This window comes from Oscillospiraceae bacterium, assembly GCA_031265355.1.
Classification (GTDB): Bacteria; Bacillota; Clostridia; order Oscillospirales; family UBA929; genus JAIRTA01.
In genome coordinates this window covers 57,672-115,342 of the sequence record JAISCT010000060.1, presented here as the reverse complement: position 1 = coordinate 115,342, position 57,671 = coordinate 57,672, and the positions used below count along the sequence as shown (strand labels likewise).

Below are 57,671 nucleotides of genomic sequence, written 5' to 3'. Positions count from 1 at the left end.
CATACAGAGCCGTCCTTGCGCTGTATGACGATTTGTGTAGCGCCGACTTCATCCGCCATTCCCGTAGCGTATACGATATGAACCCTCCTTAATACATTGAGTCGATGATTGACTTCATTTCCTTGACGGAAATATTTCCTTGAATATCGCAGTCGCATACGCCGTCAAACCATGTCACTACTGTAACATCAAAATTGTTAAAAATGTAGTGGATAATACCGTCGCGTTCATACTCCAATGGAGTACCTGTGCTCTTTTCGTGAGTTCGTGTCAACTCTGTAAGTGGTTGATCGTAGAGGGCAAACGTCAGCGTTATCGCTTCTTTGCCGCGCTTATACTGTGCCGCTAAAATTTTGCAGCTCTGTGCATCGGCAACTTGCAGATTATCGAACACAAATCCGCTCGGCATCCAACCGGGAGCGTTCGGCTGTGTAATACCCAATTCGTCAAGGGCTGTCTGAAGGAGAGTACTGCCTCCGTTTACACGGCTGCCCTGCGGAGGTCCTACCGATCCGGGCGTGTCTACTGTTGACACCACGACCGTTTTATGGAACAGATCGTCCGTGAAGGGTACCACCGCGCTCAAAATGTTGACCTGAAACGCGTAGGCGACAAGCGTGTTCACAAGCAGCAGCGCCGTGACCAGCACAGCGACCGCCGCGAATCGTCTGCCGATTCTGTGCCATGAAAGGCGGCGCCCAAACCGCGTCCGGCTGGCTTGCGAGCCGGCGTCGCCGTTGGAAGTTTTGCCTTCGCGCGGACGCACAACATCTTCGAGGCGGAAGGGCAGCTGATCCCCGTAGCGGTCCAGTAGTCTCGTCCAGAATGCGCTCCGCTCTGCTTCGCGCAGCTCGGCGGGTTTGTTCTCTTTGCGTCTGATGATCGCCAGAATTTCAAGAATTTTGTCGGTGTTAGAAGGGTCGTCCAGTGGCAGCAGCGTGTCGTCGGCCAACATGGCCCCAAGTTCCTCAATCGTTTTTTCTCAAGTTCAGCGGTAGCAAACTGACGATTCACCGAAAAAACCTCCCCTCTATACTGTATATCCTTTTTCAGAGCCGAATTGTTGCATCAAATTGAAAAAATTTTCAGGCGCCCGCATTTTTTAAAAATTGAGATAAACGTCTTGGACAATGTCCTGCGCCGCTACAGCGGGGCTGTATTCCGTAAAACTTTCCACCGTCCCATGTTTCGTCACGGCAATCCCCACACGCATACGATACAATAGCAAGGTCTTTCACTCCACGCGGTGCCCATGCATCTTCGGCAGATGCGGCGTCGAAGTTGTCTCTCTACTCATATATCCCATTTTGGAGCCAAAATATTGCAGTCCCCACGAAAAAATTTTATTTTCCGACAATTGGGAACCGTGTTCGACATATACGAACACGGTTCCCGCGATGTAAAAGTGCCCGTCCCCCTGACACGTCCCAAGTTGCCCATCACCATATCCCCGCTAACGTCTGCTTCGCTTCCTCGCACCATTCAAGGTAAGCCGAATATATTTTCACGCCAAATCTCGCTGTAAGCAGATAATATATGTGTGCTTTATCACTACTGTCCGCCACTTCAAGGTTCTTTACCGCCGACAGTAGATAGGGGAAATCCGCTCTAATCCTCGCTTCAAAATTCTCAACGTGCCTAATTGACGTTTTGGGGTTTGCGACATCTGCGAAAAACAATTTGAGCAAGGTTTCATACCGCAGTTCATCTTTTTTTACCGATAATTCCAACCAGTTTTTCAAGTGCTGACGGCCTTGCTCTGTTATTCTATAAGTAATCTTGTTGCGGTCATTTTCCGCAGTATCTATTTTTTCTGCCAGACCATCTGCGACGAGTTCTTTCAATGTAGGATAGATACTGCCGAAGCTCGCTCGCCAGAAATATTTTAAGGCGGTGTCAATTCTTTTCTTGATGTCATACCCAGTTAAATCCTCATGGCTCAACAAACCCAAAATAACACAATCCAGTTTCTTTTCATTTGCCATTGTTTTCTCTCCTTGCCGTTACTTTTGCTTCCCCCGCATAGAATATGTTAAGGCTTTTCTTAAACAACTATCAACACAAACGCCGCAGTTAATGCACTCCATATTAAGATCACCGCGCTGTGCCACATCCGAAATATCAATGCACATGGGGCATACTTCTTTACAATGATGACAGGAAACGCACTTGTCATTGTCTATTGCAATATGTAGCCCTGGCATATGGAACAGTTGCCGCAACTTTGTCCCAACCACCATAAAGAGAGCCATCCAACAAAAGTAATGACAAAAAGCCCTTGTCCCGCCGATTAGGGACGGGAGTAAAATCAGTAATATGATTCCGTAATAGATTATGTATCCGTAAATATCAGTCACGGATATGCCATGTTCTGTTTGATAGAAAAAGTCAATTTTCAATATCTGCCCTTTGTGGACGTAGCAGAAAACAACCACCGCAATCCAGACAATCCATATCCCGTATTTGATGTAATTTTTCCGCCCCTGTTTAGGCGGTTTATCATTCACAATGCAAGCGCAATCCTGCAACCAACCTGCCGGACATAAGTAAGAGCAAAACAGCCGCCCAAAGAAAACACCGCTAATCAGCATACAAACGAAAACAATAAAGCTCCCGCTGACAACCCCGTCTAATCCCGCGTTGATAATCAGCGCGGGAGAAAAATAGTAAAGGGTAATTGGAAAAAGGAACATGGACAAAAGAAGCAATAACTTGCGTATTTTTTGTCGGATTGAATTGACCTCGCTTCGGCTTTTTTTCACGTTGTAATCTTCCTCCCATAATGACCACATTTACTCGACCTGAATTTCCTCTTGCCGCCGCAGACCGAGCAAAAGCCGCGCTCAATTTCATCGTCATGGTAGATGGTGATTTTACCCTCGCCGCGCACAAATTCAACATTTTCTTTTGGCCCTGGGTCAACGGACATAACCGGCCCCGCGTTCATCCGGCGGCAATCGTCGCAATGACATGCGTAGACAAAAATACTGAATAAATGGTTTTGCTAAATAAGCAAACATATCAGGATGATATAGTTATTATATATCATCCTGATATGTTTGTCAATAGGGACGCATGTCAGGGGGACGTATAAGTTGACACATAAAACGTGTCAACTTATACGTCCCCCTGACATGTGACACGCTGACACGTTCTACTTGATGACCGCCAAAATGATGAAGTTCAGTAGGAAGAGGGCGGTGGCCACCCACAGGATGGGGTGCACATCTTTGGCCCGGCCCCGGAGGAGTTTGACGATGCAGTAGAAGATGAAACCGGCGGCGATGCCGTAGGAGATGCTGTAGCACAGCGCCATGAAGATGGCGGCGAAGAAGGCGGGGATGGCCTCGTCCATGTCGGTCCACTTGACGTCGGTCAAACTCGCCAGCATCATGACGCCCACGATGATGAGGGCGGGGGCGGTGGCCTGGGCGGGGACGACGCCCACGATGGGGGCCAGGGGGATGCTGAGCAGGAACATGGCCGCCGTGACCGCCGAGGTCAGACCGGTGCGCCCGCCGGCGCCGATGCCCGCCGCGCTCTCCACATAGGTGGTGGTGTTGGAAGTGCCGAACAGCGCGCCCACCGAGGTGGCGACCGAGTCGGCGAACAGGGCCTTATCCATCTTGGACTTAAAGCCCGAGGAGTTCTCCAGGGCCCGCATGTCGGCGTCGCTGAAGATGCCGCTGCGCCGGCCGGTGCCGATAAAGGTGCCGATGGTGTCAAAGGTGTCCGAGAGACTGAAGGCGAAGATCGTCATGAGCACCAAGGGGATCCGTGAGGCGTCGCCAAACAGCGCCCCCATCCCCTGCGCCCCAAAAGCCGCGCCAAAGGTGACGCCCAGCTCGGAGAAAGACTGGGTGATGCCGGTGCTGACACCAATGCCGCTCAGGTCAACCACGCCGAAGGGGATGCCCACGACGGTGGAGGCGATGATGCTGAGGAAGATGGCGCCGGGTACCTTGAGGGAGACCAGGACCACCATGATGACCAGAGCGAGGACGGCGAAGATGACAGGGGCGGTATTGAAGTCCACCAAGGCGGGGACGATGCCGCTGTTTGCCACGATCGTGGTGGTGGCGGCATTGCCGTCGCCCAGGGCCAGGTAGGTGCCCGGGTCGGCGGTGAAGCTCAGGAGCCCGGCGTTCTTGACGCCGATGTAGGCGATGAAGATGCCGATGCCGCCGCCGATGGCGTTTTGCAGACTGGTGGGGATGGCCTTGATGATGAGCTTGCGCACCCTGGTGATGGTGATGAGGATGTTGATGATGCCACACAGGAGGACCATGGCCAGAGCCTCCTGCCAGGCAAAGCCCAGGGCGAAACAGACGGTGTAGGTAAAGAAGGCGTTGAGACCCATGCCGGGGGCCTGGGCGTAGGGGACGTTGGCGAACAGGCCCATGACCAAGGTGCCGGCCGCCGAGGCGAAGATGGTGGCCAGGAAGACCGCACCGTAAGGGATGCCCGTCTGGGACAACATGGCTGGGTTGACGAACAGGATGTAAGCCATGGCGAAGAAGGTGGTGAGACCGGCCAGGATCTCGGTGGAAACCTTGGCGCCGTTTTCTTTCAGCCTGAACAATTTTTCCATAGCGGGTGACCTCCTTGTATTTCCCCAAAGAATGGTGTATCGCTGTCAAATCATGAGGCCTCTTTGCGGCCAATGGACAGCAGCAGGTTGAGCACGATGCCCACGACGGCGGCAGTGGCGATGGCAGGCAGTTCCAGACCCAGGAAGGGGATGTTGCCGCTGCCCGAAAAACCGTAGTGGCCGCCCAGGCCGACGATCATCATCACCGCGATGACGGCCAGGTTGCGGGCGTCGAACAGGTCGACCCCTTTGTTGACCATGATGGCGACGCCTTGGGCGGCGATGACGCCAAACAGGAAGATACACGCCCCGTTGACGACCGCACCGGGGATGGTGTTGATGAGGTTGGACAGCGGCCCCACAAAGGAGAGCACCATGGAGAGAATGGACGCCGCACCCAGCATCTTCACCGAGAAGTTCTTGGTGATGGCCATGGTGGAGATGTTCTCGCCGTAGTTGGTGCCGCCCGGGCCGCCAAACAGCGAGGCCACGATGTCGCCAATGCCGTCGCCAACGAGGTTGAGGCCCAGTTTGTCGGCGATTTTGTACCCGCCCGACCCCTTTTTCTTGGCCAGATCGTTCACATAGATGTCCAGCTGGAAGAGGTGAGCCGTGGACTCCGGAATGGTGGCGATGGCAATGGGCATGATGGCCAGCAGGGCGGTCAGATTGGGCGTGGGCAGGGTGAAGTGGGGGGCCACCAGCACGCCGTCGGCCAGGATGCGGGAGAAATCCACCAGACCCAAAGGCACGCTGACCAGGTAACCCGTGAGGATGCCCAGCAAAATGGGCAGCTGGCCCCATACGCCCTTGAGATAAACCGAGAAGAGTACGGTGGCGACGAGAGTGACCAAGGCGGCGACCCAGGCCTTGCCGCTGGTCCCGTCGTCTGCATAAGCCGCGGCCTGGTTCATGGCCGTGCCCGCCAGAGAGATGCCGATGATCATGGCGATGGAGCCGGTGACCGTGGGCGGCAGCACCTTTTCGATCTTCTCCATGCCAAAGCGGCTGACGATGAGGCCGGCCAGAATGGAGATGAGGCCCGAGCAGATGATGCCGAACTGGGCTTCGCTGATGGCGGCGTCGGTGGCGATGCCATCGATGATGCGGTCGCTACCGATGACGCTCAAGACGGCGGCGATGTAGGCAAAGCTGGAACCGAAATACAGCGGGATCTTCCCCCGGGTGACCAGCAAGAAGCACAACGTGGCGAGACCGCTGGCGAAAATGGTGGTGGAGACGTGAAAGCCGGTCAGCAGCGCCACGGTGACCGTGGCGGGGAACATGACCAACACCTGCTGGAAGGCGAAGACCAGCAGCTTGCCCGGCGTGGGCGTCTCATCGGGCAGATACCCCAGTCTTCTCTGATCCAATTCTGTTTGCACACACATACCTCCTAAACATTTTGTAAAATAGGCCAGGAAAAAATCTGCGTGGCGCCGGGCGCGAGGTTGTTAGAGGTACCCATTCGCAATACCTTGTCCATTATATCGGTTTTGGCGGCGGTATACAATGGAACAAATATATTTTTGTTATCGAAACGCCTGAAATCAAGAATATGACCATAAATGCTCAAAAAAACGTACAGACAGTGGAGAAAGCGTCTCGTATAATGTAGATGTCGAAAGGCGTCAAAAAGTCAAAAGACAGAAAGCGAGGCGAGAACCTGTGAAAGCGTTGAGGAGAGTGGGGAAGAGGTCGGTGGCCTGGGTACTGACGGTTTTGGTGATCTTGGCCGTGCCGTCTATGCCGGCCGCCGCCGCGCGCGCCGGCAACGCCAACTACTACAGCAACCAAGGGGCGCTCGTAGCCGACGCGTTTGCGGCGCTGCCGCTGTCGGCCGTCCGTGCCAGCGGGTGGTTGGAGAACCAGCTTCTGCTGCAAAAAAACGGCCTGAGCGGCCACATGCACCTGTTTAACGAGTACAACGCGGCCACCAGCCGTTGGCTGAGAGCGCCCTCCGGCGAGGCTTGGGAACGCGGCCCCTATTATATGCGCGGCCTGGTGGCGCTGGCGTTTGCGCTGGACGACGAGACGTTGAAAGTCGAAGCAAAACAGTGGATTGAGGCGATTTTGGGCAGCCAGCGCGCAAACGGCGCCTTCGGCCCGACAAATCTGGGCGACTGGTGGCCGAACATGCCGGTCTTGATGGCGCTGCGGGACTATTACGGCTACACGGAATACATCGGCGCGCCGGATGCGCGCATACTGCCGTTTATGGAGGCGTATTTCCGCTATCAGCTGGAAAATTTGCCCACATATAGACTCACAAACTGGGCGGACGCGCGCGGCGGCGACAACATCGACAGCGTCTACTGGCTGTACAACCGCCTGTACGACGCGGCGAGCCCGGAGGACACGGAGTGGCTGCTGCGCCTCGGCGAACTGTTGATAGGCCAGACGAACAACTGGACGGACATCTACAACACGTCGACGGCGCGTTACCACGTGGTCAACACGAGCCAGGGACTCAAGACGCCCGCCGTGTACTACCAGTATAATGGAGACGCCGCATGGCGGGACGCCGCCGCGAATGGTATCTTCCACTGGGGCATCGACCACGGGCGCATAGACGGACTGCCGAATGCGGACGAAGGCGCGCGGGACAACCGCGCCACCCGCGGTTCGGAGACCTGCGGCGTCGTGGAGAACCTGCTCTCGATGGAGATCACCGAGAGGATCCTAGGCGACGCGTGGATCGGCGATTACATCGAAAGGATGGCGTACAACGCGCTGCCCGCTACGACGACGCCCGACGGGACGGGGCACGTCTATTTTATCCAACAAAACCAGGTGCTGGCCACACTGGGCAACCACGAGTTTGACAACGACCACGGCGACAGCGCCACGTTTGGCGCACCGGCTGGATACGACTGTTGTTTCTCGAACTACCACATGGGGTGGGCGAAGTTTGTGCAGTCGATGTGGATGGCGACGTACAACGGCGGCCTGGCTGTCACGGCCTATGGTCCGAACCAGGTGACGGCCAAGGTGGCCGACGGCAAGACGGCCCGGTTTAGCCAGGAGACGGACTATCCGTTCAAAGACGCCGTGAAGCTCACCTACGGCGGTGACGAGGCGGCGTTTGAACTGAGACTGCGCATCCCCGCGTGGGCGGTCAATCCGGTCGTCAAGGTCAATGGCGCGGTCTGCGAGGGCGTCGTATCCGGCGCGTACTATACGGTGAACCGGGTGTGGACATACGGCGACGTGGTGGATCTGGTCTTCCCCAGCGAGATCAAAGCCTCCACCTGGTACAACAACTCCGTCGGCGTCGAAAAGGGCGCGCTGGTATACGGCCTCAAGATCGACGAGGAGTGGCGCCGCCTGGACGGCACGGAAGGCAACGACCTGCGCGAGCTGAAGGTGCCCCACAAGGAGGACTACCCGACGCGCGAGGTGTACGCGGCCAGCCGCTGGAACTACGGCCTGGTGATCGACTACGACAACCCGGCCGCAGGCATCACTGTCGAGGAGGCGGCGCAGATCCCGCTGCAACCCTTCAGCGCGGAGACCCCGCCCGTGACGCTGAAGGCCACGGGGCAGATCATCCCGGAGTGGACGTTGGACGGCAACCTGGCCGGCCCGCAGCCGTTTATCACGCCCTACGACGAGACTCTGACGGAGCCGGTCGAGTTGATCCCATACGGGTCCGGGCGGCTCAGGATCTCCCAATTCCCGCGCATCGGCGCGCCGTCGGAGACAGTCGTGCGGCGCGACGGATACACGGTCCGGCAAAGCGGCGCGGTGTACACCGAGTTTGACAACGTGGTGGTGCCGGCGGCGGACGATTACCGCCTCGTCGTCCGCGGGACCGGTACGGGCCGGGTGCTGGTGAACAGCCGGTACAGCGAGGCGCTCGACCTGTCTGACGGCGCGGTCACCGTATCAGGCCTAAAGACAAAGACAAGCGGCAGCTTTCAGTTTCGTCATGAGCAGCTGAACAATCTGCGCTTCACCGACGGGCTCACGGTGTCTTCCATCGAGGTCGTCCTCATCGGCAGGACCATCGGCGACATCGCCGTCAGCAGCGTGAGCCGGACGACGGCGGGAATTCGGCTGGCGACCAACCTCAGTGCCCAGGAGACACCGTACCGTGTGGTGTATGGAACGCAGTCCGGCGTCTACACGACGGAGGTGTCCAGCTTTGCCGGCGGCGCCGCGCAGCTAACGGGGCTGGACCCGGTAGCGACATACTATGTGCGGGTCCGGGCGGTTGTGAACGGTGCCGAGAGAGAGAGTCAAGAATATGTGCTGGCGCCGGTGTCGGCCGACGGCGCGCTGACGCCCGATCCGAACGCGCCGGAGGCGGTGTACGGCGGATTCGGCGCGCCGGACGATGTGCGGCGCGACTGGACCTGGCTCAGCCCGGGCGGCACCGTGTCTCTTCCGGAGGGCGATCCGGCGCGCATCCGATTCGAGCGGAGCACGAACCACAAAGCCTATTTGAACGCGGCCGGCGCCGCCCAGTGGACCGATTACGTCGCGGAGATCCGCCTGTCGATGGACGACATCGAGCGCAACAACGGCGGGCTGATGCTCCGGGTGACGAACCCTCGGGACGGCGCGGACGGATACGAGGGGTACTTCGTCGGCATTGGCCGGTTTGGAACGGCCCCGGCCGGCACCAGCCATGTGGTGATCGGATATGCGGACGGCGGCTGGCATGATCTGAAACAGGTGGCGCAGCCCATCGTGCCCGGACAGATCTATACGCTGAAGGTGGTCGCCCGCGGAGAAAAATTCGCCGTCTATCTGGACGGCGCGTTTGTCACGACGTTTGAGGACAGTCGCTTTGCAAGCGGTACGGTCGGTCTGCGTTCTTATGATGAGGCGTTTACGGTCTACGGCGTCACGGTCCGCCCCGTCACACAGGAGGACCTGCACGTATTTGAGACGCCGGACGAGGGTCCGGAGCCGGACGCCGACGCGCCCGACGCGCGGTATGCGGGCTTTGCATCCGCGGCGGCGTACCGGTCCGAGTGGCAGGCGTACGGCAGCACCCAGGCGATCGTGCCCGTGGAGGAAGATGGGCGGACGCGGCTGGCGTTTGGGCGGGACAGCGACATCAAAACGGTGCTCGTCAACGCCCCGCAGGCGGAGGCCGACCCGCTGACGTGGACGGACTATGCGGCCGAGGCGGCGCTGTCCGTCACGCTGGCGGACAACAACAACGCCGGTCTGATGATCCGCGCCACCGGCAACGGGGCCGGCCCGGACAACTATCGCGGGTACTTCGCCGGGATCGGACGGGTCGGCGAGGTGAATGGGACCGGCGTGATCATCGGCTATGCGGACGGCGGCTGGCACACGCTCAAGGAGATCCCGTGGCACATTGAGGCCGGGCGGACGTACATCCTGAAGGTGGTGGCCTACGGCGGGACGATCGCGGCGTTTGTGGACGGTGTGTGGGCCGGCGCCGTCTGGGACGCGCGATACGGCGCCGGAACGATCGGCCTGCGCTCCTACAACGAGGCGTTTACGGTCTACGGCGTCGACGTCAGGCCTGTGACGAAGGAGGATCTTGCCTGGCTCGCCGCCCCCGCTAAGCCCGCCTTCTTCGACGATTTCTCCGAGCCTGCGGCGTCGGAGGCCCGGTGGACGGCGTACGGCAGCACGGCGCTTGTCACGGTGGGCGGCGGCGTCCTCCAGTTGGGCAGCAGCAGCAACATCAAGGCCGTTGCCGGGCAGGCGGACTGGTCCGACTGCGTCTGTGAGGCCGACGTCCGCCTGGTGGACGACAACAACGGCAACAACGCGGGCCTTATGGTCCGCGTGACGGGTGAGGCGTCCGGCGCGGACGCCTACAGGGGTTATTACTTCGGCATCCGACGCGACGGGGTCGTCGTCGGCAAAGCCAACAACAACTGGACATCCCTGGCGGAACCGGCCCACGACGCGGTAAAGCCCATCGGCCAGGCCAACCACCTGAAGGTCGTCGCGAACGGCGGCGAGCTCCATTACTTCGTCAACGGCGTGCTGGTGTACAGCGTCAGCGACGCACAGTTTACGGCGGGCAAGATCGGCCTGCGGGGGTACAATCGGAAATTCACGGCGGACAATGTGACGGTCCGCGCCATCTCCCGGCAAGATCTGGCCGAGATTGCCGCGCAGCCGGTCAAGGAGATCGCCGTGACGGCGGCGTCCGCCGGCACGATCATACAGGTGAAGTTCCCGAAAGTCGCGGGCGCCACCGCGTACAAAGTGGCCTACGGCACACAGTCGGGGATATACACCGGAGAGATCGCGGACGTTATGACAAACAGCTTTGGAGACGGGGTGATCACGGCCGGCAAGACCGCCTTTGTCGTGCCGGCGCCCGGCGTCTACCATCTGCGATTCTATGCGCTAAACAACATGCGACTCGCAGCCGTGTCGCAAGAGGTGACCGTGACCACGGGGTACCGTGAGACGACGGAACGGGTCGCCGGCCAGTTGGCGGCGACGCTGGCCGAGGCGCGGGCGTGGGACACGTCGGCGTTCACCGGGGCCAGTGCCGCACGGTGGGCGCGCGCGGTCGCATACGCCGATGCCGTGAGCCAGAATCCCCAAGCGAACCAGATGACGCTCGGCCTGGCCCGTCAGCTGCTGCTCTGCGCGGCCAAATCCGACTCCGACGAGGTGGCGTACACCGCCTTTAAGGCCTCCGTCGAGGTGAGTGAGGACAGCGCCGGCGCGGCCGTAGCCGACTTCACCGTGGTCAACACATCCGGCGGCGACAGAGCGGTGCAGTGTCTGCTGGCCGTCTACGACGCGCAGGGCCGGCTGACTGATCTCCTGCATGACGAGGCGGTTGTCGGCGCGGCTGGGGTGTATCACAACACGCTGACAGCCGGCCGGCCGGCCGGCGGATCGGCCAGGGCGTATCTCTGGGAACGGGGCACCCACGTGCCGCTGTGCGACGCCGGGCAGCGCCCGGCATGACCGGTTGGCTCTCTCTGGGGGCGGCAGAGCGCCGCCCCCAGAGAGAGCCAGTTGTGACTTTATACAAAGTCGCCTAAATATTTAAACTTTTTGCAAATATCTCTTGCATCTCGTCCACCGATTTGGTATAATAACGTCGAAAGAGGGGCACAAGGGCGGGCGCGGACCGCGCCTGCCAGGCCCACGGCGGTCTTAACCGCGTACACAAAAACACCCCCCGCGGACTGGAATGTCTTCCGTCCGGGCGGGTGTTTTTACTGTGGGCGTTTTCTTTTCGTCATCAAAACGTCGTCACAGTGTCTCCGCGTCGGTCAGGGGTGCAAACGGCGCTGTGGTCCACAGGAACGCTTTTGCGCGATGCTCTTCCGGCAAGTCGGTTTCCAGTGTGAACCAGCGCGACGTCCCCGCTGCCAGCGCGTCGCTTTCGTCGCGTATCTCAACGAGCCTCCCCGCCTTGTCATAAAGGGCAATCAGGGCCGTCCAGCCAATCCGATCTTCGCCGCTGTTCACAACGGTGAACCCTGCTTTTGCCTTCCCGTTTTCCTTCTTGAGCGTGACGTCGTCCGCGGTGGACGCCTCCGCGCTGTTGTAAAGTGACAGAGCAAAGACACTGGCCAGAATTTCCGCCCGCTCAACGCTGTAGTTGCCGGTGAAATTTTCGTCTTTCACTTCGAATGGGTCGCCGGGCCAGTCGTATCTGTCGCCCACGACGTGGTAGTTGTACTCGGTCACCCCGCCGTCGTCGGTGCGCCAGAAGGCGTACACCTGTGGGATACCTTCGTTGGCCGGGACGCCCGCGTTGGCGCCGGTGATGCTGGCGTGGTCGGAGCAGTTTCCGTAATACTCCCGCTTGACGATGAGATCGGTGCCAGCCTCCTTCTTCCACCAGTCGCCCCATTGGCCGTCGGAATACGCCCAATATCTGGCCGCTTGCGCTTCGAAGAGCTCGCCCGCTGTGCTGATGATTGGCGCGTTGCCGTTGGCGGTGTCCCTGTAAGGAGTGTGGATGGTCAGCTGTGTATTGTTTTTCTGCGAGGTCGCGGCCATGTCCAGATTGAAATAGGCGATGAAATTCCGGTAGTAATCGTTCGGGGCCAATGTGTTGCTATAGAAATACCGGGAACCCCGGGTGCCCGCTTCCTCCGCGCCCCAGAACGCGAAGAGGATGTTGTACCTGGTGGGGACGTCTTTGATCGCTTTCGCGATGCCCAGAATCGAAGCGGGACCCGACAGATTGTCATTGGCGCCGACGGCGCCGAAGACGCTGTCGAGATGACCGCCGATGAGTACGAACTTATCGGTGGGCTGAACCGCTTTTTTGATGGCGATCACGTTCTGGGTGGTGGTGCTTCTCCTGTTGACCACTGTCACGCTGGTGCTGTGGACCTCGCCGTGGTGGGTGAGCGTCTCCAGAATCGACTGCCCGTCAAAGTACGAGGTGAGGAGCACGGGGATGTGGATCTCGGCGCCGGAGGTCGGCGCGGCGAAGACCGATTCGCCGGAGGTCTTGCCGTTGGCGTTCACCGTGTATTTGCTGTAGAAAAACACAACTGCGAGGGCGCCCTTGGTCTCAAGTTCGCGGACGTCGGGCGCGAAGGCACCCGTGTTTCTGTGGGTGAGGACGATCTTTCCGTCGATCAGCGCAGCGTCGGCGGCCACAGCCTCCGCCACCGTGGGGAAATACACCGTGTCACCCGTGACCGAGGGACTTTCGTAGCCTTTGTAGACGCTGTTGCCGCTCCAAGCGGGGGCGTTGGCGGGGTATTCATGGCCTTCCACCGTAACGGATCCCCCGATGCGGGAGACGATGCTTGTGTCGTTTTCGATGGTCTGGAAGTAGTCGTCGACCCCGTCGGCGCCTGTGGCATGAAGCCATGGCTCCAGACCGAGCTTCGCGAACTCGTCCGCCAGATACTCGGCCCTGCGTCTTTCCGCGGGGTTGCCCGCATAGCCGATCCCGATCTCGTCGGATATGTATTTGACATGACCGTACACATAGTCGTAATCGATCGATTCGATCAGGGCGGTTTCACCGACGTCGAAGACGTCGTTCCTCTGTACCGGCGCCGCATACGCGCCGCCGGAGACGGCGAGACTCAGCGTAAGCAGCAGACACAGCGGATAGAGTCCCGCTCGTCTCATACGCGTGTTTGTAAAAATCTTCATGATGCTACCTCCCAATGATAAAAATGACGGCGCCGGCCCAACCGGCCCGCCTCATTAAACACATTAAACATATATATTTAATATGTTTAATGTGTATCCACCGTATCACATAAAATTTGGTTTGTCAAGGGAGACGGAGAAAATTTTTTACCCCTCGTTCCCCCCAAAAAACAGGAATTGGCGCCGCCGCGTCTTGTAGAAACTACAAAACACAGCAGCGCCAACGTCTCCGCGCCTCAGCGCCCCGATCCAACCCCCGTATTGTTGAAAAACGCAGTTTTTCAACAAGGATGAAGTAGCAGCGTCAGCACGGCTTTTTGGGCGTGGAGACGGTTTTCGGCCTCGTCAAAGATACTGTCGGCGTGCGCCTCAAAGACGGCGGCGGTGATCTCCTCGCCCCGATGGGCGGGGAGACAGTGCAGCACGATGGCGTGCGGGGCGCACAGCGCCATGATGTCGTCGTTCACCTGAAAACCGACAAACGCCTGCCGGCGGGCGGCGGCCTCGGCCTCCTGGCCCATGCTGGCCCAGACGTCCGTCGCCACAACGTCCGCGCCCCGGGCGGCCTCTCGCGGATCGCGAAGCAGCCGGAACCGGTCGCCAAATGCCCGGGCGAACATCAGCACCTCCGGCGCGGGATCGTAGCCGGCCGGCACGGCGAGAGACACCGACATCCCCGCCGTGAGCGCCCCGACGGTCAGTGAGTTGCACATGTTGTTGCCGTCCCCGATGTAGCAGAGCGTCACGCCCGCGAGAGCGCTCAGCCGCTCCCGCACGGTCATCAGGTCGGCTAGCACCTGGCAGGGATGGGCCAGATCGGTCAGTCCGTTGATGACGGGAATGGAAGCGTAGCGGGCCAGATCCTCCACCTCACGCTGGGCAAAGGTGCGGATCATGATGCCGTCCAGGTAACGGGAGAGCACGCGCGCCGTGTCCTCCACCGGTTCTCCGCGCCCGATCTGCAGGTCGTTCGAGGAGAGAAACAGCGCCTGCCCGCCGAGTTGGTACATACCGGTCTCAAACGAGACCCGGGTGCGGGTGGAGGCCTTCTCGAAGATCATGCCCAGCGTCTTGCCCTCGAGGTGCCGGTGCGCCCGTCCGTGGCGCAGATCGTACTTCATCTGGTCGGCCAAATCTAAGATGCCGGTGACATCCTCCTTCGTGAGGTCGTGCATCCGCAGCAGGTCCTTTTTCATGGTGTCCCCCTCCTCGCCGGTACGCTAAAATCCGGCGCGCATTTTGTAAACGTTATTTACTAACACCGCCTAAAGTGGTATGGAAGATCGAGAGACCGGCGGCGATATCGTCATCGCCGATGACAAGCGGAGGCAGCAGCCGCAGGGCATCCTGCCCGGCGGTGAGGACGACGAGCCCTGCGCGCAGCAATCTCTCCGCCCAGTCGCGGGGCGCCTCGCCCGACGCCAGGGCCACGCCGATCATGAGGCCCGCGCCGCGCGTACCAGTCACGCGCGGCAGTCCCATCTCCGCAATGGTTTGCCGGAGGGCCGCCCCCTTGGCCTTGATGCCGGGCAGCACCGGCGTCAGGATGTCCAGCGTGGCCAGCGCTGCCGCGCAGCACAGCGGCGTGCCTCCGAAGGTCGTCGCGTGGTCGCCGGGACCCAGCGTGTCCGCCGCGCGCGCGCCGGTCAGAAAGCCGCCGAACGGCAATCCGCCGGCGATCCCCTTGGCGAAGGTTACGACGTCGGGCTCAACCCCCAGCGACTGGAAGGCGAACCAGTCTCCGGTACGGCCGATGCCGGTCTGCACCTCGTCGCAGAGGAGCAGCCAATCTCGCTCGCGGCAGAGCGCCGCCACCTGCCGGACATAACCGCCGTCCAGCGGCCACACGCCGCCTTCGCCCTGCACGGGCTCCAGCAATACGGCGCACACATCGTCCGGCTGTGCCGCCAAGGCCTCAAAATCGCCCGGCGGCACGTGCCTGAACCCCGCGGTAAACGGGCCGAAATGCCGGTGAAATGCCGTCTGCCCCGTGGCGGCCAGCGTCGTGACCGTGCGCCCGTGAAAAGAACCGGAGAGCGTTACCACGGTGGAGCGGTCCGGCCCGTAGCGGTCGTGGCTGTACTTGCGGGCCACTTTGATCGCGCCCTCGTTGGCTTCCGCACCCGAGTTTGCGAAAAAGACGCCGCGCAGGCCGGAAAGTGCCGTGAGGCGCGCCGCCAGACGCCCGCCGGGCTCGCTGTAATAGAGGTTTGACACGTGTGTCAGCGTGGCGGCCTGGCGCGCCACGGCCTCGACCCAGACGGGGTGCGCGTGCCCCACTGCGTTCACGCCGATGCCGGAGGCAAAGTCGATGTACGCGCGGTCCGCCGCGTCGTACAGACGGCAGCCCACCCCGCGCACAAACGCCACGGGAAAGCGCCCGTATGTGGGGAGCACATGCGCCGCGTAGGTCTCAAATATCTGCTGCATCGTCTCACACCTTTATTTCAAAATCATCGTGCCGACGCCCTCGTCGGAGAGCATTTCAATCAAAATGGAATGCGGAATGCGGCCGTCGAGGATGTGGGTGCGCCGTACGCCGGCGCGCAACGCCTCAACGCAGCAGGAGACCTTTGGAATCATCCCGCCCCGGACGACGCCGCTCTTGAGCAGCGGCGGCACCTCCGACAGCGTCACCATGGGGATCAGCGTGGTCTCGTCCTCCGGGACGCGCATGAGCCCGCGTACGTCGGTCAGCAAAATGAGCTTTTCCGCCGCGAGGCGGGCCGCGAGGCGGGCCGCCGCCGTGTCGGCGTTGATGTTGTAGACGGCGCCCGGTGCCGCGCCGCCGGCCACGGTGGAAACGACGGGAATATAGCCATTGTCCAGCGCCGTAATCAGCGGCGCTGGGTCGATGTTCTCAAGCTCGCCGACGAGGCCATAGTCTCCGTCGAGCCGCCGGGCGGTCAGCAGCCGCCCGTCCAGGCCGGACAGGCCCAGCGCCCGGCCGCCCAGCTCGCCGATGAGCTGGGTGAGCGCCTTGTTTACCTTGCCGCACAGCACCATCTGGACGACCTCCATCGTCTCCTCGTCGGTGTGGCGCAGGCCGTTGATGAAGCGCGGCTCCTTGCCGATCTTGGTGAGCATCTCCTTGATCTCCGGACCGCCGCCGTGCACGACGACGACGCGGATCCCCACGAGGGAGAGGAGCACGATGTCGCTGATGACGGCGCGTCGGAGCGCGTCCTCCAGCATGGCGCTGCCACCGTACTTGATCACCACGGTCTTCTTGTTGTATTTTTGGATGTAGGGCAGCGCCTCCGACAGCAGCCGCGCCTTGTCGACATTCGAGAGCATGGAGTCCATCCTTTCGGGACGCGTCCGGCCCGCGGGTCAAACGCGCTCGATTTCGCCTTTGAGATCAATGGTTCAGGGTGATGGGGCAGGGGGCGCGTCGGCGTGCGTTAAGAGCTGTTTCACAGAGCTTTATGTCCGATAGTCGCCGTTGATTCGCACGTAGTCGTAGCTGAGATCACAGCCGTAGGCCTCCGCGCCGCAGCCGCCCGCGCCGCAGCCGACCTCAAGAGTGACCTCCTCCTGAGAGAGGATCTCCTTGGCCAGCGATTCGTCGAAGGGCAGCCCCTCGCCGCCGCGGCAGACGACAACCCGGCCGGCCGTCGACAAAAACGCCACCTCCACGGCCTCCGGGCGCAGGGGCGCCCCTGCGTAGCCCAGCGCGCACAACACGCGGCCCCAGTTCGCGTCGGCGCCAAACAGCGCCGTCTTGACGAGCGACGAGGTGATCACCGCCTTTGCGAGGGTCTCGGCGTCCGCCTCGCTGTCGGCGCCGTGCACGCGGCAGACCAGCAGGCGGGTGGCTCCCTCGCCGTCCCGGGCGATGGCGCGTGCCATCGTCAGGTTGACGGCGTCGAGCGCCTCCAAAAACAGCGCGAAGCGTGAGTCGTCCGGGCTCTCGATCGGCGGGTGCCCCGCCGCGCCGGAGGCCAGGACGGCCGTCATGTCGTTGGTGGAGGTGTCCCCGTCCACGCTGACGCGGTTGTAGGTGCGGCGCACGGAGTCGGCCAGCGCGGCGCGCAGAGGTCCGGGTGCGATGGCGCAGTCGGTGGTGAGGAAGGCCAACATCGTCGCCATGTTGGGGTGGATCATACCGGAGCCCTTGGCCATGCCGCCCACCGTAACGGGCCGGCCGTCGATCTCTGTGGTGACGGCGGTTTCCTTGGGTCGCGTGTCGGTGGTCATGATGGCGAGCGCGGCGTCAGTACCGCCTGCCCGGGAGAGCGCGCCGGCCAGCGCCGGCAGGGCGCCCTCGATGGCCTCGATGGGCAGCGGCACGCCGATGACACCGGTGGAATTGACGATGATATCCGTCTCGCACAGGCCGAGAGCGGCGGCGGCGGCGGCGCAGGCGCGGCGTGCGTTTTCAAGCCCGTCGGGGGCGCAGGCGTTGGCACAGCCGCTGTTGGCCAGGATGGCGCGGGCCCGCCCGTCGGCCAGATGTGCCCGCGTCACGGCGATCGGCGCCGCCTGAACGCGGTTGGTCGTGTAGACCGCGGCGGCGGCGCAGCCGCGGTCAGCCAGCACCAGCGCGAGGTCCGGTTTGGTTTGATTCCGGCGGATGCCGCAGTGGAGACCCGCCGCCATGAAACCGGGGGCCGCCGTCACCCCGCCGGGGACAACCTGGAACATAAGCTATCAGCTCCATTTTCCTGGATACTAATGTGGGTTGCACCTGCAACCCACAACCCAAATTCTTGTTTTTTGTTGCCGCTTCGCGGCAACAAGGTACTAAACTGGATGTTACATAAGACCTGTGTCCTCGGGCAGGCCGCAGGCGATGTTCATGCACTGCACCGCCGCGCCCGAGGCGCCCTTGCCCAGATTGTCGAGCCGGGCCGCCACAAGTGTCTGCGTCTCGTGACCGAACACGAAGAGTTCCAGCAGGTTCGTGCCGTTCAGGGCCGTAGGATCGAGAAAGCCCGCCTCCAGCGCGTCCGCCGCACCCAGGGGCGGCACGCGGACGAAACGGCTGTGTGCGTAATGGCTGGACAAAAGCTCCCACACGGCGCGGGTCCCGCCGGGCCGTGTGAGCTGGTGGGCCCACAGCGGTACGGACACCAGCATCCCCCGCGCCATGTCGCCCACCACCGGGTAAAAGTGCGGCGGGCGGTCGAGGCCGCATACGGACTGCATCTCCGGCAGGTGTTTGTGTGTCAGCCCCAACGCGTAGGGGCGCGGTGCGCGCAACGCGTCGTCGGGCGTCCGCCCGGTTTCATAACGGGCGATCAACACCTTTCCGCCGCCGGAGTAGCCCGTGAGGGAAGTGCAGGTGAGAGGCGTGCCGGGCGGCAGCAGGCCGCAGGCGACCAACGGATATACGACGGCCGCGAAGCCGGTGGCGTGGCAGCCGGGAACCGCGATGCGCTTTGCCTGCCCCAGGGCGGCCCGGTGCAGAGGAGAGAGTTCCGGCAGACCGTAAGTCCAGCCGGGCGCCGTCCGGTGCGCGGTGGAGGCGTCGATGATCCAGGTGTCCGGGTTTGTCACCAGGCGCACCGCCTCCCGCGCCGCGTCGTCCGGCAGGCACAAAAAGACGACGTCCGCGCTGTCAAACAGTGCCTGCCGAGATTTTGCGTCGCGGCGCCGGTCTGAGGAGACGGTCAGCAGTTCGACGCCTGGGTGCGCGCGCAGCCGGGTCCCCAGCTGCAGCCCGGTGGTCCCCGCCTGCCCGTCGATGAAGACGCGGATCGCCGCCCTGCGGCGGCTCTGCGCGGCGCTCATAGGGTCTTCCCACTGCCGGCGCGCGGCACGCTTGAGAAATTCCTGTGAGCCCGGTGAAAGGCGCGCAGGGCCTCGATGTGCGCGCACACCTGCGCCGCCGCCGGGCCGCCGGGGACATTTCGGGCCGCCACGCAGGCGTCCAGCGCGAGCGCGTCGTACACGTCCGCGTCGAAGTGCTCCGAGACGGAGTGAAATTCTTCCAGCGTCAGCCCTTCTAAATCCTTGCCCCGGACGAGGCACAGCCGCACCAGGCGCCCGACGATCCCGTACGCCTCGCGGAAGGGCAACCCGCGCCGCACCAGGTAGTCCGCGCAGTCGGTGGCGTTGAGGAATCCGGAGGCCGCGGCCCGCCGCATGGCCTCGGGCCGGAAGGTGAGTGTGGCCAGCATGGGCGCGAACACCGAGAGACACTGCCGGGCGGTGTCCACCGCGTCAAAGACGGGCTCCTTGTCCTCCTGCATATCCTTGTTGTAAGCGAGCGGCAGCGCCTTCATGACGGTGAGCAGCGCGATAAGATCGCCGTAGACCCGGCCGGTCTTACCGCGCACCAGCTCGGCGACGTCCGGATTCTTCTTCTGCGGCATGATCGACGAGCCGGTTGAGTAGGCGTCGTCCAGCTCGGCGAAGCCGAATTCCCACGAACACCAGAGGATAACCTCCTCCGCGAGCCGCGAGAGATGCATCATAAGAATGGACAGCACGGCGCACAGCTCAATGCAGAAGTCCCGGTCGCCCACGGCGTCCAGGCTGTTGGGCGTGACGTCCGCGAAGCCGAGGTCCCGCGCCGTCCGTGCCCGGTCGATTGGATAGGTTGTGGCGGCCAGCGCGCCGGCGCCCAGTGGGCAGACGTCCATGCGCCGGTGACAGTCCTCCAGCCGCGTCACGTCCCGCGAGAGCATCTCGGCGTATGCCGTCAATGCGTGTGCCAGCGTGATAGGCTGCGCGCGCTGCAGGTGGGTGTAGCCGGGCATCACCGTGCCGACGTGCGCTTCGGCGAGGGTCGCCAGCGTGTCCTGCAGCGCGAGGGTCAGGCCATGAAGCGCGCAGATCTGCTTTTTGAGGTACAGTCTGAGGTCGAGCGCCACCTGGTCGTTGCGGGAGCGAGCGGTATGCAGGCGGCGGCCGGCGTCGCCGAGACGCGCGGTGAGGAGCTGCTCGACGTTCATATGGATGTCCTCGGCCTCGGGCGTCAGCGTCACGCGGCCCTCCTCGATGTCTGTCAGCAGACGGCCCAGTTCCGCGATGACGGCCTCGGCGTCCTCCGGCGGGATGATGCCCTGCGCGCCCAGCATGGCCGCGTGGGCGACGCTGCCCTCGATGTCCTCCCGATACAGGCGGGCATCGAAGGAGAGAGAGGCGTTGAAGTCCCCCACGAGGGCGTCGGTGTCCTTCTGAAAACGCCCGGCCCACAATTTCCCGGCGGCGCCTGTGTACCGGTGCGGCGTGGTGCGGTTCGATGTGTTCTTCATGTCGGTGGATTCTCCCGTTTTAGCGCCCCGACCCGGACAGGCAGACCAAAGAGGCGGATGAAGCCCTCCGCGTCCTTCTGATTGTAAGCGCTTTCGCCGAAAGAGGCGAGCTCTTGGTCATAGAGGGAGTGGGGCGAAGTGATCCCCGCGAGGGTGATGTTGCCCTTGTAGAGTTTCAGACGCACCGCGCCGGTCACAGTCTCCTGGGTCTTGGCGACGAAGGCGGAAAGCGCCTCCCGCAGCGGGGTGAACCACTGGCCGTAGTAGACGAGCTCGGCGAATTTTATCGCCAGACGTTGTTTCGTGTGCAGGGTGTCGCGGTCCAGCGTGAGGGTTTCGAGGGCTTCGTGGGCGCGGTAGAGGATTGTGCCGCCGGGCGTCTCGTACACGCCGCGGGACTTCATGCCCACCAGGCGGTTTTCCACGATGTCGACGAGGCCGACGCCGTGCGCGCCGCCCAGCGCGTTCAGTTTCTGAATGAGGGTCACGGTGTCCAGCGTCTCGCCGTTTAAACTGACCGGGCGGCCCTGTGTGAAGCCGACGGACACGTACACGGGCGTATCGGGCGCTTTCTCCGGTGTCACGCCAAGTTCAAGAATCTTGTCGTACAGCGGTTCCGAGGCCGGGTCCTCCAGATCGAGGCCTTCGTGGGACAGATGCCACAGGTTTTTGTCCTTGGAATAGTTGGTCTCCCGCGTGATGGGCAGTGGGATGCCGCGCGCCTCGGCGTAGGCGATCTCATCTTCCCGCGAGCGCAGGTCCCACTCCCGCCACGGGGCGATGATCGTCATATGCGGGGCCAGGGCCTGGATCGTCAACTCGAAGCGCACCTGGTCGTTGCCCTTACCGGTGCAGCCGTGGGCGATGGCGTCCGCGCCCTCGCGCAGCGCGATCTCCACAATGCGCTTGGCGATGACGGGGCGGGCAAATGAGGTGCCCAGCAGGTAGCGCCCCTCGTAGACCGCGCCGGCCTGGAGGGTGGGGATGATGTACTCGTCCGCAAACGTCTGCCGCAGATCCTCGATGAAGCAGGCGGACGCCCCGGTCCGCTTGGCCTTTGCCTCCAATCCGTCGAGTTCCGCGCCCTGCCCCACATCGGCGGCCACCGCGATGACTTCGCAGCCGTAATTTTCCTTCAGCCAGGGGATGATGATCGAGGTGTCCAGCCCCCCCGAGTAGGCCAGCACCGCCTTGCGTACCTGTTTCATACCGCGCCTCCTGTTCAATGGTATGGGATTATGATAACACGGACTGAATAAATATGCAACTAGTTTTTGCACCAACAGGAAGGGAAAATCCTTAAAATGAGTGCGAAAATTATGGAGAAAATCACGAAAAATGGCGACCGAGATAAGGCTGAGAGGGAAAGGATGAATTTTGAATATAATGAATATATATTCAAAATGGAACATAAAGCCCTGCAGTATCCCCACATTGCCTATCGATACACCGGAGGAGATTCTGTAGACTGCGTTCCACGATGCCGAGGTCGTTTTTTGGGCGTCGCTTGAAAAATAAAATTTGCTGAGGATACCACTCCGACATCTTTGGTACCAGCGTGTGGATTCTGGGGAAGGATCGAACATGAGAAAATCGCTCAACTCCTTAGGAGGTGAGCGACGCCTTCTTTCTCAACGTAGGGGCTTGTGTAAAATTTTAGTGTTCTCCCTTTTTTGACAACTTGACAACTTCATCCAGCGGTAGCCCTGTTGCCGCCGCCACCTGTTCGGGCGGCGTGCTGAAGGCAATCATGTTCTTAGCAACTTTGTATATACCAATCTCAATGCCTTCCTCGCGCCCTTCCTTACGCCCTTCCTCAACGCCTTTCTCGAACCCTTCTTCGCGCCAAACCACTATGGCGTCGTCGAGCTTAAATTCCGTAAATAGCATGTTCCTCACCTCGGATGATAGATTGTTCAAAAAACCCGTCAGTATACTGCTCGAAACGCAGTCGTCCACAGCCTTTTTTATCGCTTCTTCAAGCGGCAAACCTGTGGCTTGGTAGTGCCGCACACGCTCAATGAATACCGCGTATCCGTTTAACGATTCGCTGCGCTCTACGATCTCCCGGTTGTGCCCAGTGTTGACGTTGTAGACTGTCACTTCCAATTCCAGCAGACCGCCATTTTGTCCGGTTCGCCGAACAGCAACGTAAAAACACTGTCTTTGTACTTTTTGTTCGCGCCCATCGTGCCACCTCTTTGTTTATAGCATACCACGCCACACCCCATTTCGCAAGTTCTTCGAAAATAATTTTTGTCTCAAAATTTGCAGGGATATGGAATATTTTGATAAATAATATTATGACGACGGAACAAGGGCAAGTCCTGCCCGAGCTCTCTTATCTTGTTCTTTGCTTTGTTGCGAGCGACGCCTCCAAGGTATGCTTTGATTTTATCAGGTTTGACTTTATCGGCGTTTGACCAGAACGCGAGGAATACATCGGAGGTGACTTCCTCAACATCAGATACTGTCATTATACTTCCGATGATGTTATAGACAATGGTATTGATGTATGCGGTATAGCGGTCAATGAACCACGCAAGCGCCGCTTCGTCTTTTTTCTGCAACGCACGAAGCGCGTTTTGTTCATCCACCGCTGTCACCTCTGCTTTCTTTCTTGACGGCCGTCACCTATAATATCGCAAAAAGCTGACTTTGGGTTTCATATTCACGGAATAATTTTCGCTTTTTCTTTTCGTGGTCATGCGCGCCAGCTGTGCTCTCGACACAAGAGGAGTGCCATTTTATGCCCCGCGCTAGCCCACGCCCAGGTCGGTGTTGTGTGTCAGCACCTCGCAGTTGGGGAGCGCACGCACATGGGGAGCGAGATGGGTCAGGAACCAGTCCGTCAGAGCCTCATCGCGCCGTATCGGCGTTGTATTTGGGCAGAACACGTTGACGCTCACGTGGTCGAAGAGGCGCGCCGCGCAGGCGATGTCGCGGGCGACGCCGGCGCGCGTCTGGCCCTCCACGCCGACGAGAAGACACACGCCGTCGAAATGCGCGCGCACCGTTTCCGGCGATACGTCCGGGATGCCTTTGTGCATCCGGTGGCGGAAGGCGGGGTCGAAGCTCTCAAGCCCGGTCCGGAAACGGACCGTCACCCCGGAGAATTGATCCCGGATCTCCTGCAGCCGCGGCGCATAGGCGTAGTGCGCCTCGGCCCAGAGCGTGTGGATCCGCCGCTCGGTAAGCATGCGGCCCAGAAGCGCCATCGTCCGCGCGTCGAGCTCGTGAATCGAACCTGAGTTGACGACGTCCAGCACGCCGCGCACGCCCGTCACCCGCGCCAGCACCGGGCGGTTGTCCGGAAAGGGGTCGGCGGCGGCGTCGTTGTCGTAGTCGCAAAACAGACACCGTTTGTGAAAACAGCCTGTCCCGCGCAGCAGGACCACCTCGCGCGGGAACTTGCCCGCGACGTCCGCATACCGATTCATCGCGCGCCGTACCGCTTCTGCAAAAAACGGATCGACGCGTACGCCAGCGGCGTGCCGGCCAACGCCTCGACGGCCAGCTTCAGCACATACTGGGCCGCCGTCAGAGAGAAGAGATCCGCGGCCGGCACGGTGCCGTAAAACGCGGCGAACACAAAGAGCACGGTGTCGAACAGATAGCCGACGGCCGAGCTTCCGATGGTCCGGAGCCACAGACGGCGCCCGCCGGTCCAGCGTTTGATCTTGTCCATGAAAAACGCGTTCGAGAGCTCGCCGCCGAGAAAACCGAGCAGCGACGCCAGCACGATCCGCGGCACGTAGACAAACACCCGGGCATACGCGTCCGCCATCTCCCGCGCGTAGGCGGGCGACGGCAGCAGCGTGCCCAGCGCCGTGGCGCCGACGAACATCAAGTTGCAGGCGAAAGTCAGCCAGATCACTTGCCGGGCGGTCCGAAACCCCCAGATCTCCGTCAGAACGTCGCCCACCATGTAGGCGAGCGGGAAGGTGATCGTGCCCGCGTCAAACAGGGAGAGACCGGCCACGGAGACAATCTTGACGGCCATGACGTTGGCGGTCAGGTAAGAAGCGATCATCAGCCCGGCAATCACCACCAGCGGGGAGAACCCCCCGGGGCCCTGCCCGGCACGGTTTTCTATGTTTGAAGCGGACAAATGCGGGCACCCCCTTCGGGTATGGAGTATCAATTTAACATATCACATCCCCGGCCGGGAAGAGAAGCCCCGCAACACTGCATACGGGGGTTGTCAAATTCGGCCGGATCGGATATGATAAAGCGATAGACGTAGCGAAATGACGCGGCAGCAGATACGCGGGATACATGGAGAGATGCGCATGGCGGGTACTTTATATGTGGTCCCCACGCCGATCGGGCATCTGGGGGACCTGACCGAGCGGGCCAGGACGGTGCTGGGGGAGGCGGATTTCATCGCGGCCGAGGACACCCGTGTGACCCTCAAGCTGCTCAACCATCTGGGGCTCAAAAAACCGCTGGTCAGTTATTACGAACACAACCGCCGGGAGAGCGGCGCGCGCATTGCCGCGCGCATCGCGGCAGGGGAGACGGCCGCACTGGTCACGGACGCCGGCACGCCGGCCATCAGCGACCCAGGCGAGGACCTCGTGGCGCTGTGCGCCGGACAGGGGATCCCCGTCGTGGCCCTGCCCGGGCCCTGCGCGCTCGTCACGGCTCTCTCCGTCTCTGGGCTTCCCTCCGGGCGCTTCTGCTTTGAGGGCTTTCTTGCGATGAATAAAAAGAGCCGCCGGGCGCACCTGGCGGCTCTGCGGACGGAAACCCGCACAATGATCTTTTACGAGGCCCCCCACAAACTGCCTCACACGCTGACGGACCTGCTTGAGACACTGGGGGACCGGCGCACAGCCGTGTGCCGCGAGCTGACAAAGCGGCACGAGGAAGTGTGGCGCACCACACTGGGTGCGGCGGCGGCCCATTACGCCGAACACGCGCCCCGCGGGGAATTTGCACTGGTGGTCGAGGGTACGCCGGAAGCACCGCCGCCGCCCTCCCTGGCGGATGCGGTCGCTCGGGCGAAAGAAGATCTGGCCGGCGGCAGCAGCCTCCGCGATGCCGCACGCCGCGCCGCCGGACGGACGGGACTGCCCCGCAGCGCCGTATACGCCGCGCTCGTCAAAGACGAACGCGCGGACAAGGGCTGAGGGCGGCGCCCATCACAGCTTTTCGTCGATGTAGCGGGCTACGTCTCCGACCGTTTTGAAGGTCCGGACGTCGTCTTCATCGATCGTCACGCCGAACTCCTCCTCTACGGACATCATAAGTTCCACAACATCCAGAGAATCCGCGCCCAGATCCTCCGCGATATCTGTGGTGGCTGAGATTTTGTCCTCATCGATGTCGAGCTGGGCCGCCAGGATGGCGCGGATCTTTTCCGCAGTCGTGCTCATGGTCTCACTCCTATTCGATATTGCCCTTTCCAAAGTATAACCCGCCGAAGTGGTAAATTTCAAGAAAAATTTTCACGATTTTTCAAAAAGTGCGGCGCACCCCTCGTAAAAGAGGCAAAGTTTTCCGTCTCGGGATTGCGCGCGAAAGGCAGAGCCAGTATAATATATACAAGCAGGCGGCCAATATGCACGTCGGCGGACCGCCGGCCGAAGGGGAGAATACAGCCTGAAAGAGATCATTTTGCTCAAGATGGGGGAACTCGTGCTCAAAGGGCTCAACCGGGCTCGCTTTGAACGAAGCTTGCTCGACAATGCGTCGCGGCGCCTGCGGCCGCTCGGCCTGTTTGCCTTGGAGGCCCGTCAGTCCACCGTCATGGTGGCCCCGCAGCGTGGCGACGCGGACATGGACGCCGCCTTTGCGGCCTGTGCGGAAGTGTTCGGCGTCGCGGCGTTGACCCGTGCGGCGGAGTCGCCGAAGGAGATGGACGCCATCATCCGCACGGCGCTCGCCTACTTGGACGCGCCGCTGCGGCGTGTGCGCAGTTTCAAGGTGGAGGCCCGGCGGGCGGATAAGCGCTTCCCGCTCACCTCGCCCGACATCGCGCGGGCGGTGGGCGGCGCGTTGCATGGCGCCCATCCGGACCTGACGGTGAACGTCGAAGCGCCCGAACTGCTCGTGATGGTGGAGGTCCGCGACACGGCGGCCTACATACACGCGGGGGCTCGACCCGGCGCGGGCGGGCTGCCGCTGGGCGTGGGGGGTAAGGCGGTCTGCCTGCTCTCCGGGGGCATCGACAGCCCCGTGGCCGTTTACATGACGGCCAAGCGGGGGGTGGTGCCGGTGCTTGTCCACTTCTATAGCTATCCGTACACCTCACCCGAGGCACGCGACAAAGTCGTCACGCTCGCGCGGCTGCTGGCCGACCGGTGCGGCGCCGCGCTGACACTGTGCCTGGTGCCGTTCACGGCGGTCCAGGAGGCCATTCGCCGTCACTGTCCGGAGGCGTACAGCACGCTCATTCTCCGGCGGACCATGATGGCCGCGGCGGAGCGGGTGGCGCAGCGCGCCGGCGCGCCGGGGCTCGTCACCGGCGAGAGCCTGGGACAGGTGGCCTCCCAGACGCTGGAGTCCCTGGGGGTGACGGGCGCCGGACTGGCGCTGCCTGTGTTGCGGCCGCTCATTGGGCTCGACAAGGAGGAGATCGTCATGCGGGCTCGCCGCATCGGTACGTACGACGTCTCGGTGCTGCCCTTCGAGGACTGCTGCACGGTCTTTACGCCCCGGCACCCCAAGACCAAACCGCGCCTGCCGGATGTTCTCGCGGCGGAGGCGGCGCTCCCCCGCGAGGCGCTTCTCGAGGCCGCGCTGGCCCAGGCCGAGTGGCGGCGATTGGGGGACGAAACGAGCAAGAACCCGTCCGAATCCGCTCGGCCGCGTCCGGGTCAAGGGGAGGATGTACATGGTTGTTGAGCTCATCGCCGTCGGTACGGAGCTGCTGCTGGGCAACACCGCGAACACCGACGCGCAGGACTTGTCTCAGGAACTCAGCGAGTTGGGTCTGCATGTTTATTTTCACACGGTGGTGGGCGACAACCCGGGGCGGCTGACGCAGGCGTTGCAGATCGCGAAGGAGCGCTCCGATATCCTGATTACCACGGGCGGCCTTGGCCCCACCTACGACGACTTGACAAAGGAGACCATCGCCGCCTGTTTCGGTCGGAAGCTCGTGCGGCACGAGGAGATCTGGACGCGCATCCGGACCTATTTCGACGGCGTCCGCCGGCCGCTCACGCCCAACAACGAGCGGCAGGCCTATTTGCCGGAGGGCTGCGTCATCTTCCAAAACGACTGGGGCACGGCGCCGGGCTGCGCGTTTGAGACCGGAGGTAAACACGTGCTGATGCTGCCCGGCCCGCCGCGGGAGTGTCTCTCGATGTTCAGGCATTGCGCCCGGTTATATTTGGAAAAATTTTCCAAAGAAAGCATCGTCTCTCGCCAGGTGCGTATCTTTGGCATGGGGGAGGCGGCGGTGGAAGACAAACTGCGCGCGTATATGGAGCGGCAGGAGAATCCGACTGTCGCGCCCTATGCGAAGGAGGGCGAGGTCATGCTGCGGGTAACGGCTCGGGCGGCCACGTCGGAAGCGGCGCGCGCCATGACGGAGCCGGTGGTCGGGGAGATCTGCCGGGTGCTCGGCGACGTGGTCTACGGCGTGGACGTCGATTCGTTGGAGGCGCGCGTCTCAGCGCTGCTGCGCGAGCAGGGGAAAACGCTGGCGCTGGCGGAGTCCTGCACCGGCGGGCTCATCGCCGGCCGTCTGACGGAGATCCCGGGGGCGTCACAGGTCTTTCGGGGCGGGGCAGTGGCCTACAGCAACGCCGCCAAGGCGGCGTTGCTCGGCGTATCCGAGCGGCTGCTTGGGCTGTACGGCGCGGTCTCCGAGCCGGTGGCCCTTGCGATGGCGCGCGGCGCGCTCGTCCAGATGAACGCCGACGTCGCGGCGGCGGTGACAGGCCTCGCCGGTCCGGACGGCGACGGGAGCGGCACGGCGCCCGGGACGGTTTGCCTGGCGTTGGCCGCCCGAGACGCGGAGCCCGTCACCCGCACGCTGCTGCTCGGCACCGACCGGCGCCGCGTGCGCGTGGCCGCGTCGGGCCACGCGCTGGACATGGTACGCCGGCACCTGCTCGGTCTGTGACGGCCATGTTTGTTGAGACGAACGGCGTGAAGCTCTATTGCGAGCAGACCGGTCAGGGGCCGGCACTGCTGCTGCTGCACGGCAACGGCGAGGACCACACCGTCTTTGACGAGTCGGTCATCCGGTTTTTCAGCGGCCGCTACCGCGTGGTGGCCGTCGACAGCCGGGACCATGGCCGGAGCGACCGAGTGGGTGTGCTTCGTTACGAGGACATGGCGGAGGACATGGCCGGGCTGATCGCCGCGCTGTCGCTGGGGCAGACGGCGGTGCTCGGTTTCAGCGACGGCGGCATCGTCGGGCTGCTGCTGGCGGCCCGCCGTCCGGAGCTGGTGTCGAAACTGGTGGCGGCCGGCGCTAACACGCGCCCGGGCGGCCTGCAGCCGTGGTTTTGTCTGGCCATGTGGCTGCGCTATCTGATCAGCTGGGACAAAAAGATCCGCCTCATGTTGACGCAGCCTCACATCTCCCAGGCGGCGCTGGGCGCCATCCGCGCGCCCACGCTGGTGTTGGCCGGCGGCCGGGACATCGTCCGGGCCGCGCACACGCGGGCGTTGGCTGCGGCGATCCCCGGCAGTGAACTGTGCATCCTGCCGGACGAGACGCATGACAGCTACGTGCGGCGGCCTGCGGCACTGCTCCGCAGTACGATGGCTTTTTTGGACGTGGTGGGCGGCGACGCGCGGGAAGACAAGTCGGATGTGCCGAGAACAAACCATAAACAGACAGAGAAGGGAGAGGACAGATGAAATCACTGGATGAGATCCGCGCTCTCTTTGCGCGCGATCTCTTTGCCGCGGAGCACGGCATCACGATCGACGAGGTGACGCAGGAGCGGACGGTCTGCAGCGTGGCCGTCAGGCCGCGCCACATGAACGCGATGGGACGGATCCAGGGCGGCCTGGTCTTTACGCTGGCCGATTTTGCCTTTGCAGTTGCGACGAACCACGATCTCCTCGACACTGTGACACTGAACAGCACGATCCACTTCGTCTCCGCTCCGAGGGGCGGGCGTCTCACGGCCACCGCCGTTCGCTGCCACGACGGCCGCTCGATAGGTCTCTATGACATCGACGTGACCGACGACCAAAACCGTCTCGTCGCCCGCGTCTCTTCCACCAGCTACAGGAAACAAGCGGCGGCGAACCGCCCGTGATTGCACGCGAAAAAATAAAATTGGAGGTTTGAATTGGATGAAAAACTACGTGAAGCGCAACCGGAAACCCCTTATTTCTTTGCTCCTCGCCGCAGCACTTGTGCTGCCCTTTTGCGGCGCGGGCGCGCTGGCGGCGGAGACGGCTGTCTTGGTGCTGAAAAACGCCGTCGTCTATACAGTGGAGGGCACAAATTGGGATGTCGCGCCGCAGCAAAGCCTTGCGGTCGGAGCGGATGGGAAGTTCCTATACGTCGGCAGTGACGAAGGCGTGCAGGCGTACATAGGAGAGGACACGCAGGTACGGGACATGCGCGGGAAAGTCGTTCTTCCGGGTCTGGGCGACGGCCACGTGCATCCGCCGGGCACGGCCCTGACAGAGATGTATAACATCTATCTTTATACCTCCATCACGAAGGAGCAGACCCTCGCGGACATCCGCGCTTACATTGAGGCCAATCCGGAGCTTGACGCCTATTGGGGAGGCGGTTTTACGATGGGCATCGGCGGGGAAGAGGCCGAGGGCCGGGGACCCAAAAAAGAATGGCTGGATGAGATTTGTTCGGATAAACCCGTCATTCTTACATCCAACGACGGCCACAGCCGATGGCTCAACAGCAAAGCGCTGGAAATGAACGGAATCACGAAGGACACGACGCACCCGACGGGGAAGGTGCAGAAGGGGCCGGACGGCGCGCTCTGGGGTACGCTGACGGACGCCTCCAGCTTAATAGGCATGTCTCAGCAGTTCAGTGCCGAACAGCAGCGCAGAGGCCTTGCGTCCTATCAAGACAGCATGATTCAGTGGGGGTATACCCAGGGCAATATGATCCTTCCCTCTCCGGACTATGTGGACTACATGCTCCAGATGGAAAAGGACGGAGACTGGCATATGCACGCCAACCTCGCCACCCGTTTCTCGCCCGGAAACAAGTTTGAGGACGACCTGAAAGTGTTTCTCGACGCGCGGGAGGCCGCGAAGGACAGCGACTTGATAGCAGTCACCACCGGCAAATTCTTCGAGGACGGCGTCGTGGAGGGTATGACGGCGTATTTGGGGGCGCCGTATGCTCCGGCCGCCGGATTGGCGTCCGATTTTGTCTCCGTGCCCCTTTGGGACTTGGCGTCCCTGAAGCGCTATTTTGACACCCTGATGAAAAACGGCGGTCAGATTCACGTCCACGCCATAGGCGACGAGGCCACGACGCAGACCCTGGACGCGATGGCGTACGCGCAGGAGCAAAATCCGAGCGTGGACGCGCGCAACACCATCACCCATTTGCAGGTGGTGAAAGATGCCGACAAGGCCAGGATGGGGCAGCTCCACGTTATCGGTTCCACCCAGCCCTTCTGGCATTTAAAGGAGCCGGAGTGGTACGAGTATGTGGACAAGGTGGCTTTGGGCGAAGACAGAGCCTACAAAGAGTATCCGGTCAAAAGCCTGATCGATAGCGGTGTGGTGGTGACATTCTCCGGGGACTATCCCGTGTCGCCGGTCAACGACCCCTTCTGGGCCATAGAGGCCTCGGTTACCCGAAATCTGAACAATCCGGAGTATTATGGGGTGGACGACATCACGGACATCAACGACCCCGCTTGGCTCTTAAATCCTGCCGAGCGGATTTCCGTGAAGCAGGCGGTGGAGGCCTATTCAATCAATGTGGCCTACCAACTCTTTGCCGAAGATCGGTTTGGTTCCATCAAGGTGGGCAAAGACGCCGATTTTATCGTCATTGACCAGGACATTCTGAAAATCAACCCACTCCGCATTGATCAGACAAAGGTGCTAGCCACGGTGTTTGGCGGTACGCTTGTGTATGACGGCGGCGCTTTCGACGAGGTGCCGTTTGACGACGTAGAAAAGAGCGACTGGTTCTACGGCGACGTAGTCTATGCCTACGAAAACGAATTGTTCAACGGCACGAGCGCGACCGCGTTCAGCCCCAACACTCCCATGACGCGCGGTATGTTTGTGACGGTATTATACCGTCTGCACGGCGAACCGAGCGTGGGGGAAGCCGCCAGTCCGTTCCGAGATGTGGCCAGCGGCGCCTATTACGCCAATGCGGTTGTGTGGGCGTCGTCAAACGGCATTGTGAACGGTTACGGGGACGAACTCTTTGGGGCTGACGACAACGTCTCCCGCGAGCAGATGGCGGCTATTTTGCAGCGCTACATGAATGTGGCGGAAATCAATCTTCCCGTCACAGAGCAGTATATTCTCTTTGCGGATGAAAACCACATTGCCGACTACGCCAAAGAGGCGGTGCAGGTGCTCTACAAATTGGAGATCCTGGGCGGGGTGAGCAGCACGCAGCTTGTCATCGACCCGCGGGGCGACGCGACAAGGGCGCAAGTCGCGGCTGTGCTCCACAGATTTGCGGAAAAGATTGGGTAAGACGTCTGTCTGAAATCACCGCACATGTGGATGAAATGCCCGAATGTAGGGAATCAAAATTTTGAACCCCTACTCACCACAAGATTTCAGTAAAAAGTCGCCAAATGGCGACTTTTTACTTGCCTAAACCGACAGTGAAGCTAAGCGAGTATCTGGAGAAAGACGAGGTATGAGTATGCGGCTTTTCGTGGCAATCAACTTCAATGACAATACCAGAGGCGGTTTGCTTGCGCTACGCGATGAGCTTAAGGCCAAGTCACCGCGCGGCCATTTCAGCTTGCCGGAGAATTTGCACCTGACGCTGGCATTCCTCGGCGAGTGTGATAAAAAACAGCTTGTTGCCGCAAAGTCGGCGATGAACGCCGTGAACTTCGAGCCGTTTGACGTGACCATAGAACGAATCGGGAACTTTCGCGGCGACTTGTGGTGGGCGGGCTGCAGGGCAACGCCGCAGTTGTCAGCGATTCAACAGGCCCTAAGCGACAATCTGCGTAAAGCGGGATTCATGCTCGAAAATCGCAAGTATAGCCCGCATATAACGCTTGGGCGTGAGGTTATAACAGACGTAACGCCATGGACAATAAAACCGTTCGGGGAAACGGTTGGTAAGCTTGACCTTATGAAGTCTGAGCGAATCGGCGGGAAGCTGACCTATACGGCGATATGCACGACGGCAACTTAAAAGGCGGCAAATAATAATCGACAGTGAACAAGTAATGAACAAATCTAAAAAATGTGCGAGCCCCTTTGCGATCGAACGTCGCCGTCGAGGGACTTTTCACATAGATGGTTCATGTGTCAAAAGGTCACTGTATCGTCGTGTGGACGTGGTTGAAGATGTGTTCGGAGCAGTAACATTTGTAGCCGGCGCAGAGGGAGCAGTAGCGAAATTCCCGATCGGGGGCCTCCGCGTCGGTGATACCGCAGACGGCGCATTTGTGGATATACCCCCGGCGCTCCTTGGTGCGGCGCACCTCGGACTTAAACGCCACGGTTCGGCGGCTCGTCCGCAGGGGCCGGCGCACCAACTTGAAAAGGGTGGGGGCAAAAAACAGCAGATAGTTCGCAATGGCGGTGAGCGGCAGCAGATTGGCCAGCGTAAAGGGGATGCGCAGCATCGGCCAGAGGATGAAGACAGCCGCCTCCGCCAGCGCCACGTACTTGAACCGAACCGGGATTATAAAGAACAGGAGGAGGGACTGGTCTGGGTGAAGGGTGGCCAGTGCGAAGAAGAGAGACATGTTGAGAAAAAATGTCGTGGCGGGCGCGCCTGTCAGCAGGCTGTATACGAGCGCCATCAAAATGCCGGCAAAATAGTAGACCGTCAGCTTCATGGCGCCCCACTCCATCTCCAGATGCTGACCGATCCAAAACAGGAAGTATGCCGAGAGCAGCATCGTCAGGGCGCCTCCGCTGTAAGGGACAAACAAGAAGGTCACAAGGCGCCACCACCCGCCCGCCAGGAAAGAGGCGGGGTGAAAGATGAGCAGGTCGGACACGGCGGGCCCCAAAAAGAGGATCATGAACCCGACGAGGCACTGCCCCAGCGCGATGACGGTTGTGAGCCTGCGCAGACCGAAGCGCTCGTAACGGAGACAAAAACGTTCAAACCATCTCATGCGTCGCCCTCCGCGTGCCCGCGCTCGGTCTCCTCGATCAGAGACACCCGCCGCTGGTGCCGTCCACCCTCGAAATCGGTGGACAAAAACAGATCCACCAGCATCTTCGCGAGTTCCGCGCCCAGCACGCGTGCACCCAGCGCCAGCATGTTGGCGTCGTTGTGGCGGCGTGCCATCAGGGCGGAGTAGGGGTCGCTACAGACGGCGCAACGGACGCCGCGCACCTTGTTGGCCGCCAGCATCATGCCCTGCCCCGTGCCGCAAAACAGCACCCCGCGGTCAAAACGCCCACCCGTCACCGCCCGCGCCGCCGCCTGTGCGGTGACGGGGTAGTCGTCGCCCTCGCCTCCGATGTCCGTCACTTCGTGGCCCTGTGCCGCCACGTGGTCTATGATCTCACGCTTCAGCGCCGCCGCCGCGTGGTCCGCGCCGAACACAATGCGCATAGAGTCACCCCGGTTCTGTGTGTTGGTACCTTGTTGCCGCGAAGCGGCAACAAAAAACAAGAATTTGGGTTGTGGGTTGCAGGTGCAACCCACATTAGATACTTCATCATACCGCATGTGCGGGCGTTTGTCAAAGTGCGGCCCGCCGCGAAAACCCCCTGCCTCCGGACAGGCCGGAGAACAGGGGGCTGAAACAGACAGCCGGCAGCGATATCAGTCACACGCCGCTCAGCGGCGGTGGTCAAAATAGGTGGCGCCGGCGCCGGTGGAAACGGGGTCATACCGCGCGGTGCGGCGGCCCTGTGACACCCGGCGCGTTTGACGCTTCAAGAAGACGAGCCGGTCGGACGCCTTTTGCTGGTTGAGACAGTCCTGCCGTTGGATGCGCTCCAGCAGCTGGTTGCATGAGATCGCCATCTGCACGAATTCGTGATCCTGCAGCAAGAGTGTACGGTCGGGCATCGCCTCCTCAAGCGCGTTGATCGCATCCACGTGGGCCTGGCGTTCGTCGAGGCTGTGGAGCAGTTCGTCCACGTCGTCGCGCTCCAGTACGTCCGCCTGGTGGAACGTAATCTCCAAAATGGCCTCCAGGTGCTCCTGTTTCTCGGCTAGGAGCGGCTTAAAACTTGTCATCGCAGTGACTATTTTCATATGGATCCTCCCGTTCCCATCATTTGCTGCCGGTTGAGGCGGACGGCCTGCTGCCAGGTGTCGCGCAGATCTCCCAGCAGTTCAAGGACGACATCCGTCTGACCGATGTCTTTTTTCACATTGGCCGTGACCAGTTCGCGCAGCATGTATTCGTACAGTGGGTACAGACCCTGCGAAACTTCATACTGCATGTCCAGCGTGCGCATCAGCTCGCTGAGAATGGCTTGGGCCTTGAGAGAGGCCTCGTTGGCCTTCTCCACGTCGCGGTCCCGGAGATGGAGCTGCATCCGCTTGATATTTTTGAGGCAGCCGTCGTAGAGCATGAGCGTCAATTCGCCGGGGCCGGCCGTCATGGCGTGTTGTTGACGATAAAGATTGGCTTTTGTCTGTTGGTTGGCATAAGCCGCCATTGTGATTCCTCCACATGGACAGATAGCAAGTTGCGCAGGTTACTAGACAGAGGTAAAGAGGCCGGACAAGGCGTTCGACTGGCTCTGCATTTGCGCGAGCGCGGCCTCCATGGCAGCGAATTTTTTGTAGTAACTCTCCTGTAAGTTGTAGAGACGCGTGTCTTCGGCCGTCATCTTGTCCTCCCAGTCGGAGATCGTGCGGCTCAGCGACTTGAGGCTGACCTCCGTCGTCTCCGAGGTGAACCGGTCGATGGCGTCCACGACGCGCACCATAAAGCCGGACCCGGCTGTGTCGATCTGCCCGCCGTTCTCTGTGCGCGCGGCAAAGAGCTGGTACACTTTGTCGACGTCCGTCTCCAGCGCGTCGCGAAGCTTGTCCTCGTCGATCTCAAGATGGGAGGCCTGCTGGTAACGATAGCCGGAGCTGGACAGCCCAATGGTGGAGAGTCCACCGAGGTCGCCGACCGCCGAGGTGAAGGCTGTGCGCAGGCTGTCAGCCAGAGTCTGCAGCGACTGGTCGCTGTGCAGCAGACCGCTCTTGGCCTTCTCGTCCCACAGCGCTGCTTCGGACTCCTTGAGCGCGTCGCGCTGTTCGGCGGTGAGCGGTTTGTAGCCATAGTTTTTCTTTTCGGTCAGCTTTCCATACAACGTGTCCATCAGCGTGTTGTAGGCCTCGGCAAAGCTCTTGATCTTGTCGACCACGCCCTGTACGTCGCGCTTCACACTGAAGTTCAGCGCGTTGTCGGTGACGCCCGTCAGTTTGAGAGAGATTCCGTCGAGTTCAAACTCGTTGCTGTCGCGCTCCAGAAAGACGCCGTTTATCTTGATCTGCGCCTTCTGGGCCGCCTCGTGTGTGGAACCGGCGCCGCCGTCCAGGCCGACAGCGGCCAAAAAGCCGCCGGTCCCATCCGCCACCGTGAGGGCGTTCGATCCCTTTGCCTCCAACGTGAAGGTGTCGGTGATCTGCGAGTAGCGCATCGTGACGCCGGCGTCGCTGGCGTTCACGGTGTCCATGATCGTCTTCAGGGAATCGGTCGAACGAAATGAAAAGTCGCGGCCGTTGACGGTGAAGGTGATGTCGCCGCTTAGCGCTTGTCCGCTTTCGAAGGTGAGCGATTCGACGGCCGTGTTCGCCACGGCGGCGGCCGAGAAGCCGTTCCCGCCCGCCACCGCCGACGCGCTTGTCAGTCTGTCGCCGTGGGCCAGTTGGAGGACCTCCACGGAAAAGGCGCCGTCCCGGGCGTTGGTCGTGGTCGTGACGCTGAGGTACGGATTGCTTGCCAGGTCGACTTGGTAACTCTTGTAGGCGCCGGCGCTCAACAGATTGTTTTTCGACGAGAGAAAACTGGCGTATTCGTCGCGGAATTTTCGCAGCGCGTTGTTGACATCGGTGTAGGCGTCGCGTTTCCACTCGGCTTGGGTCTTAGATTGGTACATCCGGTCGTATTTCATCCGTTGGATGCGTGTCAGATCTGTGATCAGCTGGTCCGTGTCCAGTCCAGAGGACAGACCGGTGAGTCGGATCTGATTGCTCAGAGGAGAAATGGCCATAGAGCATGCCTCCTTTGTCGGCCGCGCCGGCCCGTGCCCGCGTGGTGTTCTTGTATCCGTACACTATATATATCGTAAAATGCAGGAAAAACTTAAAAGAATCCCCTCGTTTTTGGTCCGGCAAGCACACAAAAATTGTCCTCCAAATGAGACAAAATCTGCCGCACAAGGAGAGAAATGCTCCGTGCGCCGCCGCATGTCGGCCAAAATTGCAAATAATGACCATGTTCGCCGCCGCCGCGGGGTTCAGCGGTACACGACGCGGCCCATTTGGGCGACGAGGTCAAGCCAGGTGAGGCGTGCGACGGACTCGGCGGCCACAATGTCGACGGTGGTCAGTGTCCTATCTCCGAGGCAGACGCGCAGTACGCCGAGCTTTTGGCCGGCCTGTACCGGCGCCCGCACGTCCGCCGTCAGGTCCACGTCCCGGCGCAACGCGTCCAGCTGTGCCTTCTCCACCAGCACGCGTGTGTCGGACAGGAGGCGCGGCTGTACCTCGGACTGCCGCCCGAGAAGCACCGGTATGGGCTGCAGTACCTCGTCCGGGAAGGCGGCGGCCAGGGCGTAGTGGGCAAAGCCGAAGTCCAGCAGGGTGCATGCGTCCCCGAAGCGCTGCTCCGAGGTGTCCGCACCCAGAATGACAGCGATGAGTTCCATGCCGTTTCGTTCCGCCGTTGCGGACAGGCAGAACCGCGCCAGAGAGGTGCTGCCCGTCTTCAGACCCGTCGCGCCGGGGTAGGTGCGGATGAGCCGGTTCGTGTTGTTGAGGACAAAAGAGCCGTCCCGGAGGCTGTCCGTCCAGACAGTCGTATAGGATCGGATCTGCGGATGCGCCAGCAGCGCGCGCGACATGAGGGCGATGTCCCGCGCGGTGGAGACATGCCCGCCGCCCATGAGGCCTGTGCAGTCGAGAAACACCGTGCCGGTCATGCCGAGTTGCGCCGCCCGCTCGTTCATCCGCGCCACAAAGACTTCCTCGGAGCCGGCCATGTGCTCGGCCAGCGCCACGGCGGCGTCATTGCCGGAGGCGATGACGATGGACTTGAGTAGATCGTCCACCGTGTACCGCTCCCCCTCGGCGAGGAAGACCTGCGACCCGCCCATGCTCTGCGCCCTCCGGCTGACGGTCACAAACTCATCCGGCCGTAGCGCGCCCCGCTCCAGCGCCTCCATCGCGAGCAGCAGCGTCATGACCTTGGTGACGCTGGCCGGCGCGCGCGGCGTGTCAGGTTCCTTGGTAAAGAGAATCTGCCCGGTTTCCTTTTCCATCAAAAGGGCGGCGGGCGCGCTCACAGAGGGCGTCCCCGGCGCGGCGGCCGCTCCGGGGGTTGTGCCGGCCACGCCCAGCATCAGCCCGAAAAGACACAGCCAAACCTTCCATTTCCGCATGACGGATCCCTCCTCACACCGCCTTGCGGCGGCGGTTCTTCTCCGCTATCTTATGCGGGCGGCGCTCCAGGCAGACAAAAATTTTCGGCGCTGCCTCGAAAAATTTCTGAAAATCTATTGCATTTTTCTGCGATCTGTGTTATGATGCCGCTAGTTAGAAATTACTAACTAACACGGAACAAACTACTGAAGGAGGAAAGAAACATGCAAAATTCCTGTGCCCCAAAAGTTAGAACAGCAAAACAGTGGAGGACATTGCTGGCGCTGGCGCTGGCGGTCGCGCTGCTAGTGAGCGCGGCGCCGATGGTCGTGCTGGCGGCCCCGGAGGATCCGATTGTCGTCACGACCGGCGAGGAGCTGGACACGGCGCTGCGGGAGGCGCCCGCGGGCGCCGTCATCGTACTGGCCAACGACATCGACGCGATTTCCTCGGCGACTTACTCGTCGAAAGATCTGACGCTCGACGGTCAGGGCTACAGCATCAATGGCGCCGAGGATCGCCCGAAGACGGCGCTGCGGTTCGCGAACACCCGTGAGGGCAGCGTGCGAGTCCCGAACAACGTAACGATCCGCAACACCGTCTTTCGGAACCTGACGAGCGACGTGCGCTACGGCGGCGGCGCGATCGGCGTATTCATCGGGACGCTCACGATCGAAAACGCTACCTTTATTGGCAACAGCGCCACCGCGGCCAACGGCGACGGCGGCGCTGTGCTGCTCGACAGCGGCAGCGGCGGCAGGCTGACGATCCGCAACGCCACCTTCGTTGGCAACGCGGCGGGGCATGATGGCGGCGCGGTCAACTCGGCGGCGGCCGGCGAGATCGTCAACGTCACCTTCGTCGGCAACACGGCGGGCGGCCAGGGCGGCGGTTACGCGAACACCTCGACCAGCGCCGCCTCGCAAGCCACGGTTCGCAACGCCATCTTCTCCGGCAACACGGCTGTGGGGGAGGCACAGGAGATCTTCCGCGCCGCGCCCGACAGCGGACATAACGTATTCACCGGCGAGAACGATGCCGCCTGGCTCGCCACGGAGCTGGCGCTGAACGGCGGCCTGACGCCCAACTTTGCGCTGCTCGACGTGGCCGATTCGCCGGCCATCGACAAGGGCGATCTCGACGCGGCCCCGGCGCTCGACCAGCGCGGCGCGGCGCGGGACTACCTGCCAGACATCGGCGCCTATGAGTACCAGCAGCCGGCGGGCACCTTCCGCAACGTGGCGAAGCTGAACGTCGTCTCGGCGCCGCAGACAATGCCCGGCCCGATCGACTTCAGCCTCTCCGCCTTGATCTATGCGGCCGACAGGGTCAACACGGTAGAGGCCGTGTTCGCCTACGACCCGGCCGTATTCAAAGCATCCGCCGCCGTTGTCCCCACCGGCTATGAGGTCGCCTCCGTGGTTGTCAATGAGGAGAAGGGCCTCATCAGCGTCGTGCTCGGCGTGGCGAACACCGGCATCATCAGCTTCGACGATTTCGAAGACATCGTGACCGCCCGCCTCATCGTGCGGGACGGCCGGACGCCAGACGCCGCGGCCCTTTCGCTGCGGTCTCTGCGCGCCTATGCCCGCGGCGCCGCCGTCGAGCTGCGCACGCTGCGCGACACGGTCTTGGCGCCGCTCAACTACGCGGCCGGCAATCCGCTGGACGTGAACCGTGACGGACATGTGGACGCCGCCGACCTCTCACTGGCCCTGTACTACTACGGCGCGGTGTACACAGACCCCAACTGGAACACGGCCTCCGCCGCCGATGTGAACAGCGACGGAGTGGTCAACATCACCGACGTCATGACGCTGGTGAACGCGGTCCAGCAGGCCGCGTTCGCGTAACAAACAGTTGTCAGTAAACGGATAGCAACTGATAAAAGCGGCCGTTGACAGGCGGCGCGGGTGTCCGCGCCGCCTGCCGCGGCTTTTGACACTTGAACCCTGTATGGCTGTGGAAACGATAGGCGGGTGAATGATGTGAAGCGAAACCGATGTATGTGTGCCGCGCTGGCGCTCTGGGCGGTCTGGCTGGCCTGTACGCCGGCGCCCTGTGCGGCCGCCGCCGCACAGGGCGAGCACTCAGCACTCAGCACTCAACACTCAGCACTTGCGGCCGCAGCCGCGGAGAACGAGGCCCTGCGGGCGGTCATCTCGGATGCCGTTGTCAATGAAACCGGCGCGGACTTTACACTGACGGTGTCCGCCGTCGGCCCATATGAGCCCTGTTCGGCGATCGAATTTGCCTTTGTGAGCAGTGACCGAACCGATCTCTTCATCCGGCCGCTGGCGGAGGAGAATCTGGACATCACCTTTGCCGAGGACCTCGGCGGTGTCTACCACCGGGGCCGTGACGGGGCGGAGCCGGGTTCGATCTCTCACTTGGTGGGCCTCTATGTGAAGGACGGCGTCAACGACATCAGCGGGGATCGGACGCTCTGCCGGATCGGTCTGCGCTACGAGGGGGTCGAGCCCTGTCAGATCCGGCTGGAGCAGATCCTGCGGGTCCGCACGGACGAGACGGGCGCCGTCGCAAACGATCCGGTTTCATCCACGCTCGTTCTCGACATTGATCCGGAGGTTTTCGCGGCTCTCGCGGAGACGGAGACGGCGGTGGACGCCGCGGCCCCGCTTGCCGCACCGCCGGACACGGACGCCGGGCCGTGGCCGCTCGTCGCCGGGGTGCTCGCGGGGCTGCTGGCCGCCGCCGTGGTCGTCATCGTGATACTGAGCAAGCGCCGCCCGGCGCGCCCCGCGCCGCCGGACACGGACGCCGCATGAGATAAAAGCCCCCTGTCTTCCGAGACAGGGGGCGCTTTTTCGGGGTCTCACACTGACATCAAATCAAAAACAGGCAGTAGTACCCGACGGCGACCAGCAGGCCGGGAAGCATGTTGGCGACGCGACAGCGCGCGCCAAGGGCCATGTTGCAGCCGATACCCAGGATCATCACGCTGCCCGCGGCGGAGAACTGTGTGATGAGTGCCGGGGTGAGGACGCCCTGCAGGGCGCCGGCGAACAGCACGAGGCCGCCCTGGTAGAGGAGGATCACGGCGGCGGAGAGCAGCACGCCCGCCCCCAGCGTGGAGGCCAGCACGACGGAGGAGATCCCGTCCAGCACCGCTTTGGTGAAGATGATGCTATGGTCGCCCCGCAGGCCGCTCTCGAAGGAGCCCACGATGGACATGGTCCCGACACAAAACAGGAGGGTCGCGTCGACGAAACCCCGTGCGACACCGTCGCCGCCGTCTTTTGTGAGCAGCTTCTGAAGGGTCTCCCCCAGTCGGTTCAGCCTCTTGTCGATGCCGAGAGCCTCCCCGGCGAGGGTGCCCAGCGCGAGGGAGACGACGAGCAGCATGGCGTCCCCCTGCAGAGCGCCGGAGATGCCGATGATGCAGACGCAGAGCCCCAGGGCTTTCTCCAAGCTTTTCGCGACGGTCTCGGGCAGCCGCCCGCGGAAAAGCAGCCCGACAAGACCGCCCACGAGCACCGTAGCCGCATTGGCCAATGTTCCCACCATGTATTCCGCTTCCCCTTTTCTCCGGCCGGAGACGACGCCCCCAGCACTGTATTGCACCTTCCCCATTATACGACGCCCAACACAGGAATTCAATGGACAGATGAAAGATGCTAATCATGCCTGCCGGATGCAGCGTCAAGCGTTTTGGGAAGTGGGCTCCTATCGTCATAAAAAGTGTAGGATGACGATGGTTAATATTTGCAGGAGACAAAAATACTTTTGGGATTTGGGCTCTGTCAAGTGAGGATGTCTTTAGCGCTGTAAAAATAGGGTGATAAAATGAATGCAAAATCTAAATATACAAAATCTTAGTGAATTTTACATAAAATACCAAGAAAAAATGACGGAATATTCAGGAAAAATTGAAGTTATTTCAAAACATCTGAAATAACTCTTGACAAAATAAGATTACTGATGTAATCTTATTAAGAACTCGTGGATTACAAGCATAGTCCTGCCTTGCGATAGATTTTTACAACTGTAGTCTCAATGTTCCGATTCATCAGTCGGGCGGACAGAAGCAGCGGCTAAGTCTATGGCCAATTGAACAAGCAACTTCCAAAAATATAGTGAAGGAGGCGACAATGGGACGGCAATTGTAAAAACGCCACACATCACTAAGCTCTGCCATGAGCTGCGCTCCCGTAATCTCGCGATGCCGTACATGGCCAATACGGCGTCATATTCTGGTAACAGTTTTGCCAGGCAGATCATCTCGGCCTTGATTGTCATCAGAACCTTTCCGGCGGAGGTAAGTTCGGTGACGGCTGACATGGCCAACAGCTTGGCGTTTCCGTCTCCTGGGGTACACGCGAACTCACTGTAAGACGGCGGAACAACCTGCGTAAATCGAACACTACGAAAATTACTATTGTAGGAGGGTGCTTATGTGTACAAAAAGGTGTGCCTAACGCATGACAGGGACATCGGCGGGCTATCTCAGCAAAAACTAGGCGCAAACCTATCCTGGATGCCTTTGGGAATGTTTTGCACTTGCGAATCCTAAGCAATCTCAGCGTTTCATCATGGAGACTTCACATTAAAAAATATATTTTGAAAGGAAATATTTGAAATGAAACATCTGCTGAAGAAAATCCTCAACAACCGGAGCAAGAACATCGCGTTGCTTCTGTGCTTATCATTTTTGATGATTGCAACTTCTGCTTTTTCTTTCGCTGCCGACTTTGTCAATCTTGAAAACACCAATCCTCAGCCTGTTTTGAGGTCGGTGATTTTGGATGAGGTTGTCGAAAGAAGGGATGTAGCCGAAAAACATTTCATCAGCGACGAAGGTAGCTATGTGGCTATTGCCTATCCCCATGCCGTGCATATGGAATCGGATGAAGGGCAATGGGTAGACGCCGATTATCCTCTTGCACAAGAGGGCAACTGGATTGTGCCTCCCGATGAAAACATTTTCTTGGCGGCGGATACGGTATCTGCTCAAAGTGATGGATTGGTGCGAATCGATACTGAGCAATATGTTGTAAGTTGGACGATTGATAACCTTGTAGAGTCAGTACAGGCGCAAGTAAAATCGAGTGCTGAATCATCGACTGGAAAAAATCAAGTGACATCCGAGGAAAGACAAGCCGCCATAGAATCTGTATTGGAACTGAAAAGAGCTACACAAGAAAACCTAGAAGTATCGGATTGGTCGTCAGATATGCAATCACAGGTTGACAACGTGAACGCGCAAATCAATGAAGTCAATCGGTTGAGTATTTTTAATATCACGGAATTGAGTTCAGTAGTTGAATATCCGGAAGCGCTAGGAGACGGTACAACATTGCGTTATTGGGTATCGCCTGGACAGCTCAAAGAAGAAATTGAGCTAGACTATCGCGGTGACTTTATATCATACAGCATGGTCATGGATACAGCGGGATTAAATGCAGTTTTGCAGGAAAACAACAGTGTTCTTTTGCTGGATGAAACTGGAGAAACTATTATTGTAATTGGTTCCCCTAATATGTATGACGCTGTGACTGAAGTGTCCTTTGACTTTGACATCACTGTAGAGCAGAACGACAACCAGTGTATTATTACTTTCACGCCAAATATGGCTTGGTTAAACGCACCGGAGCGTGTATGGCCGGTTGTGATTGACCCTTGGATATCTTCTGGGACAAATGCGGCGAACCATTCTGATAACTTTGTTTATAGCAACCAATCCACGGCTCACTCTCACACAGACACCTGGCTTGCGGCAGGCTGGGGGGCATCACCGGCGGGCTCTGCAGTAGTGGAACATCGTGCGTATTGGAAAGCCCTCGTTTTGCCGGGACTTAGTTCAGGCTTGGTCACCGCATCCAATCTTCAAGAGGTAAGATTTTCCATATATGTGGTCTCTGGAAGCCAATACGCTCCAACGCTACAGTTGTACAAAGTCCCAAGTACTTGGAGTAGTTCTACTATCACATTTTCGAATCAACCATCAGTGCCATCCTCATCAATCTCTTCTGGAAGTCCAGGTTTCAACAACGCTTGGCTTGACTACGCATCGTATAACAATTCAGCCCTTTTTAACACAGTCAAGGGTTGGTATCAAAGTTCAAGTACCAACCATGGTTTCATGTTAAAGCACGCTTCGAATGCCGGGGCTAGAAATACTTTTTATTCTTCTGATCACACCACTACGAGTCTCAGACCTTATTTGGAAGTTGAATATTGAGAGACGCGATACATGTCATGTCAGCAATGATTTTGCGATTCTCATTGTCTGATTGCCAGTAAGGTAGAGTCGCCTTGGGATCTCTATAATAATATGGATTTGCTTCCAAAGGCTCCCAAACTTCGGTTTCAGTTCGGGAGCCTTTGGGAGCAATGTCGAAGGATGATGATGTTATCAATCTGTACATGTAATCTCGAGCAATGTCGGAGCTTTTTTTCGAATTCGATTTTCTTACGACACTTGGAGCTCATCATTTCAAATAAGAAGTCTGCTTTAAGCAGACTTCTTATTTGAGGAAAATCCGCTTGACAATTCTGGATCGAAATATCGCTGTTCGCGTCTGTTTTGATGGTTTTGTGCCTTTGCGATATAAGAACGTGGGCAGGTATTGCAAAGGTGGACAATTTGGCTTCCAAGAACCCCAGTTTTCTTATAGCCTGCTTATCCGTCGGAAGCCTTGTTCGGCTTGCAAGAATCCGGCTGCTGCGTGGCGAAGTGCCATCTCTCTGTCTCTGAAATTGCTTACTCAACGCAGGACGCCCTGGCAAGAGGAGTTCGCAGATTCCAAGACGTTGGTGTTACAAAGCGTCTTCCTCAGCAGGTCCGGAACTTTCAACTGATGGACGGTCAGTGTTTCCTCCAATCCTTCCAGCAGGATGGCTGCCGCCTTCGGATAGAGGCCATGGAAGAGTACCAACGACACATTGCTCTGTTCTGATTTTGGCAGGTACGCCAGGACCAGGACATTCTACTTTTTGTGTACCCAGTACCATTGGACCACCACCGCAACGCCAAACGTGTCTATGAGGGCCTTGTGAAGAACTTACTGTCGCGCCCTTCTCCTGGCTCCAAGTCCCGTTCTATCATATCAGCTAGTTGACTACCTCGCTGTTCTCTGTCCCGCCTACTGCAGCTCCAAGATCTGCTTGTGCTCGCCGTTGTCTCCTACAGCTACGTGGAGTAATTTTCTGGAATTTTCCGAGAATCTGGGTGGACAAATTGTGTAGCTACCCATTCCAAGTAAGAGGAAGCAAAGAGATTATTATATTCAAAAATTTCAAAGAGCAAATCTGGATCTTTTATCTCTTCACCCGTATCCAGTACCCTAACATCATATATTTCCGTGACATTTCCGGTTGTGGGCTCAACTTCAAATGAAAATGTTACATTTGTTCCGTTAGCAGTTGTCCCTAGCAATCGGCATATTTTTAATTTAGTCATTGGATTTATATACTCGCCATATCGACTTGTGCTGAAGTGAAATTCTCTGTCTACCTTTAGAGTTTCAAGTTCATAACCGAGAAAATATCCGATGATTTCACCTTTGTTTATGGTATTGCCAGTTGTCATTCCTTTTGCATAACAAATATTTGAATATTCAGTACACCATCCATCTCCGTGATCCAATCGTATAAAACCATAATCGCTATTGTTTTCGTTTATTTCAACAACAACACCCGCGTCCACAGCTACGATTGGCGCTCCTATTGGTGCGTGGATATCTACCCCGTTGTGGAAATATTGGAAACGAGCGGCGCCATCACGGCTGCCATCGTTGGGGAATATTTGAAAATACGCATCATCTTGCAGATCTTTAAAAAGCTCATCGTTGCGGTCAGGATAACCACTTGGAAACACCTCTGCATTATAACCCTGAAACACCCCTTTATCATCGTATATTGCAAAATTTCTGAGGTTTTCTCCTGCTAGACCAAATCCATCATCAATAACATTCTGATAGTCCGTCATTACAGGCCATAGATATTCGTTTTCCTCTTGTGTAGAGTCCTTGTGTTCTTCTGGTTGAGGAGCAGTATCATCTTCATTTGCATCGCCGCCAATATCAATAAGAACACCTGTATCTGCCAATGTATCAGCAACTAGCGCTCCATCTAAATTGACCGTATTATTTTCCGCCTCAGCTATAGCGCTGGTCAGCAATAACGTACTCAATGCAAGAATCAAAACAATACATAAGGCAGAGATAATCCATTTTTTTTGGGCATGAGCTCCATTCAACTTGATCATGTTGATTCTCCTCTCAAGATTTTTCTTGTTTCTTGCCGCACTTAAAAGGGGTAATGGCAGAGGTGATACTTTTTCAAGAACAGACACTAACGCTCCAGCGTAACGCATATGCTCCGCAGATGGGATATATCGCAGAACTGCTTCATCATTTGCCTGTTCTATATCTTCTCGGATTCTTGCAAAACAGTACCAAATAATCGGGTTGAACCAATGCATAGACTGCATAATGACAAGCAATATATTGAATATAAAGTCACGGCGCTTATAATGAGAAAGCTCATGCAATAAGATGTAGCCTATCGACACGTCATCCATATCGTTTATGCGCCCATTCAGAAGGATTATAGGACTCGGTAAAGCAAATAACGAAGGTGTTTTGACGGCCTCTTGTAAAATGACACGAGGTATGTGTCGGAGCCCCATAACATCAGTGCACTGTTGATATATATCCATGATGCGGCTATTTACGGATAGACTTGACATGTTGATTTTTCGCCAAAGAAACAAAGAACAAAACAGGAACCAAACCAACAATATACAGACACCGCTTAACCACATATAAGAAAGAATCGCAAATGGAGCAATTGAAGTCTTGGATGGTAACTGCGATGAAAGGGAAGGAATGTCAGATGCGGAGATCGCTTTTTCATTTGCAGCTGCTCTTGCCAGTTTGTCGTCAGGCGATATAAGATCGAAAACGATGTCTTTTGAAAAAATCGGATCTTCGGGTGAATGTGCATCCGTTGCTTCAGAGACATTCCTTGGCAATAGATTAAAAAGGCTTAACTCGCTTGAAGGGCCAGAGGGAATCAGTAGTTTAACCATCAAAACCGCCCAAAGTGCAAGCTGCCACCATGCGCTGATCTTACAAGAAAGCAAGCGTTTGAAGAAAAGGAGAATAACACCGACAATCCCACCATATAGTGACGAGATGAAAACGGATTCGAAGACTGCATTCACGATTTATCATCTCTTTCAATCAAAGCTCTTAGGTCCGCTCGTTCTTCGTCAGTAAGAATTTGCTCTTTAATAAATGCCGTGAGCATCATTTTCATGGAGCCGTCGTATACTCGGCTCAAAAAGGATTGATTTTCAGTCAAACGATACTGCGCTTGACTGACAGCTGCTCGATAAAGAAACATTTTTGGATTCGATTTGTCTGCGAAGATCGCACCCTTAGTGACCAGTCGTGATATCAGCGTATGGATCGTTTTCGGTTTCCATTTTGTTCTATTCAATAAAGATGTAACGATTTGCGGACTGGTCGCCGTTTCGCATGCCCAAAGAAATTTCATCACCTCAAGCTCGGCGTCTGAAATTTGCGAGTTCATAAGATCTTCTCCTTCTCTCATTCGAAAACCTGTAACGTCGAGTAAAATCGACAACTTACACTGCTGTGTCCGACGTAAACACGGCCGCTTACACGGCGTGTTGCAGACCGAAGAACATTTGCGGCAAGCGAAGATCATACGAGGTGTAGAATCACCAACACTGTGCAGGGATTGCCGCCGTGAAGTGGTCGTCCGCTCGTCCGAAAAAATGCTCTTATGTCAATACTATACTTGTAATCCACGTTTGTCAAGAGCTTTCTGAATTTCCTCTGAAATTTTTCCTCTGACCATCTCCGTTTTCTAACTGTCCTTCTGATTTCGAAACTTTCACAGAATGAAACTGAAAATTATTAAAAGTTCGTTTGACACACCGAAATTTTGGTGTTATAATGGTAAAGACTTAATGGTGGAGGCCGGTTATGAAATTTGCAGAAAGTGTCACTTGTGAACTGAAATCACAGTTCACGGACGAGATTAAACGCACGGCTGTCGCTTTTGCCAACACAGGCGGCGGCAAAATATATGTCGGTATAGACAATGACAGTGCGATTGTAGGTTTGGACGACCCTGACTTTACGGCCCGACAGGTCGGTGACAGCATTCGCAACTCTGTCAAGCCTGATATCACGCACTTTATGCAAGTTGATATTGCCGGGTATGACGGCAAAAATGTCGTTGTGGTCACGATTGAACGCGGAGTTTATGCACCCTATTATCTCGCTGAACGCGGGTTGAAGCCCTCCGGCGTATTCGTGCGTGTGGGAAGTGCGACTGTCCCCGCCACCGATGAACATATTCGGCGGATGATCAGGGACGCGGACGGTGAACGTTACCTTACCGCTCGTTCTCTTATTCAGGAGCTTACCTTTACTCGGACAGCAGAGGAATTCTCTGATAAGAAATTTGCCTTTGAGCTGCCGCAACAACAAAGTCTTGGCATTATCGGCGAAAATGGCATATACACGAATCTCGGCTTGCTTCTTTCTGAACAATGTCAGCACACGGTGAAAGTTGCTGTATTCGAGGGGACAAGCAAATCCATATTCAAAAGCCGTAAAGAGTTTGGTGGTTCGCTGATACAGCAGTTGTACGACGTTATCGAATACGTTGACTATTTCAACCTTGTGCAGGCAAAAATCGGCATGGTAAGGCGCGTTGAGCGGCGGGATTATCCGATTGACGCCATCCGTGAGGCTGTGCTGAATATGCTTGTTCATCGCGAATATGCGCTGTCGGCGAGCTCATTTGTCAACGTGTATGATGACCGCATGGAGTTTTTGTCCGTTGGTGGCCTCGCGCCCGGCATCTCGCTTGACGCGATACTGTCCGGCGTGTCACATACGCGTAACGAAGGGCTTGCTAACATTTTCTATCGACTGGAATTGGTTGAAGCTTATGGTACAGGTATTGTCCGTATTATGGGTGACTATGCCGACTGTAAAAGGAAACCTGAAATTAACGTCACTGACACCAGCTTTATGCTCGTCTTGCCAAACACGCGATATGAAGCCGTAAACGCGCCGCCAAGTGAGCAAGAGCGAACCGTTATGGCGCTGATTAAGCGCGATGGATACGCAACGGCAAAGTCGTTGGGGCAAGACCTTGGGCTTGGAGCAACGCAGAGCTACAACATCTTAAAGCGGATGACAGACACAGGCAAGCTGACTGCCAACCGCAACGGGCACAGAATAGAGTATCGAGACAGGAGCACAGCAGAATAGCCTGTTTCGGGGCGACGGTCAAAACAAACGGGCCGACGGGGTCACGGACGACTGGCCCTTTTGTCTCCCCTTGCCGTCAAACCGGCGAAAAGACGGGGAAATGGAAAAAATTGGGCTACACGCGGCCGGTCGGAGCAAACAAAACGCGACATGTGAGATAGATTTGACAATGGCGCCTGTTTCGCATTATAATAACAGAGTATCTTGACAAAAGGGTATATATCGGCACAGGCGGAGGACAACACTGGGGATAGGGGGGCGCTTTGTGGAGAACAATTGGGGGCACGCCGTCGCGCGGTTTGAGGAAGTGATCCGGCGGCAGCGCCGGCGGATTGAGGCCATGGCCGCTGCAGGCGATTTTGTGGATTACGGCGCGCTGCCGGAACTGGTGATCGGCGTGTGCGGCGGCGACGGCATCGGGCCCGCTATCACGGCCGCGGCGCGGCGCGTACTCACCTACTTGCTGCGGAGCGAGACGGCTGTCGGGCGCGTGCGCTTTGAGGACATCGAAGGGCTGACCATCGAGAACCGCGCCGCCTGCGGGAAGGCTATCCCCGACGATGTGCTGGCCGCGCTGAAGCGGTGTCACGTCATCCTCAAAGGGCCGACGACGACCCCGCGCGCGGGCGACCCGTGGCCCAATATCGAGAGCGCCAACGTGGCCATGCGCAAGGAGCTGGATCTGTTCGCCAACGTACGCCCGGTCAAAGTGCCCGCCGCGGGGATCGATTGGCTGTTTTTCCGCGAGAACACCGAGGGCGCCTACGCGGTAGGCAGCCTGGGCGTCGACGTGGACGACGACCTCGCCGTCGATTTCACCGTGACGACGACGGGCGGCACCGAGCGCATCGTGCGCCTGGCCTTCGAGACGGCCCGCCGCACCGGCCGTACGCGTGTGACGGCGGTGACCAAGGCAAACGTCATCAAGACGACCGATGGGAAATTTTTGCGGATCGCTGCGCGCATCGCGCAGGAATATCCGGAGATCCGGTTTGACGACTGGTACATCGATATCATGACGGCCAAACTTGTCGATGTCAAGCGACGGCAAGATTTCCAAATAATGGTACTTCCAAATCTGTACGGGGACATTCTCACCGACGAGGCCGCCGAATTCCAGGGTGGTGTGGGCACCGCGGGCAGCGCCAACATCGGCAAGCGCTATGCGATGTTCGAAGCGATTCACGGATCGGCGCCCCGCATGGTGGCCGAGGGGCGCGCGCAGTACGCCGACCCCTCCTCTATGCTGCGGGCCGCGGTGATGTTGTTGGAGCACATCGGGCGGGCGGACGCCGCGGGGTTGCTGGCGCGCGCCCTCGATCGGTGCCTATATGAAGAAAAGACGCTCACGGTCACCGGGCGGGACACCGGCGCCACTTGTGAGCAGTTCGCCGACTATGTGATGAAGACCGTGGACGCGCTGTCCCGGTGACGCGGCGGCCGGCGAAGAAGGAGGATTGCGCATGTCAAAACTGTCCAACGGGGGCAATGTGTCCCAAGCGGTGGTGCGGCGGCTGTCGCGCTATTACCGCCACTTGCACGAGATGCTTCAGGAGGATGTGCACCGCATCTCCTCGCAAAAACTGGCCGATCGGCTGGGACTCACCGCCTCGCAGATCCGGCAGGATCTCAACTGCTTTGGCGGATTTGGCCAGCAGGGGTACGGCTACAATGTGGAGATTTTGCTGCGGGAGATCGGCGGCATTCTGGGGGTGCGCCGGGGGCTCGCGGCCATTTTAATCGGCGTGGGCAACATGGGGCGCGCGCTGTGCAACAACTTTGACTTTTCCTGGGCGGGCATCCGCCTCATCGGGATCTTCGACAACAATCCGAATGTGGCGGGCTCCTCGGTGGGCGGGTTCACCGTGCAGGCAATCGAACGGCTAGACGCCTTTGTGGAGCGGCGGCGGCCGGACATCGCCGTGCTCACGCTGCCGCGCGAGACGGCCCCCGCGATGGCGGAGCGGTTGGCTCGCCTCTCGGTGCGGGGATTTTGGAACTTCACGGGCGCCGACCTGCACCTCGCCCTGGAGGGCGCCGTGGTAGAAAACGTCAACTTTGCCGACAGTCTCCTGACACTCTCTTACCGCGTGGGGGAACTTCTGTGAATATGAGAAGCAGAGCCAATTACGGAAACGAGAGTATCTCCGCCCTCAAAGGCGCCGACCGCGTGCGCCGCCGGCCGGGAGTCATCTTTGGTTCGGACGGGCTTGAGGGCTGTGAACACGCGGTGTTTGAGATCCTCTCGAACGCCATCGACGAGGCGCGCGAGGGGCACGGGAGTCTCATCGCGATCACGCGGTTTGCCGACATGTCCATCGAGGTGGAGGACTTCGGACGCGGCTGCCCGGTGGATTTCAACCAGACGGAGGACCGTTACAACTGGGAGCTTGTCTTTTGTGAGCTGTACGCCGGCGGCAAGTATCACAACAACGAGGACGAAAACTACGAATTCTCCCTGGGGCTGAATGGGCTGGGCGCCTGTGCCACCCAGTATGCCTCCGAATATATGGATGTCTGGGTGTGCCGAGACGGGCACGAGTACCGCCTGCACTTTGAGCGCGGCGAGAACATCGGAGGGCTTTCGAAGGAGCCGACGACCCGGCGGAAGACCGGATCTCGCATCCGCTGGCGGCCCGACCGGGACGTATTCACCGACATCAACATCCCGATCGAATTCTTCATCGACATTTTAAAACGCCAGGCCGTCGTAAACGCCGGCGTCACCTTCCGATTGCGTTACGAGACGGGAGCGGGCGTACAGTCCTACGACTTCTGCTACACGGAAGGGATCATGGACTATGTCCGTGAGTTCGCGGGCGAGGACGCGCTGACGGAACCGCGGCTGTGGAAGGCCGAGCGGCGGGGGCGGGACAGGGCCGACAAGCCGGAGTACAAGGTGCGGCTCTCGGTAGCCTTCTGCTTCTCTAACCGAGTGAATCTCATTGAGCACTACCACAACTCCTCGTTTCTCCAGCATGGCGGCAGCCCGGACAAGGCGACCCGCTCGGCATTGGTGTCGGCGCTGGACGCCTGCTGCCGCGCGAGCGGGAAGTACCAAAAAGGCGAGGCGAAGATCACCTTTGCCGACATTGCCGACTGTCTGATCTTTGTGTCAAACAACTTTTCCACGGCGACATCCTACGAGAACCAGACCAAGAAGGCCATCACGAACAAGTTCGTACAAGAGGCCATGACGGACTTTTTGAAGGCGCAGTTTGAGGTCTATTGCATCGAAAACCGGGCGGAGGCGGACCGCATTGTCGAGCAGGTACTGATCAACAAGCGCAGCCGGGAGACGGCGGAAAAGACCCGTCTCGGCATCAAAAAGAAGTTGACCGGCGGGGTGGACATCACCTCGCGCGTGCAAAAATTTGTCGACTGCCGCACAAAGGACGTGGAGCGGCGGGAGATCTACATCGTAGAGGGGGACAGCGCGCTGGGGGCCTGCAAGCTGGCGCGCGACGCGGAGTTTCAGGCGATCATCCCGGTGCGGGGCAAGATTTTAAACTGTCTAAAGGCAGAGTACGGAAAGATCTTCAAAAACGACATCATCACCGACCTCATCAAGGTGCTGGGCTGCGGGGTGGAGGTATCCGCTCGGCACCGAGAGCTCAGCACCTTTGATCTGTCTGCGCTGCGCTGGAGCAAGGTGATCCTCTGCACCGACGCCGACGTGGACGGGTACCAGATCCGCACACTGATCCTGACGATGCTCTATCGGCTGACGCCGACCCTCATCGAGGAGGGGCTGTGTTACATTGCGGAGAGTCCCCTCTACGAGATCCGTTCGAAGGACAAGACCTGGTTTGCCTACACAGACCGGGAAAAGGACGACGTTCTGCGCGCGCTGGGCGGCGCGTCCGCCGTGGTGGCGCGCTCGAAGGGGCTGGGCGAGAACGAGCCGGACATGATGTGGCTGACCACGATGAACCCGGAGACAAGGCGGCTCATCCAGGTGCTTCCAGACGACGCGGCCCGCACGGCCGCCTATTTCGATACGCTCCTCGGCGACAACCTGGCCGGCCGCAAAGAATTCATCGCCGAACGCGGCGCCCTCTACCTCGACAGAGCGGATATCAGCTGATAAGGAATTATAAAAAGGAAATAATTTACAATAAATGTGTAATTACAGAAACGTTAGCGGCTGAGAAAAAATTTTAAATGCTGATTCTCTTCCGATTTGTGCTCTTGTTGAGGAAAATGGCGCAGAAATGCGCCGTTTTTATGCAAAAAAGGAGGAAAAGAGACAAGGGGGACTAAAACCGAACGATTGACATTGTGCTAAATTTTCATAGAAAACGTGTGGAATTACCGGAGACACTGCAGGAGTTGGGGGATGCGGTGTTTGCCAACAATAAATCGTTGGAATCCGTCAGACTTCCCGCTTCTTTGGAGGCGATTGGGAATGCTCCTTTTGCGTTTTGTCCCATAACCACCATCGAGGTCAAAGAAGGCTCGGCAGCCGCTATGGTTTCAGTGGAGGACTTGGCAAGCGCCGATGCCTCCTATGTGTATTATTGAGGTGTTGGCTGGGTTCCTTCAGTTCCCGCAACACATAGAAGGTGAACTGCGTTCACCCGTTTATCAATGAGCGCGAAAACAATTGAGGTGCTGGAGATGCGGATTAAGTATCGGATTGTCAAAAAATGCAATGGGGCCATATCCTCTGGATGCTCACCACTTCGAGTGTCACGTCTCTGTGTAGCGCAATAGACGGGGAATATTGCAAATTTGTGGAAAATTTTTATAATAAATGCACAACATTGGAAGGCGAAGCGGCTGAGGAAAAATTTTTTTGGGGCTGGTTCTCTTCCGATTTGCACTCTTGACGGGGAAAATGGCGCAGGAATGCGCCATTTTTGTGCAAAAAATGGGGAAAAGCGAGAAACAGGACAAAAACAGGCAATTGACATGACGTCGAATTTTATTGTATAATTTATCCGTCTTAATGGGCAATAATGGGGAAAAGGGTAGGTAATTGGTAGTATTTTTGTGCATTGGGTGTCTCTGGTGCGTTTGACGGGGGTTAAATGGTCCGCCATTTAATTGATACAGGGGACCTCGCAAAAGTATAGGCGCATACGGGGCGTCGTGGGAGGTCCTCTGGAGACACATCTATTTGTAGAAGGAGGAGACATGGAACATGAACAACCTCTTAAACGGTGTCTTGGTGAGGGCGAAGTGGACGAAGGACGCCCTGCTCCAAAAGACCAAAAACTTCATCCATGAAGAGCGCGGGGGCGCCGAGATCATCGCGGTGATCATCCTTGTGGCAATCGTCGTCCTGCTTGCCGTGGCGTTTCGCAGCCAACTGGGGACACTGGTGAAGAACATCTGGAGCTCGATCAGCGGCAAAGAGACAGAACTCACGAGTGACTTCGATTTGTCTTGAGCCGGCTTGTCGTACCGAACGAGACGGCAAGAAGAGAAAGAAGAACGAACACCGGAGGGCCGGAGCGCATCAAATGCGCCCTGGCCCTCCGGATATTTATCACGCGTCGCGCATCGTACCGCCGTCCACGGTATAGACGGTGTCCGCAATGCCCATCGTGGAGCGGCGGTGCGAGACGAGGACGACGGTGCGACCGGCGGACTCCGCCCGCAGGGCTCTTAGGATGACGCCCTCGTTCAGGCTGTCCAGGTTGCTTGTCGGTTCGTCAAGCAGCAAGAGCGGCGCGTTGTGCAAAAAGGCGCGGGCCAGCCCGATGCGCTGGCGCTCGCCGCCCGAAAGCGTGCCGCCGAGTTCCCCCACCTGTGTGTCGTACCCGTTTGGCAGAGAGACAATGAAGTCGTGCACTGACGCCTTGCGCGCCGCCGCCGTCACCTCCGCCCGCGTGGCGTCTGGCCGGCCCAACTTGATGTTGGCCTCGATTGTGTCGTGAAACAGATCGGTCTCCTGGGTCACATAGCCCTCCAGCGTCCGCAGATGTGCCGTTGGGATGCGGTCAAGCGCGGTGCCCGACAAAAAGAGAGTGCCCGCCGGTGCGCGCCAGAAACGCATGAGCAGCTTCAAAAAGGTCGATTTCCCGGACCCGCTCCGGCCCACGATCCCTGTGACGGTCCCCTGCTGGATCTGCACCGACAGCCCGCGCAGCACCTCGTGCGCGTCGTAAGAGAAGGAGAGGGCCCGGCTCTCCGCGCCCGTGAAGGACGGCGTGGGTCCCGTCAGGACCTCCGGCGTCTCCGGCGTCTCGTCCAGCAGGGCCAGCACGCGCCGGCCCGCCGCGAGGGTGCCGGGCAGAGCGCCCGAGAGATTCGACAGCGCCAGCACGGGGCCGAAGGAAGAGAACACGGCGAGCGTCGCAAGCAGGGCGTCGGCGGCGTCCACCCCGGCCGCGGGCCCGAGCAGCCGGGCCGCGAACAACGTGAACAGGGAGAAGACGGTCACGGCGAAGCCGGAGAGCGCCCCGGTCCGGCTCTCGCGGTGCCTGAGCGCACCCTGGACGGCCTCCATCTCTTCGGTCATGCGGCCCATCTCCGCCTGCCGCCGGCAGCCCTGGCCAAGCTGCATGAGGTCGGCCAGCCCGCGCAGACTGTCTAGGTAAAAATTGGAAAATTCACCGGCCTGGTCCCGCAGCGGTTCGGCCTCAGCCCGGGCCGCCCGAGCGGTCAACACTGGTAGGAGTGCACCCACGGTCAAGTAGCCGGCGGCGGCGATCAACCCGAGCACCGGGTGGAAAGATCCGACAAACAGCGCCATCCCCAGCGACGCAAGGACAGCGATGGCCACGGGCGAGATCGTGTGGGCATAAAACACCTCCAGCAATTCGATGTCGCCGGTGAGCAGCGCGATCAGATCCCCGCGCCCCCGGGTCTCCAGTTTGGCCGGGCAGAGCCGGCGCAACGCCGCGAAGACCCGATCCCGGAGGACGGCCAGCAGTTTGAACGCGATATAGTGGTTTAAGAGCTGTTCGCCATAGCGGCAGACCCCGCGGCCCGCGGCCAGAATGAGGAGCGCCGCGAGCAGCCCCGCCGGCGCGGCGGCGCGCAGCAGGGCGTGCCCGCCGAGCACCGGGATGAAGATGGCGCAGGCGTGACCCAGCGCGCCGAGCACAACGGCCAACAGCATATATCCGGTCAGAGGTCCGACCAGTCGGAGGAGCCGGCGCATGATCTTCACAGGGCGGCGCCCCCCTTCGCGTACTGTTCCAGTTCCGCCTGCCGCGTCCAGAGGCGCGCGTAAGCGCCGCCGCGCGCGAGAAGCGCCGCGTGCGTCCCCGACTCGGCGACGGTTCCGCTCTCGAGCAGGTAGATTTGGTCCGACGCGACGACGTTTGCGAGCCGGTGGGAGATCAGCAGGACGGCCTTTGTCCGCGCCAGCGCGCGCACGACCGCCATGACGGACGCTTCGCTTTCCGCGTCGATGCTCGAAGCAGCCTCGTCGAAGAGATACACGTCGCTGTCCCGCAGCAGCGCTCGCGCGAGGCACAGCCGCTGTCGCTGCCCGCCCGAGAGATTCGTACCGCGCGCCGCCAGGGTCATCGAGAGGCCTCCCTTATTTTTTAAAAAATCCCATATTCGCGCCTGCCGCAACGCCGCCGTGAGCGCCTCGTCGGAGGCGTCCGGCCGGGCCAGGCGCAGGTTGTCCGCCACGGTGCCCGCGAACACGAAGTCCTCGTGCGTCACGAGGGTGACGCGGCGCGACAGGCTCTCGCGGGCCAGCGTGCGCAGTTCGATCCCGCCGACGCCGATCTGCCCCGTGTAGCCCCGCCGCCGCCCGGCGAGCAGCGCGGCCACCGTGCTCTTGCCGCTGCCGGAGGGACCGACGAGGGAGATGAGGCGCCCGGGGGCCAGCGTGAGCGTCACGCCGGAGAGCGCCGCGCGCG

49 protein-coding genes (2 of these 49 cut by a window edge) are annotated in these 57,671 nt (G+C 59.4%); 17 read left to right on the top strand and 32 right to left on the bottom strand.

Annotated features, from left to right (window positions below; all coding sequences use genetic code 11):
* The 7 genes from LBK75_09405 to LBK75_09375 form a co-directional block, all read right to left on the bottom strand.
* Positions 1 to 59: the 5' end (the start) of a hypothetical protein gene (locus LBK75_09405; GenBank protein MDR1158498.1), read on the bottom strand. 190 nt of this gene lie to the left of the window's left edge; only the first 59 of its 249 coding nucleotides appear in the window; its start codon is at positions 57 to 59; the stop codon falls past the left edge of the window.
* Between the two features lie 29 nt (positions 60 to 88).
* Positions 89 to 955 (bottom strand): DUF4367 domain-containing protein, encoded by an 867-nt coding sequence (locus LBK75_09400; GenBank protein ID MDR1158497.1) that lies wholly within the window; start codon positions 953 to 955, stop codon positions 89 to 91.
* Positions 956 to 1,439: 484 nt separating this feature from the next.
* Complete coding sequence (locus LBK75_09395) at positions 1,440 to 1,985, bottom strand: PadR family transcriptional regulator (protein MDR1158496.1); 546 nt, start codon at positions 1,983 to 1,985, stop codon at positions 1,440 to 1,442.
* 18 nt (positions 1,986 to 2,003) lie between these two features.
* Positions 2,004 to 2,762 carry a 4Fe-4S binding protein gene (locus tag LBK75_09390; GenBank protein ID MDR1158495.1) on the bottom strand — a complete coding sequence of 253 codons (759 nt, stop codon included), beginning with the start codon at positions 2,760 to 2,762 and terminating at the stop codon, positions 2,004 to 2,006.
* On the bottom strand, positions 2,759 to 2,986 hold the full coding sequence (locus LBK75_09385; protein MDR1158494.1) for a GFA family protein: 228 nt from the start codon (positions 2,984 to 2,986) through the stop codon (positions 2,759 to 2,761). The genes LBK75_09390 and LBK75_09385 overlap by 4 nt, the downstream gene beginning before the upstream one ends.
* Before the next feature lie 168 nt (positions 2,987 to 3,154).
* The gene (locus tag LBK75_09380) at positions 3,155 to 4,591 is read right to left on the bottom strand and encodes an NCS2 family permease (GenBank protein MDR1158493.1); all 1,437 of its coding nucleotides are present in this window, start codon (positions 4,589 to 4,591) and stop codon (positions 3,155 to 3,157) included.
* A 50-nt stretch (positions 4,592 to 4,641) separates the two neighbouring features.
* A complete protein-coding gene (locus LBK75_09375; protein MDR1158492.1) occupies positions 4,642 to 5,976 on the bottom strand; it encodes a xanthine permease in 1,335 nt (444 codons plus the stop codon).
* Between the two features lie 316 nt (positions 5,977 to 6,292).
* On the opposite strand from LBK75_09375, the gene LBK75_09370 reads away from it, so the two are divergent.
* A complete protein-coding gene (locus LBK75_09370) occupies positions 6,293 to 11,515 on the top strand; it encodes a glycoside hydrolase family 127 protein (protein ID MDR1158491.1) in 5,223 nt (1,740 codons plus the stop codon).
* 291 nt (positions 11,516 to 11,806) lie between these two features.
* Here LBK75_09370 and LBK75_09365 read toward each other — a convergent pair whose 3' ends face one another.
* The 12 genes from LBK75_09365 to LBK75_09310 form a co-directional block, all read right to left on the bottom strand.
* A complete protein-coding gene (locus LBK75_09365; GenBank protein MDR1158490.1) occupies positions 11,807 to 13,681 on the bottom strand; it encodes a M20/M25/M40 family metallo-hydrolase in 1,875 nt (624 codons plus the stop codon).
* A 281-nt stretch (positions 13,682 to 13,962) separates the two neighbouring features.
* Positions 13,963 to 14,877 (bottom strand): ornithine carbamoyltransferase, encoded by a 915-nt coding sequence (argF, locus tag LBK75_09360; protein MDR1158489.1) that lies wholly within the window; start codon positions 14,875 to 14,877, stop codon positions 13,963 to 13,965.
* 52 nt (positions 14,878 to 14,929) lie between these two features.
* A complete protein-coding gene (locus LBK75_09355; GenBank protein MDR1158488.1) occupies positions 14,930 to 16,111 on the bottom strand; it encodes an aspartate aminotransferase family protein in 1,182 nt (393 codons plus the stop codon).
* A 12-nt stretch (positions 16,112 to 16,123) separates the two neighbouring features.
* Positions 16,124 to 16,978, bottom strand: a complete 855-nt coding sequence (gene argB, locus LBK75_09350) for an acetylglutamate kinase (GenBank protein ID MDR1158487.1) — start codon at positions 16,976 to 16,978, stop codon at positions 16,124 to 16,126.
* 129 nt (positions 16,979 to 17,107) lie between these two features.
* Positions 17,108 to 18,328: a bifunctional glutamate N-acetyltransferase/amino-acid acetyltransferase ArgJ gene (gene argJ / locus LBK75_09345; GenBank protein ID MDR1158486.1), complete on the bottom strand. Its 1,221-nt coding sequence runs from the start codon at positions 18,326 to 18,328 to the stop codon at positions 17,108 to 17,110.
* Between the two features lie 111 nt (positions 18,329 to 18,439).
* Positions 18,440 to 19,417 carry an N-acetyl-gamma-glutamyl-phosphate reductase gene (gene argC / locus LBK75_09340; protein MDR1158485.1) on the bottom strand — a complete coding sequence of 326 codons (978 nt, stop codon included), beginning with the start codon at positions 19,415 to 19,417 and terminating at the stop codon, positions 18,440 to 18,442.
* Complete coding sequence (gene argH / locus LBK75_09335; protein ID MDR1158484.1) at positions 19,414 to 20,886, bottom strand: argininosuccinate lyase; 1,473 nt, start codon at positions 20,884 to 20,886, stop codon at positions 19,414 to 19,416. The genes argC and argH overlap by 4 nt, the downstream gene beginning before the upstream one ends.
* Positions 20,883 to 22,094, bottom strand: coding sequence for an argininosuccinate synthase (locus LBK75_09330; GenBank protein MDR1158483.1), 1,212 nt, complete (start codon positions 22,092 to 22,094; stop codon positions 20,883 to 20,885). Before LBK75_09330 ends, argH begins: the two co-directional genes overlap by 4 nt.
* Before the next feature lie 448 nt (positions 22,095 to 22,542).
* Positions 22,543 to 22,995 (bottom strand): hypothetical protein, encoded by a 453-nt coding sequence (locus tag LBK75_09325; GenBank protein MDR1158482.1) that lies wholly within the window; start codon positions 22,993 to 22,995, stop codon positions 22,543 to 22,545.
* A gap of 152 nt (positions 22,996 to 23,147) precedes the next feature.
* Positions 23,148 to 23,483: a hypothetical protein gene (locus tag LBK75_09320; protein MDR1158481.1), complete on the bottom strand. Its 336-nt coding sequence runs from the start codon at positions 23,481 to 23,483 to the stop codon at positions 23,148 to 23,150.
* A gap of 162 nt (positions 23,484 to 23,645) precedes the next feature.
* Positions 23,646 to 24,326, bottom strand: coding sequence for a radical SAM protein (locus LBK75_09315; protein ID MDR1158480.1), 681 nt, complete (start codon positions 24,324 to 24,326; stop codon positions 23,646 to 23,648).
* A complete protein-coding gene (locus tag LBK75_09310; protein ID MDR1158479.1) occupies positions 24,323 to 24,997 on the bottom strand; it encodes a queuosine precursor transporter in 675 nt (224 codons plus the stop codon). The genes LBK75_09315 and LBK75_09310 overlap by 4 nt, the downstream gene beginning before the upstream one ends.
* Before the next feature lie 181 nt (positions 24,998 to 25,178).
* Between LBK75_09310 and rsmI the strand changes: the two genes are divergently transcribed.
* Positions 25,179 to 26,021 (top strand): 16S rRNA (cytidine(1402)-2'-O)-methyltransferase, encoded by an 843-nt coding sequence (rsmI, locus tag LBK75_09305; protein MDR1158478.1) that lies wholly within the window; start codon positions 25,179 to 25,181, stop codon positions 26,019 to 26,021.
* A gap of 12 nt (positions 26,022 to 26,033) precedes the next feature.
* Here rsmI and acpP read toward each other — a convergent pair whose 3' ends face one another.
* On the bottom strand, positions 26,034 to 26,267 hold the full coding sequence (acpP, locus tag LBK75_09300) for an acyl carrier protein (GenBank protein MDR1158477.1): 234 nt from the start codon (positions 26,265 to 26,267) through the stop codon (positions 26,034 to 26,036).
* 226 nt (positions 26,268 to 26,493) lie between these two features.
* On the opposite strand from acpP, the gene thiI reads away from it, so the two are divergent.
* The 6 genes from thiI to thpR all read left to right on the top strand — a co-directional run bounded on the left by thiI (position 26,494) and on the right by thpR (position 33,196).
* A complete protein-coding gene (thiI, locus tag LBK75_09295; protein ID MDR1158476.1) occupies positions 26,494 to 27,738 on the top strand; it encodes a tRNA 4-thiouridine(8) synthase ThiI in 1,245 nt (414 codons plus the stop codon).
* Positions 27,728 to 28,966, top strand: a complete 1,239-nt coding sequence (locus LBK75_09290) for a competence/damage-inducible protein A (protein ID MDR1158475.1) — start codon at positions 27,728 to 27,730, stop codon at positions 28,964 to 28,966. The genes thiI and LBK75_09290 overlap by 11 nt, the downstream gene beginning before the upstream one ends.
* A gap of 5 nt (positions 28,967 to 28,971) precedes the next feature.
* Positions 28,972 to 29,712 carry an alpha/beta hydrolase gene (locus LBK75_09285; protein ID MDR1158474.1) on the top strand — a complete coding sequence of 247 codons (741 nt, stop codon included), beginning with the start codon at positions 28,972 to 28,974 and terminating at the stop codon, positions 29,710 to 29,712.
* Positions 29,709 to 30,119 (top strand): PaaI family thioesterase, encoded by a 411-nt coding sequence (locus LBK75_09280; GenBank protein ID MDR1158473.1) that lies wholly within the window; start codon positions 29,709 to 29,711, stop codon positions 30,117 to 30,119. The genes LBK75_09285 and LBK75_09280 overlap by 4 nt, the downstream gene beginning before the upstream one ends.
* A 37-nt stretch (positions 30,120 to 30,156) precedes the next feature.
* A complete protein-coding gene (locus LBK75_09275; protein MDR1158472.1) occupies positions 30,157 to 32,514 on the top strand; it encodes an amidohydrolase family protein in 2,358 nt (785 codons plus the stop codon).
* A gap of 175 nt (positions 32,515 to 32,689) precedes the next feature.
* Positions 32,690 to 33,196: an RNA 2',3'-cyclic phosphodiesterase gene (gene thpR, locus LBK75_09270; protein ID MDR1158471.1), complete on the top strand. Its 507-nt coding sequence runs from the start codon at positions 32,690 to 32,692 to the stop codon at positions 33,194 to 33,196.
* Between the two features lie 124 nt (positions 33,197 to 33,320).
* Here the strand turns inward: thpR and LBK75_09265 are convergent, their stop codons facing one another.
* From LBK75_09265 to LBK75_09240, 6 genes are all read right to left on the bottom strand, one after another.
* Positions 33,321 to 34,133, bottom strand: a complete 813-nt coding sequence (locus LBK75_09265) for a rhomboid family intramembrane serine protease (GenBank protein ID MDR1158470.1) — start codon at positions 34,131 to 34,133, stop codon at positions 33,321 to 33,323.
* Positions 34,130 to 34,579, bottom strand: a complete 450-nt coding sequence (rpiB, locus tag LBK75_09260) for a ribose 5-phosphate isomerase B (protein ID MDR1158469.1) — start codon at positions 34,577 to 34,579, stop codon at positions 34,130 to 34,132. Before rpiB ends, LBK75_09265 begins: the two co-directional genes overlap by 4 nt.
* A 228-nt stretch (positions 34,580 to 34,807) precedes the next feature.
* Positions 34,808 to 35,230 (bottom strand): flagellar protein FlgN, encoded by a 423-nt coding sequence (locus LBK75_09255; GenBank protein MDR1158468.1) that lies wholly within the window; start codon positions 35,228 to 35,230, stop codon positions 34,808 to 34,810.
* Entirely contained in the window at positions 35,227 to 35,640 is a 414-nt protein-coding gene (gene fliS, locus LBK75_09250) for a flagellar export chaperone FliS (protein MDR1158467.1), read from the bottom strand. The genes LBK75_09255 and fliS overlap by 4 nt, the downstream gene beginning before the upstream one ends.
* Positions 35,641 to 35,682: 42 nt before the next feature.
* On the bottom strand, positions 35,683 to 37,191 hold the full coding sequence (gene fliD, locus LBK75_09245; GenBank protein MDR1158466.1) for a flagellar filament capping protein FliD: 1,509 nt from the start codon (positions 37,189 to 37,191) through the stop codon (positions 35,683 to 35,685).
* Between the two features lie 246 nt (positions 37,192 to 37,437).
* Positions 37,438 to 38,580, bottom strand: a complete 1,143-nt coding sequence (locus LBK75_09240) for a D-alanyl-D-alanine carboxypeptidase (GenBank protein ID MDR1158465.1) — start codon at positions 38,578 to 38,580, stop codon at positions 37,438 to 37,440.
* Positions 38,581 to 38,784: 204 nt separating this feature from the next.
* Here LBK75_09240 and LBK75_09235 point away from each other — a divergent pair, with 204 nt between their 5' ends.
* Entirely contained in the window at positions 38,785 to 40,413 is a 1,629-nt protein-coding gene (locus LBK75_09235; protein ID MDR1158464.1) for a dockerin type I repeat-containing protein, read from the top strand.
* Positions 40,414 to 40,548: 135 nt separating this feature from the next.
* Positions 40,549 to 41,349: a hypothetical protein gene (locus LBK75_09230; protein MDR1158463.1), complete on the top strand. Its 801-nt coding sequence runs from the start codon at positions 40,549 to 40,551 to the stop codon at positions 41,347 to 41,349.
* Positions 41,350 to 41,407: 58 nt separating this feature from the next.
* Here the strand turns inward: LBK75_09230 and LBK75_09225 are convergent, their stop codons facing one another.
* Both LBK75_09225 and LBK75_09220 read right to left on the bottom strand, forming a co-directional pair.
* A complete protein-coding gene (locus tag LBK75_09225; protein ID MDR1158462.1) occupies positions 41,408 to 42,088 on the bottom strand; it encodes a DUF554 domain-containing protein in 681 nt (226 codons plus the stop codon).
* Positions 42,089 to 42,574: 486 nt separating this feature from the next.
* Complete coding sequence (locus tag LBK75_09220; GenBank protein MDR1158461.1) at positions 42,575 to 42,862, bottom strand: hypothetical protein; 288 nt, start codon at positions 42,860 to 42,862, stop codon at positions 42,575 to 42,577.
* A 298-nt stretch (positions 42,863 to 43,160) separates the two neighbouring features.
* On the opposite strand from LBK75_09220, the gene LBK75_09215 reads away from it, so the two are divergent.
* Positions 43,161 to 44,762, top strand: a complete 1,602-nt coding sequence (locus tag LBK75_09215; GenBank protein MDR1158460.1) for a DNRLRE domain-containing protein — start codon at positions 43,161 to 43,163, stop codon at positions 44,760 to 44,762.
* Positions 44,763 to 45,713: 951 nt separating this feature from the next.
* Here the strand turns inward: LBK75_09215 and LBK75_09210 are convergent.
* Together LBK75_09210 and LBK75_09205 are read right to left on the bottom strand one after the other, a co-directional pair.
* A complete protein-coding gene (locus LBK75_09210) occupies positions 45,714 to 47,750 on the bottom strand; it encodes a peptidoglycan DD-metalloendopeptidase family protein (protein ID MDR1158459.1) in 2,037 nt (678 codons plus the stop codon).
* Positions 47,747 to 48,121, bottom strand: coding sequence for a BlaI/MecI/CopY family transcriptional regulator (locus LBK75_09205; protein MDR1158458.1), 375 nt, complete (start codon positions 48,119 to 48,121; stop codon positions 47,747 to 47,749). Before LBK75_09205 ends, LBK75_09210 begins: the two co-directional genes overlap by 4 nt.
* 419 nt (positions 48,122 to 48,540) lie before the next feature.
* On the opposite strand from LBK75_09205, the gene LBK75_09200 reads away from it, so the two are divergent.
* From LBK75_09200 to LBK75_09175, 6 genes are all read left to right on the top strand, one after another.
* Positions 48,541 to 49,842, top strand: a complete 1,302-nt coding sequence (locus tag LBK75_09200) for a putative DNA binding domain-containing protein (protein ID MDR1158457.1) — start codon at positions 48,541 to 48,543, stop codon at positions 49,840 to 49,842.
* Between the two features lie 265 nt (positions 49,843 to 50,107).
* Positions 50,108 to 51,274, top strand: a complete 1,167-nt coding sequence (locus LBK75_09195) for an isocitrate/isopropylmalate dehydrogenase family protein (GenBank protein ID MDR1158456.1) — start codon at positions 50,108 to 50,110, stop codon at positions 51,272 to 51,274.
* 31 nt (positions 51,275 to 51,305) lie between these two features.
* Positions 51,306 to 51,950, top strand: coding sequence for a redox-sensing transcriptional repressor Rex (locus LBK75_09190; protein ID MDR1158455.1), 645 nt, complete (start codon positions 51,306 to 51,308; stop codon positions 51,948 to 51,950).
* Between the two features lie 2 nt (positions 51,951 to 51,952).
* Complete coding sequence (locus LBK75_09185; GenBank protein MDR1158454.1) at positions 51,953 to 53,929, top strand: DNA topoisomerase; 1,977 nt, start codon at positions 51,953 to 51,955, stop codon at positions 53,927 to 53,929.
* Between the two features lie 194 nt (positions 53,930 to 54,123).
* Positions 54,124 to 54,366 (top strand): leucine-rich repeat domain-containing protein, encoded by a 243-nt coding sequence (locus LBK75_09180; protein ID MDR1158453.1) that lies wholly within the window; start codon positions 54,124 to 54,126, stop codon positions 54,364 to 54,366.
* A gap of 622 nt (positions 54,367 to 54,988) precedes the next feature.
* Entirely contained in the window at positions 54,989 to 55,237 is a 249-nt protein-coding gene (locus LBK75_09175; protein ID MDR1158452.1) for a hypothetical protein, read from the top strand.
* Positions 55,238 to 55,336: 99 nt separating this feature from the next.
* Here LBK75_09175 and LBK75_09170 read toward each other — a convergent pair whose 3' ends face one another.
* The gene (locus tag LBK75_09170) at positions 55,337 to 56,956 is read right to left on the bottom strand and encodes an ABC transporter ATP-binding protein/permease (GenBank protein MDR1158451.1); all 1,620 of its coding nucleotides are present in this window, start codon (positions 56,954 to 56,956) and stop codon (positions 55,337 to 55,339) included.
* A 5-nt stretch (positions 56,957 to 56,961) separates the two neighbouring features.
* A protein-coding gene (locus LBK75_09165) for an ABC transporter ATP-binding protein/permease (GenBank protein ID MDR1158450.1) crosses the window boundary here: on the bottom strand, positions 56,962 to 57,671 show its end. 1,015 nt of this gene lie beyond the right edge of the window; the window shows 710 of its 1,725 coding nt (coding positions 1,016-1,725); its start codon lies beyond the right edge, outside the window; the stop codon is at positions 56,962 to 56,964.

What these genes read in the sequence shown, in the direction of transcription:
- LBK75_09395 (MDR1158496.1), bottom strand. Translation starts at nt 1,985, where the DNA reads ATGGCAAATGAAAAGAAACTGGATTGTGTTATTTTGGGTTTGTTGAGC.
- fliS (MDR1158467.1), bottom strand. Translation starts at nt 35,640, where the DNA reads ATGGCGGCTTATGCCAACCAACAGACAAAAGCCAATCTTTATCGTCAA.
- LBK75_09275 (MDR1158472.1), top strand. Translation starts at nt 30,157, where the DNA reads ATGAAAAACTACGTGAAGCGCAACCGGAAACCCCTTATTTCTTTGCTC.
- LBK75_09255 (MDR1158468.1), bottom strand. Translation starts at nt 35,230, where the DNA reads ATGAAAATAGTCACTGCGATGACAAGTTTTAAGCCGCTCCTAGCCGAG.
- rsmI (MDR1158478.1), top strand. Translation starts at nt 25,179, where the DNA reads ATGGCGGGTACTTTATATGTGGTCCCCACGCCGATCGGGCATCTGGGG.
- LBK75_09315 (MDR1158480.1), bottom strand. Translation starts at nt 24,326, where the DNA reads ATGAATCGGTATGCGGACGTCGCGGGCAAGTTCCCGCGCGAGGTGGTC.
- LBK75_09240 (MDR1158465.1), bottom strand. Translation starts at nt 38,580, where the DNA reads ATGCGGAAATGGAAGGTTTGGCTGTGTCTTTTCGGGCTGATGCTGGGC.
- argC (MDR1158485.1), bottom strand. Translation starts at nt 19,417, where the DNA reads ATGAGCGCCGCGCAGAGCCGCCGCAGGGCGGCGATCCGCGTCTTCATC.
- fliD (MDR1158466.1), bottom strand. Translation starts at nt 37,191, where the DNA reads ATGGCCATTTCTCCTCTGAGCAATCAGATCCGACTCACCGGTCTGTCC.
- LBK75_09400 (MDR1158497.1), bottom strand. Translation starts at nt 955, where the DNA reads ATGTTGGCCGACGACACGCTGCTGCCACTGGACGACCCTTCTAACACC.
- LBK75_09380 (MDR1158493.1), bottom strand. Translation starts at nt 4,591, where the DNA reads ATGGAAAAATTGTTCAGGCTGAAAGAAAACGGCGCCAAGGTTTCCACC.
- rpiB (MDR1158469.1), bottom strand. Translation starts at nt 34,579, where the DNA reads ATGCGCATTGTGTTCGGCGCGGACCACGCGGCGGCGGCGCTGAAGCGT.
- LBK75_09330 (MDR1158483.1), bottom strand. Translation starts at nt 22,094, where the DNA reads ATGAAACAGGTACGCAAGGCGGTGCTGGCCTACTCGGGGGGGCTGGAC.
- LBK75_09190 (MDR1158455.1), top strand. Translation starts at nt 51,306, where the DNA reads ATGTCAAAACTGTCCAACGGGGGCAATGTGTCCCAAGCGGTGGTGCGG.
- LBK75_09355 (MDR1158488.1), bottom strand. Translation starts at nt 16,111, where the DNA reads ATGCAGCAGATATTTGAGACCTACGCGGCGCATGTGCTCCCCACATAC.
- argJ (MDR1158486.1), bottom strand. Translation starts at nt 18,328, where the DNA reads ATGTTCCAGGTTGTCCCCGGCGGGGTGACGGCGGCCCCCGGTTTCATG.
- argH (MDR1158484.1), bottom strand. Translation starts at nt 20,886, where the DNA reads ATGAAGAACACATCGAACCGCACCACGCCGCACCGGTACACAGGCGCC.
- LBK75_09285 (MDR1158474.1), top strand. Translation starts at nt 28,972, where the DNA reads ATGTTTGTTGAGACGAACGGCGTGAAGCTCTATTGCGAGCAGACCGGT.
- LBK75_09215 (MDR1158460.1), top strand. Translation starts at nt 43,161, where the DNA reads ATGAAACATCTGCTGAAGAAAATCCTCAACAACCGGAGCAAGAACATC.
- LBK75_09185 (MDR1158454.1), top strand. Translation starts at nt 51,953, where the DNA reads ATGAGAAGCAGAGCCAATTACGGAAACGAGAGTATCTCCGCCCTCAAA.
- LBK75_09290 (MDR1158475.1), top strand. Translation starts at nt 27,728, where the DNA reads ATGGTTGTTGAGCTCATCGCCGTCGGTACGGAGCTGCTGCTGGGCAAC.
- thpR (MDR1158471.1), top strand. Translation starts at nt 32,690, where the DNA reads ATGCGGCTTTTCGTGGCAATCAACTTCAATGACAATACCAGAGGCGGT.
- acpP (MDR1158477.1), bottom strand. Translation starts at nt 26,267, where the DNA reads ATGAGCACGACTGCGGAAAAGATCCGCGCCATCCTGGCGGCCCAGCTC.
- LBK75_09365 (MDR1158490.1), bottom strand. Translation starts at nt 13,681, where the DNA reads ATGAAGATTTTTACAAACACGCGTATGAGACGAGCGGGACTCTATCCG.
- LBK75_09200 (MDR1158457.1), top strand. Translation starts at nt 48,541, where the DNA reads ATGAAATTTGCAGAAAGTGTCACTTGTGAACTGAAATCACAGTTCACG.
- LBK75_09175 (MDR1158452.1), top strand. Translation starts at nt 54,989, where the DNA reads ATGAACAACCTCTTAAACGGTGTCTTGGTGAGGGCGAAGTGGACGAAG.
- LBK75_09170 (MDR1158451.1), bottom strand. Translation starts at nt 56,956, where the DNA reads ATGCGCCGGCTCCTCCGACTGGTCGGACCTCTGACCGGATATATGCTG.
- LBK75_09220 (MDR1158461.1), bottom strand. Translation starts at nt 42,862, where the DNA reads ATGTCAGCCGTCACCGAACTTACCTCCGCCGGAAAGGTTCTGATGACA.
- argF (MDR1158489.1), bottom strand. Translation starts at nt 14,877, where the DNA reads ATGAAAAAGGACCTGCTGCGGATGCACGACCTCACGAAGGAGGATGTC.
- LBK75_09265 (MDR1158470.1), bottom strand. Translation starts at nt 34,133, where the DNA reads ATGAGATGGTTTGAACGTTTTTGTCTCCGTTACGAGCGCTTCGGTCTG.
- LBK75_09205 (MDR1158458.1), bottom strand. Translation starts at nt 48,121, where the DNA reads ATGAACTCGCAAATTTCAGACGCCGAGCTTGAGGTGATGAAATTTCTT.
- LBK75_09225 (MDR1158462.1), bottom strand. Translation starts at nt 42,088, where the DNA reads ATGGTGGGAACATTGGCCAATGCGGCTACGGTGCTCGTGGGCGGTCTT.
- LBK75_09280 (MDR1158473.1), top strand. Translation starts at nt 29,709, where the DNA reads ATGAAATCACTGGATGAGATCCGCGCTCTCTTTGCGCGCGATCTCTTT.
- argB (MDR1158487.1), bottom strand. Translation starts at nt 16,978, where the DNA reads ATGCTCTCGAATGTCGACAAGGCGCGGCTGCTGTCGGAGGCGCTGCCC.
- LBK75_09235 (MDR1158464.1), top strand. Translation starts at nt 38,785, where the DNA reads ATGCAAAATTCCTGTGCCCCAAAAGTTAGAACAGCAAAACAGTGGAGG.